This is a genomic window from Syntrophus sp. (in: bacteria), from assembly GCF_040768185.1.
GTDB classification, from domain to species: Bacteria; Desulfobacterota; Syntrophia; order Syntrophales; family Syntrophaceae; genus Syntrophus; species Syntrophus buswellii.
Genome location: NZ_JAXGNC010000001.1, coordinates 402687 through 460357, shown reverse-complemented (window position 1 = coordinate 460357; position 57671 = coordinate 402687). Strand labels below are relative to the sequence as shown.

Here is a 57671-nt window from a genome sequence, read left to right as displayed (position 1 = left end):
CGGAGGGTTAGTTGATGGGGCATTTGATTCGGTAAGATCTTTTACCGATATGAGCGGGTTGGCCGCTTTTTGTCTTAAATGTCTTGAATCCACCTTTCACGCTTGAGTCTTATTGAATTTCAGGTTCCGTCCATCGCTCCGAAGCTTAAACGAAATAAGATAAGAGTCTTCTGTTTTTCCCGCAATTCCAGTTCCAGAATTTCAATGAAGGTATGGCCGCGGCACTGCAGGCGGACACGAGTCGTAGCTTGAAGCGTTGGCAGAATCGCCGGCAAAGCATGCCTTCGATAGGGAGCTGAAATGACGCGCCGGTACATTTCTTGTGGCCGCGCCCTTGTTTGGGCTTTTCCTGAGATGCGGTCATTCAGGGACTCGAGCCCGGGGGAGAGTAAGGAGTTAACGAGGTTTCATTTGAACCAATATATAGAAAATCCATAAATGATAGAAGGAGATATGATTTGGAAGTTAAAGTGTTCGACAATGATGTGGAAAAGGCCTTGAAGATTTTGAAAAACAAGCTTTCTAAAAGTGGGCTGTTCAAGGAGTTGAAAGTCCGCAGGGCCTATGAGAAGCCATCCGTAAAGCGCAAGAGGAAGGCCATTGAAGCGCGGCGCCGCTTTGCGAAGGTCCAGAGAAGAAGAGGCGCGTAAGCGGAAGTTCATTCGTCCCTTTGCTGTGATGAGTAACGGCTGAACACAGGGTTTTCCATTGTGTCTTTGTAAAAATGACGCAGGCGGGGTTTTGACCGCATGAGCAATCGCCTTTGTCGTCCTGCAGGAAAGCTTTATTTCGGCATGGTGTGGAGTTTATGGCCAAGGTAGAGAAGCAGTATCTTGTAGATGCCCTTTCGATTGAGGAATCATGGCGGATATTCCGCATTATGGCCGAATTTGTAGAAAGCATCGAAGAGCTTTCCACGTTGAGAAACGCCGTCAGCATTTTCGGTTCTGCGCGTGTCAAGCCGGGGGATTCATGCTACCAGCAGGCGGAATACCTGTCGCGGCGCCTGGCGGAAAAGGGGTTCAGCGTGATCACGGGCGGCGGACCCGGCGTGATGGAGGCAGCCAATAAGGGGGCTTCCGAAGGCGGCGGAAAATCCGTGGGGATGAATATCCGTTTGCCCTTTGAGCAGAAGCCGAATCCTTATTCGAATGTCAGCATTGATTACAAATACTTCTTCATCCGCAAGGTGATGTTCGTAAAATATGCCGTGGCCTACGTGATATTTCCCGGAGGGTATGGCACATTGGACGAACTCTTTGAAGCGTTGACGCTCATTCAGACTCGACGCATCAAAAGTTTTCCCGTCGTTCTGCTGGGAAGTTCCTACTGGAAAGGCCTGATGGAATGGATGAGCGACACGATGCTGAAGGAGAATATGATCCTGCCCGAAGACCTTGACCTTATCCGGATTACCGACGATCCCGAAGAAGCCGTTCGGTACATTCAGCGATTCATCATCCTGTAATTTTTTCTTACCCTGGAGACATGGCGATCCGAACGGAAGAATCGGGCAATTCTCTGCGCAGAGTGCTTGCCGACCTCCAGAAGGGACGGCCGGCGCCCTGCTACCTGCTTTACGGTGATGCAGAATACGAAATTCATGACGCCTTTTCAAAGATCGTCAACGCACTGCTCCCTCCGGAAGATCAGACGTTAAACCTCTTTGTTCTGGACGGCGAGGATGAAGATCCTGAACAGATCGGCAAAGACCTCCTGAGCCCGCCCCTGATTCCCGGAAGAAAGGTTGTTGCCGTCCGCCGAACGAGACTCTTTCATTCCCGAAAGACGCTCAGCGATCTGGTGAGGCGGATTCGCCAGCAGATGAATGCCCACCCGCAGCAGGCTGCAAAGAACTTCATGACTTTTCTCGGGATTGCCGGATGGACTCTTGACGATTTTCGGGAGGACGGATGGAAGGCCATTTCCAACCAGGACTGGCAGCAGACGGTGGAGGGAGACCAGGGTGAGGAGCGCGCGAATTGGCTGCCCCGCATAATCGAGGTGTGCACAGGTCTTGGGCTGGGCGGCAAAAGCGCCGCCGTCAGTGACGCCGATTTTCTGGAAAGTATACTGCGCAGAGGTCTTCCCGAGGGCAATGTTCTCCTTTTGACGGCAGAGACCGTGGACAAACGGAAAAGGCTGTTCAAGGCGGTCAGTGAGCTGGGCCGGGTGTTGAACTTTTCTGTTGAGAAAGGCGAAGCACGGCAAAAAAATACCGTGATGGATTCAGCCAAGGCTTTCCTGACGGAAAAGGGGAAAGGAATGACCCCCGGGGCATGGGAGGTCCTGGGAAGCAAAACAGGCTTTCAGTTGCGGACCTCCATGGCGGCGCTGGAAAAACTGGTCACCTATACGGGGGAGCGCCGCACGATCGAGGCTTCCGATGTTGAGGAAGTCATCAGCCGGACCCGGGAGGATAAACTCTTCGACCTGACCGCGGCGCTTGGAGAGAAGAACCTGGAAAAGGGGCTGGTGCTCCTGCGGCGTTTAAAGGATCAGGGAAGCCATCCCCTGGCGATTCTTGCCATGCTCATCCGGGAATTCCGGTTGCTGCTTCATGCAAGGTGGTTGCGGGACAAGGGAGCTCTGCCCGGATATTCGCCCCGGATGGATTACGGGCGTTATACAAAGTCGATTTATCCCATCCTGAAGGCCTGGTCCGGGCAGACGGGGGACGTTCATATTGAGCTGGCGGATCAGCACCCCTATGTAGCCTTCAACACCCTCAGGATTTCGGAGAATTTTTCAGAAAAGCGGCTGAGGCGGCATCTTGAGGATCTATTGGCGATGGATCTCGCCATGAAATCTACGGCAAGGGATCCCGACCTGATGCTGGAACGGTTTGTGTTCGATGTCTGTCAGACCTGAGGCGGATTAAAGTTTTTTCAAGCGGCTTCGAGCTGCCTTCTCGCGTCGGGACAGCCGGTGGGCCGGTCCCTTCTTGCGGGTGCCCCCGGATTTTCGGTCCTTTTCCTCCTCCGTTTCTTCTGGAGGGTCATCGGCACCGGCTGGAGATTTTTCAGAAGCGGCCGCCCTGGCGATCGCCGTTTCGAACTCCGGAGAGGATAAGGCGGTTGCTCCCCTACGAAGAACAAACCCGGCAACATCACGATCCGACGTCACAACAACGGTTTCCTCACCCAGGTGCAACGTCATGCGCTTGATGACATCATCGGCCTTTTCTCCCCTGCGGGAGTATATGATCGTGATCCCTCCCTGGCGGTCCCGCTCCTCGAAAGGGGAACCGCTTTCCCATCCGTCAAAGACAACCGTGATCCGATGTCCCTTCTGCTGTCGGTACAGGGAAACCCGCTGAAGGAGCGCCTGCCTTCCCGCTTCCAGGCTCTGCTTTTCGAAGCGGCGGAAGGTTTCGCTCTGCCGGATCAGATTATAGCCGTCGATGATGATGTGCATGGCAGAAAAGAGACGGGAAGAAACTCCCGGTTCCATGAAGTTCAGGCGGTCGGGAACACGCAATCCGGTGGGCATTTCAGCGCAGAACGCATGGCAGCAAGGGTCTGGCCGTAATGATCGCTGGAAAAAACGGCTGATCCGGCAACCAGTACATCCGCTCCGGCTCGGGCAACGGTGGAAATGTTCTCCCGGTTGATCCCCCCGTCCACTTCGATCAGTACGTGGGGAGCGGCGGCTGAAATCATGGTCCTGGCTTTGCGGATCTTAGGCAGCATGCTGTCGATAAACTGCTGTCCGCCGAATCCTGGATTTACGGTCATGATGAGGAGCAGATCCAGATCGGGGAGAATGTTTTCCAGAAGGGACAGCGGCGTTGCCGGATTGACCGAGACGCCTGCCCGGATGCCCCGCTCCTTGATGTGGGAGATCGTGCGGTGCAGATGATTTGCCGCTTCCAGGTGAACCGTAAGAACGTCGGAGCCGGCGTCTAGAAAGGCGTCAAGATAGGCTTCCGGTTGGTCGATCATCAGGTGGACATCAAAGGGCAGCCGGGTGTACTTCCGCAGGGATTGGACAACCGGCGCCCCGATGGTGATGTTGGGGACAAAGTGGCCGTCCATCACATCGATATGAATCCAGTCTGCTCCGGCGGCTTCCACCGCGGCGATTTCTTCGCCAAGACGACCAAAATCGGCGGACAGGATCGAAGGGGCTATCTTTTTCATGAAGCAATACCGTATTCCTGAATGAGTTTGAGTAAAAGGGTTACAACATCTCAGCGGGGCCGTCAAGGGAAAACCCGGAATCTGATGCATACCGCCGGGGGCGGAACGCTGCGCCGAAGAGCAGCGGAAACCGTCCATTCCGCCTCGAGGATTGAAATCCCCGGTGAGCATGGGAAAGAATGGAGCTGAAAGAATGATTTTTCTCTATAATCTGCTGTTGCCTCTGGCCGCCCTTGTCGGCCTTCCCTATTATGCCGTCCGGATGGTTCTTACGGGAAAATACCGCAAAAGTCTCGGACCCAAACTGGGCTTTTATCCGGACAGTAAGGTCTTCTCCGGCCTGGGGGGAAGCCCGCGCATCTGGATGCACGCCGTTTCCGTGGGCGAAGTGACGGCAGCGGCTCCGGTGATGGCCGAACTGCGGACGAGATATCCCCGGGCCTGTCTCGTCCTTTCCACGAGTACGGAAACAGGCCGGGAAATGGCGGATCGCCTCGTCACAGAGGCGACGGCTCACATATACTACCCACTGGATCTGCCCTTCGTCGTGGCAAGGATGCTCAGGCGTGTAAGGCCCGACGTTTTCGTTCCTACGGAAACGGAACTCTGGCCGAACTTTCTGACCCAGTGCAGGGCCAGGGGAGTGCAGGTTGTCCTGGTCAATGGCCGCATCTCCCCCCGTTCATTCCGCCGCTACGGCCGAACACGGTTTTTCTGGAAGGGCTTGCTGGAGGGGCTGGACGGCCTGGGTATGATCTCGGAAACGGATGCCCGGAGGGTGCAGGAACTGGGCGCTTTGCGGGAAAAGGTCCAGGTCCTCGGCAACGCCAAATATGACAGCCTGGCCTCCCGGACCTCTGACGATCTGCGGGCGGAAATTTCCCGGAAGCTCGATATTCGGCCAGGCAGCCCTGTTTTTGTTGCCGGGAGCACCCATGAAGGCGAGGAAGCCGCCTGCCTGGCCGTTTACCGGCGCCTGCTGGAGGTTGATCCGGAATTCCAGCTGATCCTCGTTCCCCGCCATATCGAAAGAGGGGATGCGGTGGCCGACCTGGTCCGGCAGGCCGGTTTCAAGGACATCTTCCGGGTATCCGAAATGGGCGGTGGACGGCGGCGCAAGGGGAATCGCATCGTGATCGTGGATGTCATCGGCGAATTGTTCAAGGCCTACAGCCTGGCCACGGTGGTGTATTGCGGGGGAAGTCTCGTCCCGCGGGGAGGGCAGAATATCCTGGAGGCGGCCGCCTGGGGGAAGGTGGTCTTATACGGGCCGTCAATGGAGGATTTTGAAGGGGAAAAGGCCCTTCTCGAAGAGGCAGGGGCCGGCATTTCTGTTGCCGACGAAGAGGAATTGCTGGCGCGGATGCTCTCTCTCCTTGCCGATCCCGAGCAGTTAAAGCGCCGGGGCGAGCAGGGCCGGCTGGCCATCGCCGCCAATGCCGGCGCGGCCCGGCGGTATGCCGATCTCATCGGGCGGCATCTTGCGGTGAGATAATTTCCTCCAGGCGCTCCAAAAGCGGCCCGAGGCTCTCCGGCTGCAGAGCCGAAACGGCGACGGCCTGAAATCGCCGGCAGAGGATCTCAAGAAGGGCCTTGTCCTCCAAGCGGTCGGCCTTATTGAAAACCCGCAGGGTTTTCTTGCCTGAAATCCCGATTTCCTCCAGAATCTTCTCCACCGCTGCAATATGGTTTTCAAAGCTCCGATTGCTCACGTCGATGACGTGGAGGAGGATGTCCGCCTCGTAGAGTTCCTCCAGGGTGGCCTTGAAGGCGGAAAAGAGATCGCTGGGGAGGTCGCGGATGAAGCCCACGGTATCGGTGATGACGGCTTCCGCATCCCGGGGGAAGCGCAGGCGTGAGCTTTTGGGGTCCAGGGTGGCAAAGAGAAGGTCTTCGGTGAACACGGAACTCTTCGTAAGGGTGTTGAGCAGGGTGGACTTTCCGGCGTTGGTGTAGCCCACAATGGAGATCACGGGCAGGCCTGTACGTTCCCTCCTGAGACGCCGCTGGCCCCTGGCCTTTTCGATATTGCGGATGTCCTGCTCCAGGTGCTGGATCCGCTCCCGCACCCGCCTCCGGTTGATCTCCAGCTTGGTTTCTCCGGGTCCCCGGCCGCCGATTCCCCCGGTGAGGCGGGACATGCCCGTGTGGCGCGTCGCCAGACGGGGCAGAAGGTATTTCAGCTGGGCCAGCTCCACCTGGATCTTGCCCTCCCGGCTATGGGCGCGGCGGGCGAAGATGTCCAGGATGACCTGTGTCCGGTCGATGACTTTCATTTCCGTAAAATCCGCAAGCGAACGGACCTGGGCGGGTGTCAGCTCATGGTCGAAGATGAGCAGGTTGGCATCCATCTGCAGGGCTTTGATGATGACGTCGGCCAGTTTTCCCTTTCCGAGGAGATATTTCGGGTCGAGTTGCGTCCGATGCTGCAGGATCGTATCGAAGACCTCCACACTGCAGGACCGGGCCAGTTCCTTGAGCTCTTCCAGGGAGCCCGCGCTGTCGGAGAGGGGATTCGTTTCAACTCGGATCAGGATGGCCCGGTCGGCGGAATCCACCTTCCGGGACCGCTGGGTTCGGGCAAACTCGTTCTCCAGGGCATTTATAAAGGCCAGAAAGTCCGCCTTCAAATCGGATATCCGTTGCGGTGGAGAAATCAGCCAGTAGCCGCCGTCCGGGTTTTCGGGAATCAGGTGGGCGGTGGAGACGGAGCCCGGCAGTCCATCGGGACCGGCTTCCACCGCACAGATGAGATCAAGGCGAAGAAGGGCCAGGTCACTGAGGTCCTCGGGGCTCAGGGGCTCGGGGTTCAGGTGGGTGTGAACAAGACGGAGACCCTTGAAGCGGGCGGAAGAGGAGCGGAATCCCTCCAGGCTGGGGATCAGGATGCCCCGGTGTGTGCCGACGATCACAAAGGCCACTTCTCCGCGGCGGCTCAGCAACACCCCAAGCTGCCGGTTGAGCTCCCGGGACAGCTCCGTAAGCTGCCTGGCCATTTCCTGCGTGACGACGGCATCAGGCGGCACCCGTCTCCGGTAGAATTGCTCCAGCCGTTTGAGTTGGACCGCTTTCAGGCCCGTGAGGTTCCCGTAAATTTTTTGAATCGCGTTTCTCCTTTCGGGTGGGCAAAAGGTGCACCCGTCTCCGGACGATATCAGGATGCTGAGAGTGAGAGGGGCTTTTTGTTGATTTAATTAGTTATCATGGGGTGTTGATCCGGTCAAGAAGGGAGATAAAAAAAGCGCCCCGGAGGCATTGCCCCGGGGCGCTGAAATGGAACTTTTACAATGGAAATCCGAAACGAAGCTGCTCTTAGAAGCTCAGATCCAGTCTGTGCATCAGCAGATAGGTGTCATCCACATCGTTGTCGGTGGCGCCCTTGTAAATGTCACCGGCCCACAGATAACCGAAGCCGACCGTATAGGTCAGGTTGTCGTAAATCTTGTAAGCGGCGGTGAGATCGAATTCCGTTCCGTATTCGTCATCATCATAGTTGTCCGGCTTCTCATCGGCAAAGGCATAGCTCAGCTTGGCCTGGACGTCCAGTTTGGGGATCGGTTTGAAACCGCCGTAAATCTGGAAGAGGTGGGCATTTTCCATGACCGCACCGGTATGATGATCGGTACCTAAACTAAGGGCTCTCGCCGTGCTGTCACCCAGCCACTTGTTGGCGTATGCGCCCCAGAGGATCAGGCAGGGATCGAAGATGGAACCGCCGGTGGGCAGACCGGAACGGTAACCGCTGGCACCGAAGAAGTTGGATCCTTCGATCTCTTCGTCGGAGTCGGGATCGTCACCGGAGACATAGGCGTAGAAGGCGCCGACATAGGCGGGGCCGATATTTCCCTTGGCGTGAAGAAAGGCGTTCCATGCGCGGATGTCCATGTCATCCCAGTTCAGCTCGGATTCAGCCTCGCCGTAGGCATAGTTGATTTCCGCTTCCACAAAGACAGGACCGAAGGTCCCCTGCATATAGGGCGAAAACGTCCAGACTTTGGCTTTGTAATCGCCATTGCCGTTGAGATTTGCGAAGTTCTCGGTTGCGTCGTTCATGAACTGAATCTGGAGACCGGCAATACCGCCGTCCCACTTGTACTTGCCATAAACGCCGTAGTTGTCGCGGTCGCCGTCGTTGACGCCGCCGTCGCTCACGACGTTGGCATAGTCGCCTGCGCCGTAGGCTTCAATCTGCTTCTCGAAGAATGCGCCGACTTCCCAGGGGCCGTTCTTGGTGGAGAAGCGGATGGCGTCCGCATCATAGCTGTCGCTGGCGAAACGGGTTCCCCATTCGTTCTGGGCCTGACGACCTACGTCAAACTGACCGAAGGGGACGGCAAAGCTGACCCAGGCGCGGTCAAAGCTGATGTTGTTGTCGTCGGCATCTTTGCCGTCGGCATTCTGGCGATCCACAGCCGTGCCCATATAGCCGTACTGGCCCCAACGTCCCTCGAGGGCGTCAAAGCGGGTGTTCAAGGTCAACCCTTCGGCGATCTTGAAGGCCGTTGCAACACGCAGCCTCTGAGCATAAACGCCGGCTGCTGAATTATCATCCTTGAGGCCCCAGTTGTCCGCGTAGAGACCTGTGGCGTAGTAGGAGCCGCTGAATTTGACGTCCGCCGCCGATGCGCTCAGGGCGAAGCCTGCGACCACGGCCACGGCGATCAAAGCTACCCAAAATTTCTTCATTACTATCCTCCTGAAAAAAATTCATTGTTGTCCTGATTTTTTCAACGGGCATTGAAAAAATCACCTATATGTCCTGTAAATCTTCACCTTCAAAGTCTCAAAAAGTCTGGTTCTCTTTTTTCCCCGACGTCCACCTCCTTTCCTTAATTATAGGATTCTTTCTAAATAACAGCCTGCCCGTGGTTGTTTTTGTTTACAAAGCAGGTCAAGGCCTGAAAGGCGTCAGGACTGCTGTTCCTTCAACCAGTTCTGAATTCTCCGGGAAATTTCATCCCGTACATCTCTGAATTTTTGCAGCATTTCATCTTCCGATCCCGTATATGCCGCCGGGTCATCAAAGGGCCAGTGAAGGCGCCTGCTGATTCCGGGAAATGAGGCGGGACAGCGATCCTCGGCAGCGGCACATACCGTAATCAGATAGCCGAAATGGACTTTACCCAGGTATTCGCTGACAGATTTGGAAGAGTGATTCGCGAGGGGAATCCCAATTTCTTCCATGACCCGGGTGGTCAATGGATGGATTCCCCTGGGATCGAGCCCGGCGCTGAAAACTTCGAACAAATTACCGGCAAAGTGCCGGAGAAATGCTTCGGCCATCTGGCTTCTTGCGGAATTCCCTGTGCATAGGAATAAAACTTTCATTTTTGGCATTTCGTTCCCTCGTTCAACAGCTGATCGCTATAATTTCACAAAGATGTAACATTCGTGTGACATATAGATTAAATAATCGTGAAATATTTCAAAACGGAATATCGAAGAGAAGCTCCTGATGCTGTAACGATTTGATATGTCAGATATGTCAGATTCTTTGCCTATTGGTCAAGCAAAAATTGACCTGTTGAAGGTATATTTCCGAGAATAGGAAATGAATACTACAAGTTGCGGATTGCAAAGGGATGGAAGACTGATAAATCAAATCAACAAAGTTGTCTGTCCGTTTTGCTGCGGGAATTGTACTGTCCCTTTAGACTTAAGGAAAATGGATCGGGCGGGCATGACCGTGGTGCGCCTGGAAACAGCGGTAGAGGCGGCTGTCGCCCTCAATGTGCAGCGTGATCGTTCGAACTCCATGTTCCACGAAAAAATTTTTTTGAACTGACTTGACAGGGGCGATTTCGTGTTTATGTTACCGCCAAACCCTTTGGGAAAAAAGAAGTCCCATTCTTTTTCATATCTTTAAATTCAACAGGAAAGGAGATTGTTTCGGCATGAACATCAGGCCATTACAGGACAGAGTCATTGTTAAGAGGCTGGAGGAAGAGCAGAAGACAAAGGGAGGAATCATCATTCCCGATACAGCGAAAGAAAAACCCATCGAGGGTGAGGTCGTTGCTGCGGGTAAGGGTAAAGTCACGGAAGACGGAAAGCTTCTTCCCCTGGATGTGAAAGTAGGTGATCGCGTACTGTTCAGCAAGTATGGCGGAACAGAGGTCAAGATTGAAGGCGAAGAGTATCTCATCATGAGGGAAGACGATATTTTGGGAATCGTAGAGAAATAAGTTCGGAAGAATAGACGAATAAGGAGGAAAAAATATCTATGGGTGCAAAGTTACTGCAGTACGACGAAGAAGCACGAAAATCAATCCTGAACGGTGTCAACACCCTGGCAGATGCCGTAAAGGTGACCCTTGGTCCGAAGGGCCGCAATGTCATTATCGATAAAACCTTTGGCGCACCGACCGTCACCAAGGACGGTGTAACCGTTGCCAAGGAAATTGAGCTGGAAGACAAATTTGAAAATATGGGCGCCCAGATGGTCCGGGAAGTAGCCAGCAAGACGAGCGATGTGGCCGGTGATGGTACAACGACCGCCACGATCCTGGCACAGGCCATCTATCGGGAAGGCGCCAAAACGGTCGCCGCGGGCAGCAATCCCATGGATGTAAAGCGCGGGATCGAAAAAGCCGTTGCGGCGGTTGTCGCCGAATTGAAGAACATCAGCAAACCCACCAAGGACCAGAAAGAAATCGCCCAGGTCGGGACAATTTCAGCAAACAACGATGAAACCATCGGCAATATCATTGCCGAAGCCATGGGAAAGGTCGGCAAGGAAGGCGTCATCACCGTCGAAGAGGCCAAGGGGCTCGAGACGGAACTGGAAATCGTGGAAGGAATGCAGTTCGACCGCGGTTATCTCTCCCCCTATTTTGTTACCAACCCGGAAAAGATGGAAGTCAGCCTGGAAGACTGCCTTATTCTCATTTATGAAAAAAAGATCAGCGGCATGAAAGACCTGCTGCCGATCCTCGAACAGATTGCGAAGATGGGCAGACCGCTGCTGATCATCGCCGAGGACATCGAAGGCGAGGCCCTGGCGACCCTGGTGGTCAACAAGATCCGCGGGACCCTTCATGTGGCGGCTGTCAAGGCCCCGGGATTCGGCGACCGGCGAAAGGCGATGCTGGAAGACATCGCCATCCTAACGGGCGGTACGGTCATTTCGGAAGACATGGGCTATAAGCTGGAAAACACACGCCTTGAAGACCTGGGACGCGCCAAGAGAATCCAGATCGACAAGGACAATACCACCATCATCGACGGCGCAGGCGAACGGGCCGCACTGGAAGGGCGGGTGAAGCAGATCCGCGCCCAGATCGACGAAACAACTTCCGATTATGATCGGGAAAAGCTGCAGGAACGGCTGGCGAAACTCGTCGGCGGTGTGGCGGTCATCAAGGTCGGTGCGGCAACGGAAACGGAAATGAAGGAAAAGAAAGCCCGGGTTGAGGACGCCTTGAATGCCACACGGGCAGCCGTTGAAGAAGGCATCGTTCCCGGTGGCGGTGTCGCCTACATCCGCACCCTTCCGGTCCTGGCGGAGCTGAAGCTTGATGGCGACGAGCAGGTGGGCGTCAACATCGTCCGCAAGGCCCTTGAAGAACCCCTGAAGATGATTGCCGCCAACGCCGGAATGGAAGGCACAATCGTCGTGGAAAAGGTAAAGGAGCAGAGCGGGGCCTTCGGGTTCAATGCCCGGACGGACGTTTATGAAGACATGATCGAAGCCGGCGTCATCGACCCGACGAAGGTGACCCGATTCGCCCTCCAGAACGCCTCCAGCGTAGCTTCCCTCATGCTGACCACCCAGTGCATGATTGCCGAGAAGCCGGAGGAGAAGGGCGCCGGAATGCCGGGAATGCCTCCCGGAGGCGGCTATCCGGGAATGGGCATGTAAGCGGCTGAGAAGTTTTTAAAGGAACGGCAAAGGATCGTTCCGCAGAATGGAGAAAAAGCCCCCGAAGCATTGAGTTTCGGGGGCTTTTTTATAAGGAATCTACCTGTTCTTGGCGAGCTTCTCTTTGAGAGCTTTTTCGGTGGCCGGGCCGACTTTGCCATCGGCTGCAAGGCCTGCGGATTTTTGAAAGGATATCACGGACTGCCGTGTGGCCGGGCCCATGTGTCCGTCAACGGCCAGTTTGGGATCTGCGCCAAGTTCGTTGAGGGCGTTCTGAAGCCAGGAAACGCTGCCGACTGCAAAGCTTTTCTCTTCGGCACGCACCGCGGTTTTCTCCGGCTCTGAGGCGGCTGGTGCCGTGGCAGCGGGGGCTGCCGATGATGGAGACTCCACTGCAGGAGTTCCCGGTGCAGGCGCTGAAGGCATGGCCAGTCCTAGGATCCCCATGATCTGGATGGCTTTATCTTTGAGGGCCTTTCCCGAGGAGACGGCATCGGCAACGTTGCCGGCGTTGAAGTTCTGCAACGCCTTGGACCATTCTTCCTTCAAGGCGGCCAAGCCGGTCTTGGCCTCGGCAAATTTTTCCGTTGACAGGTCGGCGGGGAGCTTCTTGGCCTGGGAGAGGAGATCCACCTTGCTCTGCATCATATCGACCATTTTGGGAAGCTCCTGAGACATGCTCGTCCAGGATGCCGTCATTTCTTCCTTCTTGAGCTTTGCCGAATCCATGACTTCTTTCGCTTTAGCCGCAAGGGTCTGGCCTTCCGTTACAACCGCCGCAAAATCTTTTTTGGCGAACTTTTCCTTCAGGGAGGCGAGCGATTCTTCAAGGGGTTTCACCTCATCGGGGATGTACTTTCCCGCTTCCACCTTGGCGGTATTGACTGCCTCCTCGGCGGCCTTCATGGCCATCTCGGCGGGTTTGTTATCGCCTGAGCAGGCAAGTAAAAAAAGAGTGCTGATAAACGCAAGAAGCATCAACAAAATGGTTTTTCTCATGGCAGGTTCTCCTTTCTTTTTCAAAATTTATCTTATAATTTTATCATACTGTTCTATTTTTTTTCAATTTCTTTGAGGATCTATAAAAAATTTGTTAATTTTTCCGATTTCTTCCGGCATGTAGAATGAAAAAAATGAATCTTGACGGAAGAAGATGCATGGGTTTAAAGAAGATGAGGCGGGCCACCGGCAGGGGAGCCGGAGGGCAGACGAGGTTGAAGGGGACAGCTGTGCGGGCATGAGCGGATTAGAGGACAACACAAGGCTTTCGCTGAGGGAATGGCTGGAGCGCCTGGAGCGGAACCCACGGTTCCGGGAGAATGTGGCGGCCTTCCGCCACTGGCCTGCCGCTCCGGGAAGGTATGCCCCATTTCCTTGCTGGATTCATCCACGGCTGCGGTCTGTGCTGGAAAAGCGCGGCATACATCAGCTTTACAGCCATCAGGGCGAAGCGGTTGAGGCCATCCGCGAGGGGAGGGACTGCGTTCTCGTCACCCCCACGGCCAGCGGCAAAACCCTGTGCTACAATCTTCCTGTGCTACAGCGGATTCTGGACCGGCCCGAAACACGCGCCCTCTATCTTTTTCCCACCAAGGCCCTGGCCCAGGACCAGAGGCACGAAATTTCGGCGCTCATCGGCGAACTGCAGGCGGATATCAAAACCTTCACCTATGACGGCGACACACCGGACGACGCCCGGCAGGCCATCCGACGGCAGGGCCATGTCGTGGTGACCAATCCGGATATGCTTCATGCCGGCATTCTGCCCCATCACACCAAGTGGCAGAAGCTCTTCATGAACCTCCGCTATGTGGTGATTGACGAGCTCCATGTCTACCGGGGAATCTTCGGTTCTCACCTGGCCAACGTCATTCGCCGCCTCGTCCGGATCTGCCGCTTTTATGGACAGGATCCCGTGTTCATCTGCTGTTCGGCCACGGTGGCCAACCCAAAGGAGCACGCCGAAGGAATTCTCGAACGGCCTGTCCTGCTGATTGACTCCAGCGGGGCGCCTGCCGGCGCGAAGACCTTCGTCCTGTACAATCCTCCAATCGTCAACCGGGAACTGGGCATCCGGCAGTCGGCCGTCACTCCGGCCCGTCATCTCGCCTCCGATCTCATCCGCCAGGGGATTCAGACGATCGTATTTACGACGAGCCGCCTCAATGTGGAGATTCTGACGCGTTATCTGAAGGATCAGGTCAAAAAGGGTTCTTCCCTTCCCGGAAGCGATGATATCGTTACCGGTTACCGGGGCGGCTATCTTCCCAAGCTTCGCCGCCGGATCGAGGCGGGCCTGCGCGATCGCACCATCCTGGGGGTCGTGAGCACCAATGCCCTCGAACTGGGCATCGATATCGGCGACCTGGAGGCCTGCTTCATGGTGGGCTATCCAGGCTCCATCGCCAGCACCTGGCAGCAGGCCGGCCGGGCCGGCCGTCGCCAGGGAGAGAGCCTGGCCTTTCTGATCGCCCGCAGCGCCCCCATGGATCAATTTCTGGCCGAAAATCCGGAATACTTCTTCAGCCGTTCGCCGGAATACTGCCGAATCAATCCGGACAATCTTCTGATCCTCCTGCATCACATCAAAAGCGCGGCCTTCGAACTGCCTTTCGAGACGGGGGAGCGATTCGGAAAGGAGGATCTGGCGGAGCTTCTGGATTATCTCGAGGAAAAGGGCGTGCTCCACCGGGAAGGGCGGCGATGGCACTGGGCGGCAGAAAGCTACCCCGCCGACGAGGTCAGCCTTCGCTCCATCAATCCGGAAAATGTCGTCATCATCGATTCGACGGACAGCGGAAATCCCGTCGTTATTGCCGAAGTTGACTGGGACAGCGCCTTTACCGCCGTTCACAACGAAGCCATCTACATGATGGAATCCCAGCAGTATCACGTGGACAGGCTGGATCTGGAGCGGAAAAAGGCCTATGTGCGCAGGGTGAATGTGGACTATTACACCGATGCCATGACCTATACCCACGTGAGGGTCATCGATGTGTTCCGTAAGAAACGCGGACAGTCGATATCCGTGGAGCACGGAGAGGTTCAGGTGGTGCGCAAGGTGGTGGGCTACAAGAAAATCAAGTTTTATACGTCGGAAAATCTGGGATACGGCGAGGTCAACCTGCCGGAGAAGGATATGCACACCACGAGTTACTGGTTCACAATCCCCCGGGATTTCCTCAGGGATCTGCCCTTTACGCAGGCCGAGATCCTCGACGGCCTCTCCGGTCTCGCATACAGCCTTCACCATCTGGCGGCAATGATCCTGATGGCCGATATCCGGGACATCGACACCTGCATCGGCGATAAAAGCGGTGAATATTTCCTCTCTTCCGGAAGAAACGGGCGGGCGCTTACCTCTGCTTCCCTGCAGGGAACGGAGCACCCGGAGCAGCGTGCGGCCCTTCGCCTGGACGATTTCGATCCCACCGTTTTCCTCTTTGATGCCTACCCGGGAGGCATCGGATTCTCCGAGCTTCTGTATGAAGAGCATGACCGTCTCCTGGCTGCGGCCCGACAGCTCATCGGCGGCTGCCCATGCACCCACGGCTGTCCCAGTTGTGTGGGCCCGACCCTGGAGGTCGGTCCGGCGGGAAAGGAAGCGGCTCTGGCGATCCTGAAGAATATCAGCCACGAGGCCCTGTTACATTGAACCAGTTGAGGAATGAAGCTTCTGAACCAGGCGCTTTGGGGGACATTGAGCAGGGGAAAACCGGTATGGGACTTCAAGAGCGGCTTAGACGCCTGACGGGGGAAGATAAGGCGGCAGAAGGGACTACGCCCGCCGATCGCCAGGCGAAAAAGAACGAGCTGCAGAAAAGGCTTGATGCCCTTCTGCTGCACAGACCCGTTGTGCCCGGCGGAAAGGTCATCCCGCATCGACAGCGGAGGAACGGACCGGCTCTTGAGGACCTGCTGAGCGGCTGCGAGGAGGTCAACCGCCTGGGTTCGTATTTCAAGATAGAGTTAAGGCGGGAAGGCACGGAATGCCATGGAAGCCGGAAGTTCAGCGAACTGGAACGGCTGAACATGGAAGCCGCGGCCCTTCTGGCCGATGATGCAAGGCTGTCCGCCTTTGACAGTCGAAAAGCCCTGTTTCTCGATACGGAAACGACCGGCCTGTCCGGCGGAACGGGAACGCTGGCCTTTCTCGTCGGTTTAGGCTGGTTTGATGAGGAAGGGCGCTTTGTCGTCCGCCAGCTGTTCGCCAGGAATTTCGCCGAGGAGCGGGCCGTTCTCGCCGCTCTTGCAGAGACCGCCTCATCGAAGCGCTATCTCATCTCCTTCAACGGAAAGGCCTTTGATACGAATCTCCTGGCCACCCGTTATATCCTCAACAAGATGGAAAACCCGCTGACGGCCCTGCCCCACCTGGATCTTCTCCATCCCGCCCGGCGGCTCTTCAGCCATCGGATCGAAAACAGCCGTTTGATCACCCTGGAGGAGAAACTCCTTGGCTTCTACCGGGAAGGAGATCTGCCCGGGAGTGAAGTGCCCCTGCGTTACTTCAACTGGCTCCGATCGAGCAATCCCTATCCGATGCTGGATGTTTTCCGGCACAATGGCCTCGATATCACGGCGCTGGCCGCCCTGACCGTCCATCTCACGGAGATATTCGACAGCGACGGCGGTTCCCCGCACTATGCATCCGCCGATTTCTGCGCCGCAGCCCGGCTCTGCCAGGATCGGGGAAGGCCGGCCGAGGCCTGTTCTCTCCTGGAAAACCTGTCCCGGTCTTCACCGCAGAAGGCAACCCTGGAGGCGCGCCAGTCCCTGTCCCTCATCTATAAAAGAAGCAGCCACTGGGAAAAGGCCGTTGAAATCTGGGAAGATCTCCTGAAGGATAATCCGGAAAATCTGTTCGCCGTGGAGGAACTGGCCAAGTGGCTTGAGCACAGGGAACGGGATTTTGAAAGCGCCTTTCGCCTGGTGGACAACATGATGAAGAAAGTGCCTGGATTGCCTGAACAGGAAAAAGAGGCCTGGCTGCATCGGCATAGCCGCCTTCAAGGGCGATGCAGAAGGGAGCATTACCGCAGATCTCATGGCTGAAAAAGCGAAAGGCAGGATCCCGATGTCCTGCCTTCCCATCACTCTCGGCTCGTCTGAATTTTCCTGAAGACGTTCCGTCTTGATCCAAAAAGCCCGACCCGTCCGTATTCCGGGAGCAGAAGGTCCGGCGGAACATCAACCGGGTTGCCTCTGCCGGCCCCAGGCAATGCCCGTAATGAAGTCCCACTGTTCCCCCGAGGACCGGGATCGTTGCGTCCGATAAGGCTACCTCTTGCTCCACACCCCGTTATCATCCTGCACCCACCAGCCGGACTGGGACTTACTTCGCCAGCTGTTGGCGAATATCTTCATGATCTGTGGAACGGATTCAGAACCGAGTTTGTTGGCCGCTGCGATTTCTCTGTAAAGGGCTGAACGGTCCCGATTTTCCTGGTCGATCAGCCTGCTGATCTGGCCTCTCTCCTGGAGATTCAAGACGGTGGTATCTTTCGCTTCGAGCAGACCGCTGTTGTTCTCGCCGATTGCGCCTCTGTCGTAGAAGGGTTTCAACTGCGGAAAACGGCCCTTGATCGATTCCTTTATTCCCCGGATGGCGGGAGTCGAAACATCGATGTTCATTTGCGCATATGCCTGACGTGTGCCAAAAAGCAAAGAGCTCATCACGTCCAGGCGGCTTGAAGGAGCCGGCGGCGGCGTCTCGGGGACCGCTTCGCTTCCCTTTGTCCGGACGTCATCGACGATCCTGTCCGCCGCCTTCTGGACTTCGGCGGCCGGAAAATAGATATTTACCGTAACGCATGACACAATGAGAAAAACTGCGATCAGGCCTGCTGCCTTGATGATCTTCTGCATAATCCCTCCTGGTAGAAATAGATTGTTGAGGCTTCTTATAGCACAATTCTACCCCGATGGCACATCCTTACTTTGCTGCCGCGGTTGGAACAGTCGGCCCATCCGCTCCGACATGTCCTTGAAACTGATGGAATTATCGGGATTCTGGTTGACCATGTCAATGCCGCGAAAGGTGGATCTTCGTATGAGATATTCTTTGCCTCCTTCGCGAATCAGGCCTCTCAGTGAAAAGAGATCATCTGACAGCGTGCATCGGATGCCGATTTCGCTGTAGGGGTACTGGGAGAAAAAGCGGTTCAAGCCGCTGTTGAGAATGTCGGAAATGGTTTCAGAGCCGGTGCTGATGATGGAAAGATTTTTGATTGCGTCCACACTGATTGCCTGGGGCACCTTTCGGCTTCTGTCCGACGTGATGACCAGATCGAAGCGGGACGGCTGGCCGTATTCCATCGTGAAGTTCTTCAATGAGCCCTGAATCAGGCCCGTCATCCGGCCGATCTTGATGTTCGAGGTGACCTCCTCAAGGTCGATAGCGTCGAAGGCCACATCGGCGCCGAAGAAGCGGGACGGTGAGAAAATCCTGCCGGCGGAAAGATGGTCGATGGTGATCCGTCCGCCGAACACCCGGGCGACGAGACTTCCCCCGGCGGTCCACTTCCCTTCACGAAAGAGGATGGGGGACAAATCCCCGTTGAGATCTCCCTCCAGGGCAATGGGAGCGGCCAGAGCGATCACCTCCCCGAGGTTGAGGCGACTGATCGACAGGCCGGCTTCAACGTTCATGTCGGGAAAAAGGAGATGATCGACCCTCAGCCCGTGAATGACAAGCTCGCCGCCGAAGAGAGAGACAACGACCGGCTCCGGAAGAAGAAACCTGTTGCCGGAGAGCACGACGGGAACATGCAGTTCCCCGATCGTGAGGCGTCCCTTTTGGAGCTCTTTAAAGGCCATAAAGCCCCGCCTGGAACCGGCTGGCGGTGCAGGGGTGCGGCCTGAAAGGGCCAGGTCGTATGGCAGGCGGATGGTTAAGCCGCTGAGCGCCAGCCCGTTCGAGGGAGAGAGCGCCGTCCCATCCTGGAGCGAGAGATCGCCTTCAATCACCTTTTGATCAGGCGACAGCGAGGCGGTCAGTTTGAGGTCCAGCGTGCCTTCCAGAGACAAATCCTGCAGGTTCGGATAGTTCTGGGTAACGTAATTCTGCAGCAGCGCGCCGAACAGGCGAAGGCAGGTTACGCCCTGTGCGGTCAGGGAAAAAATGGTGCGGCGCCGCGAAAGATCCGCCGTAAATGCGTAGGACCCCGTTTGAAAGAGGTCGAAGGTTCCGGAGGAATTCAATGAAAAGGGCTTGGTTTCGAAAAAGCCCTGTGAGTCGACGGCCAGCCTCTGCCCCTTGAAATCCTGGTAGTATTGACCCCAGAGAATCTCGCCGTCTTTGCCTGTCATTTTTGCCGTGAAACGGCCTTTCCGCTTTTTTTCAGGCGATCCGAGTTTCATCTCCATTCTGCCGGTGATCCGCTCTCCGGCCTTCGTGTGGTCCGCCGAGGCGAAAGCGCCCTCGCTGAGGTCGATAACGGCCGCGGCCTTCCAGACCGCCGATCCGTCGGCGTATCGGCCTTCCGTCTCAAGATCAACGGTGCCCTTTCCCTGGAACGTCCAGTCCCTGTAATCCTCGGGCAAAAGGGGATTAACCAGGGAAAAGATCCGGGAAAGATTCAGGTTGAAGGCGCGCAGGGTGGCATTCCAGCTTCCAGGCTTTACCGTCCCCGTTGCCTGCCCCTTCAGGCTTCCGGCATCGGCGCCGGACGCTTCAAAGGATGTAAGGGAAAATCCGGACGTTTTCTGGTTGTAGGAAAGATTGAACTTCGTTTTGATGTCCTGTATCGAAATCCGTTCCGATCCGTTGCTGCGGGAGAAATTCCTGATGACGGCAGAGGCCCCGTCGAAACGGAGGACATCGGCGGAAAGACCCAGCTGAGTATCGAGCTTTCCTTCGGTGATCTTGAGCTGCCCGAAGGAGCCGGATTCAAGGGATAGTTGAAGGGATCCGGCCCCGGAAGGCCGCGGAGACAGGCGGGACAGGTCGAGAGATACCCCGAGGGAACCCCGGCCGGCCATGTCCGACGTCCTGACGTCAAAGCGGCTTTTGCCGTAAAGCCTGCCGCCTCCCTCAGGGTTGAAATCCCTGATGGTCAGGTCCATTCCCGGAAGGACATAGGCGGAAGACTCCGTCTTCAGCTCCAGTTCGCCGTCCTTCATCTCGAGAAGACGCACCGGTGGCAGTTTCCTGAGGACCGCAAAGGGATCCGTGTCCGATTTTTCCTTTTTCAGAAAAAAGGTGAATTTCGGACCGGTAAGAAGGATCTTCTCCACCTGGATGTTCAGTCCAGCCGAGGCAGCGGCATGGATCTCGGCCCGGTCCAGAGAAAGATCGTAACCCCTGTCCCGGAGGGTTTGAACGCGAAGCCCGTTTACACGGATATTCAGAGGAGGATGAATCGAAATGTCGTCGACGTGCACGGAAAGGCCCGTCAACGGCTCCATCCAGCCCGCAATGGTATTGACAGCCCGGGCTGATTGGAGAAGAGCGGCCAATCCGGCCAGAACGGCAAGTAAAACAGCGAAAACAACGGCAATCCGTAGGGCAATCTTTTTTTTGTTCATAGGCGTTGCTTTAAAAGAATCGCTGGCGCGGTGGAGACGGGCTCGGCCAGCCTCAAAAGTGATCCAGTATCCGACAACGCGACCTTAAAATCAACCCTCTATGCGGAGGTCCTGCTTCACAGCGTATGAACGTTGTGATATGTAGGTTTTCGAAAAGGATGGCTACCCGGATGCCGGCAATGGCCGGGATGATAGGAGAAACCTCGGAATTCCGGCTGAAAATTCCCATGGCGTTCACAATAGGCCGTCTCAGGGAGGTCGGCTGTGGGTAACGCCTTTGCCTTGAGGAAAAATTCATGACTCGAATTCTTATTGTGTATCACTCTCAGACGGGACATACGGAGAAGATGGCACAGGCGGTCTTTGAAGGTGCCAGGGCCATTGAAGGGGTGGATGCCGTGTTAAAGAAAGCCGCCGAGGCGACCCTGGAAGACCTTCTGGCCTGTGACGGCCTTGCCGTCGGCACACCCGAAAATTTCGGCTACATGTCCGGCATGATCAAGGATTTTTTCGATCGGACCTACGAAGGCGCGCAGGGAAAAGTCTTTCGCAAGCCCTTTGTCGTCTTTGTGAGCGCGGGCAACGACGGCACGGGGGCGTTGCGATCCATCGAGCGCATAGCCCTGGGCTACAAATTCAAAACCGTTTTTGCCCCGGTGATCGCCAAGGGAAAACTGACGGAAGATATTCTTGAACAGTGCCGGGAACTGGGAGGAACTCTGGCAGGGGGATGCTCGCTGGGCATCTATTGATCCGAACTGTTTTTGGAGAAACCCGGGAGGACAGGCATGCCGGAATACAACAGCATCCCTGAGGCCGAGGGTGCAATCCTCTACGAGGAATTCGGCAATCTCTACCTCAACATTACCAACCAGTGCAGCGCCCGCTGCGTTTTCTGCGTCCGCTATTTCGCCGACGGTGTGTACGGTTATCATCTCCGCCTTTCCAGGGAGCCGTCGGAGGAGGACATGTTATCGGCGCTTGAACGTCTTGACCTCTCTCAATACAGGGAAGTGGTTTTTACCGGCTTCGGAGAGCCGACCTGCCGGTTCGATTTCGTCCTGAGCATCACGAAGTGGCTGAGCGGAAGGGGAATCTTCGTCCGGCTGGATACCAACGGTCACGCCGCGCTGATCAATCCGGGCCGGGACGTCGTGGCGGAATTGAAAGCGGCAGGGATGAAGGCCGTGTCCGTGAGTCTCAACGCAGAATCGGAGGAAACGTACAACCGGCTGTGCCGGCCCCTGCTGAAAGGATCCTACCAGGCCATGCTCGATTTTACGAAACAAGCCGTGGAGGCGGGCCTTCAAACCCGAATGACCGTTGTGGGAAAGCAGGATATCGACGTCGAGGAATGCAGAAGAATAGCCGACCGGCTAGGGGCTTCCTTCCGCGTGAGATAGTTCCGGAGATTTCAAGGCGGGAGCACACCGTCCCAGGTTCAACGCCATTTTCATTTCCAAAGGCGTTAACGTCCCTGAAATCAAAGAGATAACAGATGCCTTTTAACGACAGTCCCTTCATCGGACCTACCGCCTTTTGATCACGACCAGCGCCATGTCGTCCGCATAGGGTTCATCCTGCCGGAAGGCATCGACGGCATCGAATACGGCATTTCGTATATCCTCTGTGTCCGAGCTGGAAGCACCGTCCAGAAGCGCCTTCAACCGCTCTTCGCCGAAGAGTTCGTCCGTGGCCCCCCTGCATTCGGTAATGCCGTCACTGTAAAGCAGAAGTACATCTCCATCTTCCAGCTTGGTCTCATACGCCTCATATCGGCTGTCGTCCAGGATTCCCAGGGGAATCCCGCTGACTTCCAGGGAAAGCATCCCGCCCGAAGAGCGGTGCAGCAGCGGCTGATTATGGCCTGCATTGGCGTATCGGATCCGGTGATTTCGGGGATTGAGGGTCATCAGGAAACAGGTGATGAAGCGGCCTTCGCCCACCCGGCTGATGAGATCGGCATTGATCTTTTCAAGAAGCAACGAAGGCTCTGAGAATTGCTGCGCCAGCGAACGCACCATGGCCTGCAGGTTGGACATCAGCATGGCCGCGCCGATTCCCTTGCCGACGACATCGGCAATCGTGACCACAAAGGTGCCCCCGACCGCGAAGACATCGAAATAATCTCCTCCCATTTCGCGGCAGGGATGGACGTGGACCGAAAGGTCATATCCTGCGATTGCGGGGATTTCCGCAGGGAAGAGGTGAGCCTGGATGTCCGTTGCCGTCCGAAGTTCGGCATCAAGCCGTCGCTTTTCAATGGCGATCTCGGAGAGCCTGTAATGAGAGATCTTTTCAGATATCAGGGCGCAAAGGGTTGAAAAGAAGAGAAGGTCCACCTCGCCAAAGTGGCGTTCATGCCGGGTCGTATCGAGAAAAAAGACGCCGATCGTCGATTCACCCGAAGCGAGGGGGGCGCATATCGCCGACCGGGTCTTCAGACCGCAGAGGCTGTCGCTCAGATCCAAACCGGCGGAACCGGCCGCGACCCGGATAACGTGAGGCCTGTTATCCGCCATGGCTCGGCGGGCCATTGTTGTGCTCATGGCGAAGGGATCAGAGGAGGGGATGGTCGAGTGGCAGGCGCAGGGAACCAGCTGTCCTGCGTCGTTGAGAAGCATGATGGAGGCCCTTTCCGCACCGGTTTTCTCCACGCAGAGGGTCAGAATGGAGTTCAGAAGCTCTTCCAGCGGCCTGTCCATCCCGCTCCGGCGTGCAATATCCGCTATCGTTTCCAGCAACTCCGTTGGCGGTGAAGCCGCCTGGACAGGACCTCCGGATGGAGGCGGCGCAATGAGGGTCTCCGCTGCGTCCTCTTCACCGGCTGAATGGACGGTCCCCTTGAGCGGCGGGTCATAAATGATCCGGGCCGCGCCGATTCCGATGATGTCGCCGCGGGAGAGCGCCGCCGACGATATTCTCGTTCCGTTGACAAAGGTTCCGTTCCGGCTTTCCTGGTCCGTCAGGATCGGGTGGCCGCCAAAATGAGCAAAAGTCGCATGCCTCCTGGAAACCGAGGGGTCATCGAGCCTGATTTCATTCTGTGGCAGCCGTCCGATGCGAATCGTCGGTTCCTCGCTGAAAAGGAGGTCCTGCTCTCCTGAAGCGCGTATGATGAGAAACGATGCCACGGTGCAACCCCGGCGTTGATATCCCGATCTGAGGGTCGGCCTCGACGCGATCAGCAACGCATATATAGAGGAGAATCATTGAAACAACACTCTTTTGTGTTGATGCAAGAAAAGGCCCAATATCTTGGTTGCATGCCCGAGGAAACAGAAAAAAGAAAGGGTGTTGGAAGGATATTCGGAGGCTTTACAGCTCCTCGTTCCGCCTCTTGAGCATATCCACGATCAGAAAAAGGGCTCCTATGGAGATGGCGGAGTCGGCGACGTTGAAGGCGGGCCAGTGATAAGGTCCGATGTAAACGTCGAGAAAGTCGATAACCTCACCAAAACGGTATCGATCCGCCAGATTTCCCAGGGCGCCGGCGAGGATGAAGGCAAGGGGAATCAGGAGCCACAGGTCTTCGATTTTGTTGTGGAGAAGGTAGTACAGGATGAGGCCTGCGGCCACCAGGGTCACGAGGGAAAAAAACGCCCCCCTGAAAAAAGGGGACGTATTGGACAGAAAACCAAAAGCGGCTCCAGGGTTTCGGATGTAGGTCAGGTTGAAGAACCCTGAAATGACCGGGACGGACTCGTAGAGCTGGAACGAGGAAACGACATAGCACTTCGTGAGCTGATCCAGCAGCATCACGAGCCCTGCCGTGAGAAAGAAGATGAGGAGGCTTTTCCTGGTCATGATCAGGCCCGGAGATTCTCAAGGCACCGGTCACAGATCCCGGGATGCTCGGAATCTCCGCCTACCGCTTCACTATACATCCAGCAGCGGTTGCATTTGACGCCCCTGGCGCGCGTCACATCGATCAGCAGCCCTTCGAAATCCGATCCCGGGCAGGGAGCCGGTTCCGACATCCCGGCGGCGGGGACGATTCTCATCTGGGAAACAATCAGGAGGCTCCGCAATTCTTCAAGATGAGCTTCGAGAAAGGCCCTCAGATTCTCCGGTGGTGCCAGATCAATGCAGGCATCAAGAGAATGCCCGATGATTTTGTTCTTCCTGGCCGCTTCGATGACCTTGCCGATCTCGCCCTTCAGGGCAATCATCCTGGTCCACCCGTCGGCGAGTTCCGTATCCGTATAGGCCGCATCTACATCCGGGAACTGGGCGAGGTGAACGCTTGCGGCTTTGCCTTCATAGGAGGGAAGGGCCGCCCAGATCTCTTCCGCGGTAAAGGTCAGAATGGGGGCGAGAAGCCTTGTCAGGGAGCTGGCAATCGAAAACATGGCCGTCTGTGCCGATCGGCGCTGCCTGGAATCGGCCCTGGAGGTGTAAAGCCGGTCCTTGAGCACATCGAGGTAAAGGGAGCTCAAGTCGACCGTGCAGAACTGATAGAGAGCGGAAAAGGCGCCATGGAACTGAAAGCTGTCATAGGATGCCTTGACTTTCTGGATCAGCTCCTGGAGCCGGTGCAGGGCCCAGCGGTCCATGGGCTCCATCTCCCCGTAGGGGAGGGAATGCGAAGCGACGTCGAAGTCATAGAGGTTTCCCAGGATAAAGCGGCTGGTATTGCGGATCCGGCGATAGGCTTCCACCAGTCGCTTGAGGATTTCGTCGGAAATGCGGATGTCATCGGTATAATCCGCCGAAGCCACCCAGAGGCGCAGGATTTCCGCACCGTACGCGTCAATGACCTGGTGGGATTCAATGACGTTGCCCACGGATTTGGACATCTTCTTGCCCTCTCCGTCTACGACGAAGCCGTGAGTCAGGACGTTGCGGTATGGGGCGCGGTTCCGCGTTCCCACCGATTCAAGCAGCGAAGAATGAAACCAGCCTCGGTGCTGGTCGTTGCCCTCCAGGTACAGATCTGACGGGGAGCGGAGGTTGGGCCAGCGCTCAAGGACGGCGGCGTGGCTGACTCCGGAATCGAACCAGACATCGAGAATGTTCGTTTCCTTGTGGAATTCAGTCCCCCGACACTCCGGGCAGAGGGTTCCCGGCGGAAGGAGGTCCGCCGCCTCCCGCTCGAACCACACGTCGGCGCCGAACTGGCGTACCAGGCTCACCAGGTGATTCATGATCTCCGACGTCATCAGGTGCGCTCCGCAGTTCTCGCAGTAGAACATGGTGATCGGCACGCCCCAGAGGCGCTGGCGGGAGATGCACCAGTCCGGGCGGTTTTCGATCATCCCGTAAATCCGGTCCCTTCCCCAGGAGGGAATCCAGCGCACGCTTTCCACCGCTTCCAGCGCCTTTTTCCTCAGGTCGTTCTTTTCCATGGAAATGAACCATTGCTCCGTGGAGCGGAAGATGATGGGGCTCTTGCACCGCCAGCAGTGAGGATAGGAATGTTCGATATCCACAAGGCCGAGGAGGGCGCCGACTTCCTTGAGCTTCCGGTTGACGCTGTCATTGGCGTCGAAGACGAACTCTCCGGCGAAATCGGCCACGTCGGAGGTAAAGCGGCCGTCTGCATCGACGGGGGCGTAGTTGTCAAGGCCGTATTTCATGCCGATTTCGTAGTCTTCCTGCCCGTGGCCCGGGGCAATGTGGACACAGCCTGTTCCGGCGTCGAGGGTCACAAAAGGAGCCAGGATCACGAGACTTTCCCGATCGATCAGGGGATGGCGGGCTTTGAGCCCCTCGAGGACCGCACCGGGAAATTCATCCAGGATTTCATAGGATTTGCCGCGGAAACCGAAGGCGTCGATGCAGTAATCCAGCATGTCCTTGGCAAGGATCAGCACATCCTCGTCGAACGAGACCGCGATGTACTCGAATTCCTCATGGAGGGCGATGGCCAGATTGGCGGGTATTGTCCACGGCGTTGTCGTCCAGATGACGATGCTGACCTTCTTTTCGGCCAGTTTGGGACGAACCGCCGCGATATCGGAAATCAAGGGGAACTTCACATAGATCGAGGGTGTGGAGTGATCGGCATATTCCACCTCCGCCTCGGCCAGCGCCGTCTTGCAGGAGGCGCACCAGTAAACGGGCTTCTTGCCTTTGTAAACCGAACCGCTCAGGTAAAGCTTGCCGAACTCCTCGACCGTGGTCGCCTCGTAATCGTAGCTCATGGTCAGATAGGGATTGTCCCACTCCCCGAATACGCCGAGCCGCTTGAACTGCTCCCTCTGGATATCCACGAATTTATCGGCGTATACCCGGCAGAGGCGCCTTTTTTCAGCCTGGGACAATTCCGCCTTTTTCTCGCCGAGTTCCTTATCCACCTGATGCTCGATGGGCAGGCCGTGGCAGTCCCATCCGGGCACAAACACACAGTCATAGCCCGTCATGCTTCTGGACTTGATGACGATGTCCTTGATGATCTTGTTCAGGGCGGTTCCAAGATGGATGTTGCCGTTGGCGTAGGGTGGTCCGTCGTGAAGAATGTATGTTTTCCGACCCGTTGAAACCTCACGAATCAGGTCATAAATGTGCATTTCATCCCATTTTTTGAGCTGTTCCGGTTCTTTCTTGGTGAGGTTCGCCTTCATGGGGAAATCTGTTCTGGGCAGGTTCAGGCTTTCTTTGTAATCCATGTGTAACTCCTCGATATTCAATGAAAAAAGGAATATTAAAAAATCCTTCGGCTGAGATCTCGGCTCAGGAGAAAGAAAATAAAGATGCAGTCGAAGCGGCAAGGGCTTAGCAGGAGCGAATATCCAGTTTTTCCGACGGGATGTCTGTCACCGTGCATCGGCCAAGGCTGTGCCCTATCACAGAAGATCCTGATTTTCAAGTCAAAGTAATCGGTATCGGAGAGGGGTTAGATGGGAGAGTCGGCAGTCTCGAAATGAAAATATTCCCATCAAAGCGTGTTTTTTGAAACAACGGTATCCTTCCGCCAGGCCTTGTCATCCCGGTCCGGGTAATCGATGTTGTAATGCAGGCCCCTGCTCTCTTTCCTGAGCTTGGCGCATTGGACGATGAGACCGGCGGCGGTTGTGATGTTGCGAAGCTCGATGAGATCCTTTGTAATAAAGAATTGCTGGTAATATTCGTCAATTTCCCTGCTGATCATATCGATGCGACGCTGCGCCCTCTCCAGACGCTTGTCGGAGCGTACGATCCCCACGTAGTTCCACATGCAGCGCCGGATCTCGTCCCAGTTATGGGACACAACGACGGATTCATCGCTCTCGTTGGCCGCCTGCTGCCCCCAGGGAGGGATCGTGACGGACAGTTTCCCCCGGTGAGGAAACAGGTCGGAAATCTTGACAAAGGCCCGATGGGAATAGACGACGGCTTCGAGAAGGGAATTGCTGGCCAGGCGATTGGCTCCGTGAAGGCCCGTGCAGGACACCTCGCCGAGGGCGAAGAGACGGTCGATGTTCGTTTCGCCGCAATGGTTCACCACCACCCCTCCGCAGAGGTAGTGGGCTGCGGGGACGACTGGAATGGGCTCGCTGGTCATGTCGATGCCGAACTCCAGGCATTTGTGGTAAATGTTGGGAAACCGGTCTATCAGGAACGCCTTATCCTTGTGGGAAATGTCCAGGAGGACGTAATCGTCTCCCGATTTTTTCAGCTCGAAGTCGATGGCTTTGGCCACCACATCACGGGGCGCCAGGCTTTTCATGGGATGATACCTGTCCATGAAGGGTTCACCGCTTTTAAGCTTCAGGATTCCTCCTTCTCCACGGACGGCCTCGCTGATGAGAAAAAATTTGGCTTCGGGATGGTAGAGGCAGGTGGGGTGAAACTGGATAAACTCCATGTTTGAGATCAGTGCGCCGGCCCGGTATGCCATGGCTACGCCGTCCGCCGTTGCGATATCCGGGTTGGTGGTGATCAGGTAAACCTTGCCCGCTCCGCCTGTCGCCAGGATGACGTAGTCAGCAATGAAGGTATGAACTTCATTGCGAAGAATGTCGAGGACATAAGCACCAAGGCACCGGCCCGGCACCCCCGCGTCACGCCCCTCCGGAGGCGGCATCAGAATCAGATCGACGGCCAGGTGATTTTCGTAAACGGAAATTCTGGGATCGGCCCCGGTCTTTTCATTGAGGGCCCGTTCAATTTCACTTCCTGTCAGGTCCTTCGCGTGGAGGACCCGCCGCATGGAATGGCCGCCCTCGCGACCAAGGTCGTAAACCGCAGTAGACCCCGGCTGAGACCTGGTGAACTCGACGCCCCATTCAACGAGCTCTTTGATCCTTTCAGGGGCTTCCGTTACGACGAAGTTGACGACCTCCTCCCTGCAGAGACCCGCTCCGCAAAGGATCGTATCCCGGATATGATATTCGAAGCGGTCCGTTGAATCCGACACAGCGGCGATGCCGCCTTGCGCGTAATTCGTGTTTGCTTCGGATTTTTCTTTTTTTGTGACAATCGCAACCGTGCCGAGTTCGGCCGCCTTGATGGCAAAGCTAAGTCCAGCGATGCCGCTGCCGAGAACCAGGAAATCCGTTTTAATTTCCATAGAGAATCCTGTCTTTCAGGTCATAGGTTCAGAGAAAAGTTTATTTACAACAGGGACTTTTTTCTATATAAACCAACACCAGTATTTGTAAAAGGAAATTATTCAGTCATGATCGTTTTAGGAATCGAATCTTCCTGTGATGAGACAGCGGCGGCCGTCGTGCGCGACGGACGGGTCCTGCTTTCCAATGTCATTGCATCCCAGATCAAGGAACACTCAAAATACGGGGGCGTGGTGCCGGAGATTGCGTCGCGCAGACACATGGAGGCCATTATTCCCGTCATTCTTCAAGCGCTTGACGATTCAGGGATGGAATTGTCCGATATCGAAGGGATCGCTGTCACCAGAGGGCCCGGGCTCGTAGGCTCTCTCCTGGTCGGCCTTTCGGTGGCCAAGGCGCTGGCATTTTCCCGGAAGCTTCCCTGGGTCGGAGTCAATCACCTGGAAGCGCATATCGCCTCCGTCTTTCTCTCCCAAAACGTTCCTCGTTTCCCCTTTGTGGCCCTCGTCGTATCCGGGGGGCATACCAACATCTACTTCGTGGAAAATTTCGGGGTGTTCGCCATTCTGGGGCAAACGAGGGATGACGCCGCCGGGGAAGCCTTTGACAAGGCGGCGAAGCTCCTGGATATCGGCTATCCCGGAGGCATGATCATAGACAGGCTTGCGCGGGAAGGCGATCGGACGCTACTGTCCTTTCCCAGGGCCATGAGAGACAGCCTCGACTTCAGCTTCAGCGGGGTCAAAACATCTCTTGTCGTCCATGTCAAAAAACATGGAAAGCCGTCAACCCGGGAGGAACTTGCCCATCTGGCCGCGGGATATCAGGAGGCCATCGTTGATGTCCTGGTTGAAAAGACCCTGAAGGCCGCCGAACTGAAATCGGTCAGCCAGATCGTGGTCTGCGGAGGTGTGGCCTCCAACAGCCGCCTGCGAGAACATTTTGCAGACAGAACCGCGGAATGCGGAATAGATCTCTTTGTGCCGCCTCCCATCCTCTGCACGGATAACGCCGCCATGGTTGCCGTGGTGGGAAACAACCTTCTCGGCAGGGGGATCACCGATGAATTCAGCCTGAATGCCGTATCGCGATGGCCGCTCGATGCAACCCTTTCGTGCCGGTAGATCATGATCTTGAAAAAACGGCTACAGGGAATTTATCAGCAGTTCATAAGCCTCAAAGGAGATCCGGGCTCTCTGGCCAGGGGGGCCGCCATGGGTGTTTTTGTCGGCGCCACGCCGACCATCCCGCTGCATACCGTTTTGGTGATTCTCTGTGGGTTTCTTTTCAAGACCAACGTGTCTTCTGCCTGCCTCGGGTCGTGGCTCGTATCCAACCCTCTGACCATCCCCTTGCTTTATATCACGGAGTACCAGATCGGTCTGTTGATCCTCGGACGTGGAAAGGGCGAACTCGTCCTGACGGAATATTCCTTGGCGGCTCTTCTCCAACTGGGTTGGGCCGTTATCGTGCCCCTGCTCGTCGGGGGAGTCGTTCTGGCCGCCTTCCTTTCCGTTCCGGCTTATTTCCTTTCTTACCGGCTTATCTGTGCAATCCGGAAAAAGAGACCCCATGAAATCCATCCGACAGATTCTCTCTGATCACGCGGTCCGACCGTCAAAGCGACTGAGCCAATCGTTTCTTGCCGATTCCTCCATCATGGAAAGGATCGTGGAAGCGGCCGACATTCAGGACATGGAAACCGTCGTGGAGATCGGTTCCGGGCTGGGGCTGATGACGGCTCTCATTGCCGGGCGGGCCAGGCGGGTGACGGCAGTGGAAATCGATGGGAGGCTGATTCCCATTCTCGAGGAGCAGCTTGAAGGCTACCGCAACGTGGAAATCATTCAGAAAGATATCCTTGACTATGATTTTGCGGAGGCCAAAGGGGACAACCCCGAGCAGAAGATCAAGGTGATCGGAAATATTCCATACGGCATATCTTCTCCAATCCTGTTTCATCTTCTGAGTAACCGGAAACATCTCTCGACGGCCGTCCTGATGATGCAGAAGGAAGTGGCCGAGCGCCTCCGTGCGGTCCCCGGGACGAAGGCATACGGCATTCCATCCGTCCTGTTCGGACTGTTCACCCGAATCTCAATGGAACGGGACGTGGCCCCCGGCAGCTTTTATCCGAAACCCGAGGTAACCTCCTCGGTGCTGAAGATTTCATTTTCCGACGAACCGCTGTTTCCCGTCCGCGATGTCGCCCTGTTTTCCCTCCTGGTCAGAACCGCCTTTGCGAAGCGGCGCAAAACCCTGTTCAATAACTTGAAGAGCCTCATGGCGCAGGGCCCGGATAACAAAAATCTGCAGGATTTGCTGGCTTCCCTGGGAATCGGTGAAACGAAAAGGGCGGAAGAGCTGTCAATCCAGCAATATGCGGCGCTGTGCAACGCCCTTTTCGAGATAAAAAAACGCAATAAATATTCTTGACAAGCCAGAGGTCTGTCTGTATAGAAATTTTAACCGCTTGGATCCGCAAAAGGACTGAGACGGAAGGCGCATGAAGCTGATTTATCTAGGGATAAAAGCCTCCCCGTTCAGGACGGTGAGGTTTTTTTTATGGAGAATAACAACCGATGAACATCATTGGTACGGTTCAGGAGATGCAGCGCTATTCGGAAGCCCTGAGAAATTCCGGGAAAAGGGTCGCCTTCGTGCCGACCATGGGCTATTTTCACGACGGCCATCTCAGCCTGATGCGTGAAGCGAGAAAAAGAGGGGACTGCGTCGTTGTCAGCATCTATGTCAATCCCACCCAGTTCGGACCTTCGGAGGACCTGGACAAATATCCACGGAACTTCGAAAGAGATAGGCAATTAGCGGAAGATGCCGGTGCGGACGTCATTTTTTTCCCCAGCAATGCCGAGATGTATCCCGAGCACTACCAGACCTATGTGAACGTCGAGGAAGTCACGAAAAATCTGTGCGGGTTGTCACGACCGGGTCATTTTCGCGGCGTAGCAACGGTATGCGCCAAGTTGTTCAATATGGTGAAACCCCATCTGGCCATCTTCGGTAAGAAAGATTTTCAGCAGCTGGTTACGATCAAGCGGATGGTTGCTGATTTGAACATGGATCTCGAGATTGTCGGCATGCCGACGACAAGGGAGCAAGACGGACTCGCCATGAGTTCCCGAAATGTTTATCTGAGCCCGGAAGAACGGCAATCGGCCCTATGTTTGAGCCGGTCCCTGAAGAAAGCCAAAGAGCTGTTCGATCAGGGTGAGCGGGACGCCGGCCGGATACTGGACGAGATCACGGGTTACATCGAAGGAGTCCCCTCGACCCGGATTGATTATGCCAGGATTTGCAGCACGACCACCATGAAGGATATCGACCGCCTGGAGGACGAATCCGTTATGGCCCTTGCTGTTTTTGTCGGCTCCACGAGGCTTATAGACAATTACGTGTTCGGTGAAGAACTGAACATCGAATAAAAAAGAAAATACGAGATCGGGCAGGGAGCGGCTCCTGGCTCGGCGGGAAGGTGAATCCATGCAAAGGATGATGCTTAAATCCAAAATTCACAGAGCGACTGTAACGGATGCAGATCTTCATTACGAGGGCAGCATCACCATTGATGAAAATCTGATGGACGCTGCCGGACTTTTGCCCTATGAAAAAGTGTCCATTTATGATGTGAATAATGGTGAGCGTTTTTCCACATATGTGATAACAGGCAAACGGGATTCAGGGACGATCTGCCTCAACGGTGCTGCGGCAAGAAAAGTTGCACGAGGGGACCTGGTCATTATTGCCAGTTACGTATTTGTCGACGGCGATGAAGCGAAGGGCTGGAAGCCCACCGCAATCTTCGTCGACGAGGATAACCGTATCAAACATTAAAGCCGATCGCAGTGGCATGTTTATATGGACAGTGGTGATCCACTGGTTCGCCGGGGTTCATTTGTTTTTTTATTCTTATGTGAAATATGGCAAGAGAGTTGTGGCCAGGGGCATGGGGGAAGCGTCATGCCCCTGTTTTGTTGTTCCTGTGCCGAAGGAAACTATTCATGGTCCCTTTTTTGCTAAATTTAAAAACGGGATAGACTTCACTGAAAGCGGCCGCATTTCGATAGCATGACATCCTTGGGGAAAAAACTGAGAGGAATTTTTTTAACAGGACTTGCCGTCACTGTTCCTCTGGGATTGACGATTTATATCCTGTCCTTTCTCGTCAGGATGATGGATAGCCTCCTGGACATCATCCCCCGGCCTTACCAGCCGGGAACGCTCCTGGGTATGCACATTCCGGGTTTGGGGATGATCGTCACCCTGGCGGTCATTTTTGTCTGCGGACTTCTCACGCAAAGTTATCTGGGGACTAAGCTCGTCACGTTTGGAGAATCCCTTCTTGACAAGATTCCCGTAGTCCGCAGTATTTATCAGGCAACGAAACAGATTTTCGAACATCTTTTCATCAATAAGAATCAGAGCTTTAAAAAAGTTGTTCTTGTTGAATTTCCCCGGAAGGGGGTATATAGTCTCGGTTTTGTTACCGGAATAACGGGGCAAGAATTTTCCAGCAGGACGGGTGAAGAGGCCCTTCATGTTTTTATTCCCAAAACACCCAACCCGACCGCAGGATTTTTTATCATGGCCCGCAGCGATGATCTCATTGAACTGGATATGACCGTCGAGGCCGCCTTTACGCTCATCATATCCGGTGGGATCGTCACGCCGCCGAACCGACCGGGCAGTCGGAGTCTTTCCAAAAGCCAAACAAGGGTCGTCATGGCGGACGTCTAATGCCAAGGGTAACAAGAGACACGGAAATCTGATCGATACGAAAAAAGAGAACTAAAGGAGAACAATAGATGCGTATTACTTCTGAAAGCGTCAAGGTGGGGCATCCGGACATTGTTGCGGATTCCGTTGCCGCAAATATCATTGCAGCCATTCTTGACAGAGAAAAAGAACGAGGCTTAACGGTGGACAACATGCCCCATTGCGGAATCGAAGTCTTCCTGGGAAAGGGGCTTTGCATCGTGGGCGGTGAAGTGGCAACCCGCATTTATGTGGACATCGAACGATGTGTCCGTGACACCGTTTTGAGGCTCGGGTATTGCGACTATGAGCTGGGCCTCAACGGGAACTCCATGGGCATCCTGAATACGATTATTCCTCAGTCGCCGGACATCAACATCGGCACGCGGGCTGACCTGGGAAAGTACAAGGAAATCGGGGCAGGAGACCAGGGGATTATCTTCGGATTCGCCTGTGACGAAACTCCTGAACTGCTTCCCCTGCCCTATGTGCTGGCTACCAAGATGATGAGGGCCTTCGAGGAAGCGGACAATCCCGTCTTTGCCCCCGATGGAAAGGGCCAGGTGACCGTGGAATATGACAGTGAAGGAAAGCCGCTACGGGTGGCAACCGTATTGATGTCCAACGCCATTGACTACCGGCATGTGCCGGCAGGTTTCCGGAACAGCATTGAGCCTCTTGCCAAGCAGATCGCCATGAACTGTTTGAAGGACTGGGTGGATGAACAGACAGATTTCCTGTTCAACCCGACGGGTGAATGGCAGGCCGTCAATTCCTGCAGCTCCGCAGACTCCGGCGTGACCGGCAGAAAACTGGTGGTCCAGCTTTATGGAGGCTACCCAGGTGCTCAGATCGGAGGCGGCTCCGTTGTAAACAAAACTCCGGAAAAGGTGGACTGTTCCGCAGCGCTTGGCGCGCGCTATGTGGCCAAGAATATCGTTGCCGCCGGGCTGGCGCGGAAATGCGCCATCCAGCTGTCCTATGCAATCGGCATTGCCCGACCGATCTCCATCTATGTGCACACCTTCGGGACGGGAATCGTTTCAGATCAGAAAATCGGAACCCTCATCCGGGAATACTTCGATCTTTCGCCGCGGGGAATGATCGAACGGTTCAACCTTCTCGACGGAGAGATCTACAGAAAACTGCCCAAGTCGCTCTTCCTGGACGATTATCTCTGGGAAACGACGGATATGGTGGAGCCGTTAAAAGGGGCCGCCAACATATAAACAGGAACAATGACATTGTCCGCGGAACAGGAGGAAGAGATGAGTTTCCTGGAGATTGACGCTTCATTGCCGTACCGGGTGGCGGATCTGTCCCTTTCAGAATGGGGAAGAAAGGAGATGGCTCTGGCGGAAAACGAAATGCCTGGGCTGATGGCCGTGCGGGAAAAGTACGGCCGGCAGAAACCCCTGGCGGGCCTGAAGGTGATGGGCAGCCTGCACATGACCATTCAGACGGCCATGCTGATCGAGACGCTGAACATTCTGGGTGCGGACATCCGCTGGGCTTCGTGCAATATTTTTTCCACGCAGGACCATGCCGCCGCGGCGATTGCAGAAGCAGGCACGGCGGCGGTCTTTGCCTGGAAGGGCGAAAGCCTGGAAGAGTACTGGTGGTGTACGGAGCAGGCACTGACATGGCCCGACGGCGGCGGCCCCGATCTCCTTGTCGACGATGGGGGTGATGCAACCCTGTTTGTCCATCAGGGGGCCCGCGTCGAAAAAGATCCCGGCCTCCTGGAGAAAAAGCAGGACAACAAAGAGATGCAGATTATCATGGAGCGGATGAAGAGATCTCTCTCCAGGGACAGGAATCGCTGGACACGCGTGGCTGCGGGCATTCTGGGCGTATCGGAAGAAACGACAACGGGTGTTCACCGCCTTTATTCAATGGCCAGGGAGGGAGAGCTTCTCTTCCCGGCCATTAATGTCAATGATTCCGTCACAAAGTCGAAGTTTGACAATCTCTATGGGTGCCGGGAATCGCTGGCCGACGGGATCAAGCGGGCAACGGACATCATGGTCGCTGGAAAGGTGGTTGTCGTCTGCGGCTATGGAGACGTCGGCAAGGGCTGCGCCCAGTCGATGCGCGGATTCGGTGCGAGGGTCCTTGTAACCGAAATTGACCCCATCTGCGCCCTTCAGGCGGCGATGGAAGGATATGAGGTCAAGAGGCTCGACGACGTCGTCGGCCAAGGGGATATTTTCGTGACGGCCACCGGGTGCTGCGACGTCATTACCGGGGAGCATATGGAGCGCATGAAAAATGAGGCGATCATATGCAACATCGGCCATTTCGACAGTGAAATCGCCATGCATTACCTGGAAGAAAACCGGGAGTGTAAGAAGGAAACCATAAAACCACAGGTAGACAAATGGACCCTGTCCTCAGGGCGCTCCATCATTGTTCTGGCGGAAGGGCGCCTGGTGAATCTGGGCTGCGCGACGGGCCACCCCAGCTTTGTCATGAGCAACAGTTTTACCAATCAGTGCCTGGCACAGATCGAACTCGCTTCGAAAAAATACAAGCCTGGAGTCTATACCCTGCCCAAGAAGCTGGACGAGGAAGTCGCCCGTCTGCACCTGGGACGCTTGGGAGTCCACCTGACAACGCTGTCCCCAAAGCAGGCGAACTATCTGGGGGTTCCCGTTGAAGGCCCCTATAAGGCGGAGCACTATCGGTATTGAGATCGATGCCGAAAAAGCCTTCCATTATGTCCTGACGTGTTTGAAACGATACAGCGCAGCCGCTCCGAAGAGGAGGTTTGCCAGCCAGGCCGCGAGAAGGGGAGGGAGGTTTCCCGATCTTCCCAGAGACATGGCGAAGGCGTAAAGAATCCAGTAAGAAAATCCAATGGTGACGCCGACGAAGATGCTTCCCGCAAGCCCTCCGCTCCGTTCTGTTTTCACGGAGAAGGAGATTCCGAGAATGGCCAGGATGACGCACACAAAGGGAAAGGCGATCTTTCCGTGCAGATCGGCCAGGTATCTCGTCGCGTCATAGCCTTCGGAACGAATTTTCCGTACATACTTTCTTAATTCAAAATATCCCATCTGCTCGGAATCTTTCTGGACTACCTGAAAATCCGACGGCTTTTCGGGCAGGTCCAGGATTTTTTCATCAAAGCGCTCCATCAGGGGAAATCCCGCCTCGTCAAAGCGAACGATCAGAAGGTTGTAAAAGATCCAGTGATCCCTGTTCCACACGGCCCGATCCGCATCGACGCGCATGACGAGATTCATCCCGCGATCGAGGTAATTGAGGGTGATTCCCTGGAGGATGTTGTTTTTCGGATCAAAAAGCTTGAAGCTGTAAATCCCCCTGGCGCCTCGATACCAGATCTGTTCCTTTTTGAAAGCCCCGTGGAGTTCCTTCTTCTGGATGTCTACCCTCATGATGTATTCAGCTTTCGCGTTTGCATAGGGAGTGATCAATTCACTGAACAGAAAAGAGAAAAGCGTGATCAGGAAAGAAAGGATCATGATTGGAACGGACGAACGGTAGATGCTGATGCCGTTGGCCTTCATGGCCACAATTTCACTGTTTCTCGACAGGGATCCGAAGGTCAGCAAGGCCGATAGAAGAACGGCCGCAGGAATGGTTAACGAAAGCATCATGGGAATGCGGAAGAAGAAATAAGCGGCCACCTGATCAAAGGAGGCGCTTTTTCTGGCGAGGATCCTGAGCTGGTCAAAAAACTCGACGATGAGAAAAAGCGAGAGAAAAGAGACCATGACCAGGAGAAAAAATCTGAGAAATTCTCTTGTTATATAGCGATCGAGGGTGATCATGAATGTTTCTGACTCCTCCGGACCTTGTTGCGATTCAAAAATTTATGAAGGGCGGATGGGGACATCCATTTAATCTGCCGTTCTGCCGCCGCGGTCAAGTAAAGAGAAAGACCCGTCATGCAGAAAAGGAGTGTCGGCATCCATGAGCCGAGCAGCGGGGGCAATTTCCCCGTAGTGACCAGCGCATCGCAGCCCAGCTGCAGAAGATAGTAGAGCAAGACCGTCATCAGCCCGAGGGTAAACCCCCTTGCCTTCACGGAACGGTGCCGGCTTTTGATGCCGAGAGGGATGGCGAGAATGCCGAACATCAGGCATGAAAAAGGGATGGTGAATTTTTTGTTCAGTTCGAGCACATATTCCCGATAATTTTTATCCGCCTGCCGGCTGTTCTTGATGTTGAGAATCAATTCCCGGGGAGTCATTTCTTTGGTTGACTTTGAACGCTCCTTCCGGGCTTCGCTCAACGCAGAGGGAACATCGAGATTGATGTCGTAATACTGGAAGTCCATCTTACGGAAATTTTTTTTATCCTTGGAAACAGAATAGGTGCTTCCGTTTTCAAGCCTCAAGGTGACGTCCATGGATTTCGGATCAGAGATCAGAAACGCCTGTTTGGCAATAATGGTCGCCGGCTCCTCGTCGGTTCGCTGATCTGAAACAAGGACCCCCTCCATGGAAAAGTCCCTGTCGGAAATCGTGTCCGCGTACAAAAGAATGCCTTTAAAGTCCGCGATAAACACTTTCTCCTTGATACCGATGCCTGCCTTGCTCCTCGCAACGCTGTACAGAAGGGTCTTCGTCGCCATATTGCTGTAGGGTGCGAGAAAAAAAGTAGAAAAGGCCGTAAGCAGCAGGGCCGCAAAAGCGATCAGAAGTATCGGCGGAGTCAGCCTGTACAGGCTGACTCCGGAGGCCTTCAAGACGGTGAATTCGCTGTCGCTGGAAATTCTTCCCAGGGCGATGAGAATGGAAATAAGCAGTGCTATGGGAATCGTAAAGACGAAGAACGAGGGCAGCAGGAAAAGGATCAGCTGCACGATGGCGATGAGGCCGACCCCTTTGTTGATCATCAGATCCATCAATTGGAGAATCTTTCCCATCAGCAGAACAAATGTCATTACAAACAGCACGATGCCGAAGGGTTGCAGGATCTCTTTAATCAGGTAGCGATCGATGATTTTCACTTTAAACCGTTCCTTCAATGAAACAGACCCCTTTCCTGTACCGGAAGAATAAACTCCTCCAGTTAAAAGAAGATTGACGATTTGTCAATTTCAAATGAGGGCAGATCATGATTGACCGGGAAAGCGGAGGGTGCTACTAAGAAATAACCTTGGTGGAAAGAGCCGCTCTTCAGGGTCATACTTCTGAATTTCTGGAAATAAGGAGAATCCTGTGATTGATCTGCATACCCATACGTTTTTCAGCGACGGCCAACTTCTTCCGTCCGAACTCGTCAGGCGCGCGATCGTTGTCGGATATCGCGCCATAGCCTTGACCGATCATGGGGATCATTCGAATATTCCTTCGATCCTACCCGGTATTGTAGCCGTCTGCAAAAAACTTTCAATAGCCCATGGCATTCCCGTTCTGCCCGGAATAGAACTGACCCACGTCCCGCCCATGTACATCAGAGAGCTGGCCGTGGAAGCCAGAGGACTGGGGGCAAAAATCATTGTCGTCCACGGTGAGACTCTTGTGGAGCCGGTCATGGAGGGAACGAACCTGGCCGCGCTGTCGGCGCCCATCGATATCCTTGCCCACCCCGGGCTGATTGGAGAAGAGGAGGCTCTTCTGGCGGCAAAAAACAACATCTGCATGGAGCTCACGACACGAAAGGGGCACTCTCTTTCGAACGGCCATATTGTGAAGATGGCCGTTCAGTATCATTTTCCTCTGGTGCTCAATACGGACAGTCATGAATCGAGCAATCTCACCACGCGGGCCATGGCCGTGAAAATTGCCAGGGGGGCGGGGATGCACGAAGAAGACATTCCCGCCCTTTTTAAAAATTCAGAAATTCTTGTGAAAAAAGCGCTGGAGTACAGATAGGAAGCAGCCAAAAAGCCTACCTCGAAATTCTTCAGAACAACACCATGCCATCCGAAGGATAGCCTGCGAATGTTCAAGGTCGTTGGATCGTTCCATGTCACCATGCCTGCTGTCAACTTTTATAAAATTTATCTCTTGATTATGAATCAATATATGGTATGGTGTTCCACCATAATGCCCAACATCTTGTTGGTAGACCGCATAAAAACATTATATCAGGTCAACTGCTGATTGCAAAAGGAGCGTTCTGATGTATTCGGAGATCATCAAAAGGGATGGAAGGCTGGTTAAATTTGACGCAGAAAAGATCACCTCCGCCATTGCAAAGGCGGGCCTCGCGACGGGAGAATTCGACGGCAAAACGGCTCGAAAGTTAACCATCAGGGCGTTGAGCCTGGCGGAAAAGCTTTTTGGAGGTTCTACACCGTCTGTCGAGGAAATTCAGGACATTGTTGAGGAAGTTCTTCTGTCGACTTCCTATCGGCGAACGGCAAAAGCCTATATCATCTATCGGGATCAGCATGCCCGGCTGAGGGAAATTACGAACCGTATGGAAGTTGAGCTGGTCGATTCCTATCTGAAGAAAAAAGACTGGAAGATCAACGAAAACAGCAATATGGATTATTCCCTGCAGGGATTGAACAACTACATATCCTCGGAAGTCAGCAAAATATACTGGCTCAACGAAGTCTATTCGCCGGAGGTCCGAAAGGCGCACAGCGATGGAGATTTCCACATCCATGATCTGAGCCTGTTATCTGTGTATTGTGTCGGCTGGGATCTTCTCGATCTCCTGATGAATGGTTTCAAGGGGGTATCCGGCAAGGTTGAAAGCAGGCCGGCCAGGCATCTTCGCAGCGCCCTGGGGCAGGTGGTTAACTTTTTCTATACACTCCAGGGTGAAGCCGCAGGAGCGCAGGCCTTTTCAAACTTCGACACCCTCTTGGCCCCTTTCATCCGCTATGACGGCCTGACTTTCGACGAAGTGAAGCAGGCGCTGCAGGAATTTATCTTCAACATCAATGTGCCGACACGAGTCGGTTTTCAGACGCCCTTTACAAACGTGACCCTCGATGTGACGGTTCCACGCTACTACGCCGGCCAGAATGTAATCATCGGCGGAGAGCCCCGCAGGGAAACCTATTCCGAATTCCAGGAAGAAATGAACCTGTTCAACTCGGCTTTTCTGCAGGTGATGGCTGAGGGTGATGCGAAAGGGAGGGTCTTCACCTTTCCGATTCCAACATACAACATCACCCGGGATTTCAACTGGGATGATCCGAATTTAAAAGACCTCTGGGAAATGACGGCAAAATACGGCGTTCCCTATTTCTCCAACTTCATCAATTCCGAGATGAATCCCGAAGACGCCAGGAGCATGTGCTGCCGGTTAAGAATCGACAACCGTCAGCTGCAGGTTCGGGGAGGGGGGCTTTTCGGCTCCAATCCGCTGACCGGTTCTATCGGGGTTATCACCATGAATATGCCCCGCATCGGCTACCTCTCCAATTCGGAGCATCATTTTCTGGATCGGCTGGACCGTCTGATGGCTCTGGCCCGTGAAAGTCTGGAGACCAAAAGAAAGGTCCTGGAAAATTTCACGGACCGAAATCTCTATCCCTATACGAAATACTATCTGAGAGGCGTAAAGGAGCGATTCGGTGAATATTGGAAAAACCACTTCTCCACCATCGGTCTTGTAGGGATGAATGAAGCCTGCCTGAATCTATTCGGCAGAAGCATAGGGACACGCGAGGGGCAGGAATTTGCGAAGAGGGTCCTGGATTTCATGAGGGACCGGCTTGTGGAGTTTCAGAACGAGACGGGAAACAACTACAATCTTGAATCGACGCCGGCTGAAGGGACCTCATACCGCCTGGCCCAGATGGACCGGAAAAAATACCCGGACATCCTCGTGGCTGCATCTGAGCAGGACGGGGCAGAAAAGGGTGAGCCTTTCTATACCAATTCAACCCAGTTGCCCGTTAACTACACGGACGATCTCTTTGAGGCCCTCGATCTTCAGGATGAAATTCAGACAAAGTACACAGGCGGAACCGTTTTCCATATCTTTGCCGGGGAAAGAATCGAAGATCCGGATATCATAAAAAAACTGATTCAAAGAATCTGCTCCCAGTACCACATCCCTTATCTGACCTTTACGCCGACTTTCAGTGTGTGCCCATCCCACGGGTATCTGCGCGGAGAGCAGGCTGCCTGTCCGGAATGTCAGGAGCCCTGCGAAATTTATTCAAGGGTCGTCGGTTATCTCAGGCCGGTAAAGCAGTGGAACAAGGGGAAGCAGCAGGAATTTTCCCTGAGAAGGGAGTATGCCGTCTAATGAAGATCGGAGGCCTTCAGAAGGTATCCCTCATTGATTATCCCGGCGAAATCTCTTCCGTCATTTTCTGCCAGGGCTGCAATTTCCGCTGCCCCTACTGCCATAACCCGGAATTGGTCGATCCGGAGCTTTTTTCCGCCTGCCTTTGCGAAGATTCGATTCTCTCCTTTCACCGCAGCCGGATCGGTAAGCTCGATGCGGTGACCGTGACAGGAGGCGAGCCGACGATTCAGCAGGATCTTGCGAGCTTTCTGAAGTGCCTGAAAGCGATGGGATATCAGATCAAGATCGACACCAACGGTTCGATGCCGGGGGTTCTTGCAAGGTTGATTGCTGAACATCTTGTGGATTACATCGCCATGGACATCAAGGGACCCCTTGAAAAGTACGGGAAAATTACCGGAATGGCGGGTGTTTCAGAACAGATTGCCGAATCCGTGCGATTGATCCTGTCCTCGAATGTAAACTATGAGTTTCGAACGACTGTCGTGGACTCGCTCCTGACGGAAGAGGATCTGCTCAACGTCGGAGATCTGATAGCTCAATCAAGGCGCTATGCACTGCAGCCATTCGTTCCGTCAAAAGCGCTCCGTCCTCAGTATCTTGAAGAGAAGTCTCTTTCTCTTGAAACTCTTGCAAGGGTCAGGGGGCAGCTTGGGAAAAAGATTGATTCCGTTATCATACGGCCTTCAACCTAGGAAGAATAGCCCATTGCTTCCTCGGAATCTTCCGTGGAGCTTGGTTTTGAAGATTTTCCTTTTTCGATAGCCTCAATTTCCTCTTCAATCTCCACCCTTTTTCGTTCCCCCGGTCCATAAAACTTCAAGGCCGCCTTGAAATGGTACAAGGCCATTTCCTTTTTCCGGTTTTTCTTGAAATACATCCCGAAATGGTAATGTGAGGCACCCTGGTCCTTCGTTCCTCCATAGGCCGTGGCAAGATGATAGTGGGCATCCGCTTCAATCGACGGCTTGTTTTCGATTCGTTTCAAGGTGTTCAATGCCTCCTGGAAACGTCCCTCAGCTTCGTAGGCGCGGCCCAGGAAAATAATGGTTTTTGAATTTTCAGGATTAATGGACAAAGCCCGAGACAGATAATAAATGGCATCCCGCGTCCGGCCGGCTCTGAAACATGCGATGCCCAGATCCCGGACGATGTCCTCATCGTTGGGAGAAAGATTCAGGGCTTCTTGAAAGGTCTTTATGGAATCCTCAGTCGATCCGAGTCTTTCCTGCGTCAAAGCCAAGCCGTAAAGAGCGTCAACATCGACGGGATTCGCCTGAACCGCACTTTGAAATTTGGTCAGCTTGAGTTCGGGATTTCTCCCGATGAAGGCAAGATAAATCTGAATCCTCGTCAATCCCCCGACAATGCTTTCCCGTCCTTCCGTCCGATATCGGACCTGGAGAAGACCATCGAGATAGCGGATTCTTTCGTCAGTTCCTGGATGGGTCAGAAAATAGGAAGGGATGCTTTTCGAGTAAAATTCGTATTTTCTCATGATTTTGAGAAAATCGAGCATTGATTTCCCATTATAACCGGAAGCCACCAGGTAGGCCATACCAAGGCGGTCCGCCTCTTCTTCATGATCGCGGCTGTACTTGAGGTTCATGCTGGAAACCGCGGCCATGGAAAAACTTGTAAGTGCCGCGGCTGCCTCTCCGCCTCCTCCGAGAAAGGCCCCGGCCAAGATTGCCGCCAGGGCCGCGATATTCATCTTCGTGGATTTTTCAATGATGGAGGCGATGTGGCGGGCATTGATGTGGGCGACCTCGTGGGCAAGTACACCGGCCAACTCGCTTTCATTTTCACAGAGATTGATGAGACCCTTGTTGACATAGACATACCCGCCCGGGGTGGCAAAGGCATTGATGGCGGAGCTGTTGATGACGGAAAACTTGAATTCGAAGGGGGCTTTCGGTGACGAAGCCAGGACAAGACGACCGATTTGATCTACGTAGTTCTGAATCTTCGGGTCTCGAATCAGAACCCTTCCCTTTGACAGTTTCTCGTAAAACTCTTTTCCCAGCTTTTTTTCATCTTCCAGGGTAAAAGACGCGTTGGCCGCCGGGCACGAAGTGAAGAGAAAAACAACGGCGAACGCTGCGATAAAAAATTTTTTGATACAAAAAATGGAAAGATTCATTTATAAAAAAGCTGTGACAAGATCTATAGTCGGTTCCTTATAATTTTAAACAGTTCTTCCTTCGTGATTCCTTCGGAACATCATCAGCGCCTGCACAGCCTCTTTTCATGTTCCTTCATCTTGCAGCTTGAAACGTTCCGATGGGTTGTTCTCCTCTTTTCCTTAAAAAACAACCCCTTCTGATATTTATCCCTGTATATCATTAATAACAAACATATGCTATAGAAATTGACCTCACGAAAAAAGCAACTATCGGTACACGAAATGATCATAACGATCGATGGACCATCCGGGGCCGGAAAAAGCACCGTCAGCAGAGCCCTGGCGAAAATCCTTTCCTATCCTTACCTCGACACGGGCGCCCTTTACCGCGCCATTGCGTACAAAATAAAGAAAGATAAATCGGCCGTTGAAGATGCTTCGTATTTGAGCCGCCTTGCCGAATCCTTGAACCTGAAGCTCGAGAGGGAGGGCAGTACACCCAGAGTCATTCTGGATGACATCGACATAACCGATCTTCTGCGCACGGAAGAAATTGGCCTGTTGGCATCGAGGATTTCCGCGCTGCCGATCATCAGGGAGGTGCTGCTGCCCATTCAGCGCAATTTCGGAAGCTTGGGGAGCATCATTGCCGAGGGCAGGGACATGGGCTCGGTGGTTTTTTCCCATGCCGACTTCAAGTTTTTTCTCACGGCGAGTCTTTCTGAGCGGGTTAGAAGACGCTGCAAAGAACTTCGGGGGGCGGGGCTTATACCGGATCCGGAAACCGTCAAAAAGGGAATGATCCTCAGGGACAGGCAGGACTCGGAGCGTGCCGTCGCGCCCCTCAGAGTGCCGGCAGATGCAAGGGTTTTCGATTCCACGGATTTGACGGTTGATGAGGTCGTGACAGCGATGAGGATGGCTCTAAAGGATCCGCCTTCCCGATGAGACGGGAGGCTCCTGCCCATTTTGTTCAAGGAAGCCTTCACGTAGCGAGGCGATTCGCCCGATGATCGCATCTGTCCGCAGAAAGCAAACACACTCAGACTAGGCGAATAAATCTTGATGTTTTTAGGTTTGTGTGTTACTTTTTTAAAATTATTTAATGGTTTTTATAAAACACAAGGGGGATAGTTAAATGGTTAACGATGACAACTTAATTTCAGATCAGATGGAAGAAAAAGGAGACGCCGCAGGAAATCAGCAGAATCAAAGCAATGAAGACATGATGGGCTTCAAGGAATTATATGAGCAAAGCCTTCAAAGTGTTCACCTGGGGGAACTTGTAACAGGTAAAATTGTTCAGATCAACTCTGATGTGGTCATGGTAGATGTCGGCTGGAAAACGGAAGGATATATCCTGGCGAGGGAACTCAAGGATGAAGAAGGCAACATCACGGTGGACGTTGGAGATGAAATCGAAGTGATGGTCGAGAGAAGGGATCAGGAAGGGAATCTCGTTCTCTCCAGAGATAAAGCCGCGAAAATGAAGGTATGGGACGACGTAAAGAGTGCCTGTGAAAATCATCTTCCAGTCAAGGGAATGGTCGTCGAGAGGGTAAAGGGCGGATTGTCCGTGGATATCGGCATTACCGCATTTCTTCCCGGCTCCCAGGTAGATATTCGTCCGGTGAGGGATCTCGACAAATTTGTAGGCCAGACGTTCATGTTCGATGTCCTTAAATACGACCGCAAAAGGAACAATGTCGTCCTGTCACGGCGATCGATCCTGGAACAGGAGAGAGAGGAAGAAAAGAAGGAGACCCTGGCAAACATTCATGAAGGGGCCATCGTTGAGGGCGTCATCAAGAACATTACGGATTATGGTTTATTCATTGATCTGGGGGGAATTGACGGACTTCTTCATGTAACGGATATTTCCTGGGGCAGAATCACCAAGCCTTCCGAAAGCTTCTCGAAAGGGGACACGATTACCGTCAAGGTTCTTTCCTTCGACCGTGAAAAAGAGCGGGTGTCGCTCGGTCTGAAGCAATTGACTGAAAATCCGTGGGAAAATATCTCGGATAAGTATCCCATAGGGGGAATTGTTGAGGGCAAGGTGGTCAACCTTACGGATTATGGCGCCTTTGTGGAACTGGATCCCGGAGTAGAGGGATTGATCCATGTGTCAGAAATGTTCTGGACCCGGGAAATCAAGCACCCCTCGAAGGTATTGACGCAGGGACAGACTTTGAAAGCCATGATTCTCGATGTTAACAAAGACAACAAGCGAATCTCCCTGGGACTGAAACAGACGACGGACAATCCGTGGGAAACGCTGAAACAGAAATATCCTGAAGGGACGATCGTCAAGGGGGTCATTCGAAATGTCACAAACTTCGGCATATTCGTCGGTGTGGAGGATGGAATTGATGGCCTCGTGCATGTATCCGACATCTCCTGGAAGCAGCGGGTCAAACATCCCTCTGAAATCTATAAGAAGGGTCAGGAGATAGAAGCCGTCGTCCTGAATATTGACGTGGAAAATGAGAAGTTTTCCCTGGGCATTAAGCAGATTGAAAAGAACCCCTGGGAAGAATTCTGCGATAAGTATTCGGCGGGGTCCATTGTATCCGGAAAGATCACCAATTTAACGGAATTTGGCGTATTTGTTGAGGTTGAGGAAGGCATTGAGGGGCTGGTACATATATCGGAGTTGAGTCACAAACGGGTCAAATCCGCATCAGAAATCTTTTCCGTGGGAGAGTCGATTTCTGCTGTTGTAAAAAGCGTGGATGTAAAAGGGAGAAAAATAAGGTTGAGCATCAAGGATACGGAGGCAAGTTCTGAAGGGAGTCACTCTGTAAGCCAGTACCTCAACAATCGGGAGAACATCGGGTCAAATCTCGGCAAGGCCCTGGTGGATGCTGACGTAAAACTGATCGACCCAACCAAGTAATTTGAGTCCAGACTCATGAAACGACATCCGGTGATTTGGGGAATCCTTCTCTTGTTCCTTCTCCTGTTTGCCTTTTATTTCCTGGTCCAGGGAATTGCGTCCATCACCGGTAAACGGACCGCCTTTTCCGGCGCCAATAAGATTGGCATTGTCGACATAGAGGGAATCATCAAGGATTCAGGTGAGGTGGTTGATCATCTTAACGAATTCGCTAAAGATGATACCGTCAAAGGGGTGATTCTCCGGATCAATTCCCCGGGAGGTGGTGTTGCCCCCTCCCAGGAAATCTACGACGCAGTCATGGAGCTCAGAAAGAGAAAAAGAGTTCTCGCTTCCATGAGTTCCGTGGCCGCATCCGGTGGATACCTGGTAGCCTGTGCGGGAGAGAAGATCATAGCCAATTCAGGCACATTGACGGGAAGCATCTCGGCGGTCATGTATTTCACGAATACGGAAGAATTGATGAAAAAGGTAGGCGTCAAGGCTTCCGTCATCAAAAGCGGGAAGTATAAAGACATCGGATCGCCGATACGGGAAATGACCGAAGAGGAAAAGGTCCTTCTTCAGGGGCTGGTGGATGACATCTACAGCCAGTTCCTCGATGTCGTCGTCCGTCACCGCAACATTACTTCAGAGACCCTCAAGGATATCGCAGACGGCCGGATATTTACAGGCAGGCAGGCTCAGAAGCTGGGGCTGGTGGACTATCTCGGTGACAAGCAGTACGCTGTGTCCATGCTTGCGAAACTGGTTGGAATTGAGGGGGAACCCGTTGTTGTCTACCCGCGCAAAAAGTATGAATCCATGCTGGACTATGTGTTGCAGCAGACATCGTCCTCCCTGTCCGCCGTGCTTTCGACAAAACAGCGCTTTTCTTACGGGATCCATTATCTTATGGATGATTATGAAGTGAGGATGATGGCACCCGGAAACGAGGTGCGGTGATCTTCTCATTGTAAGACACCGGGATAAGGCCTGAGAGGCGCTGCCCGTTGTGCAGCCAGCCCGATTGAATCCGGGGGAACTGAAGCTGGAATACCATCGCCACAGCTATGATTCTCAACTTCAAAAAGAGCCCGGATCATAGAGACAATTTTAAATCAATGTTTGAAAAAAAAGGGGGGAATGTAAATTCCCCCTTTTCCATCGAGTATCTAGATGACATCCCATTCATTGCTTGGAAGGGCGAAATCCTTTAATTGATCCCTTCTCTTTTTATGCTGCAATTTTTTTAATGCCTTTGCTTCAATCTGCCTGATTCTTTCCCGAGTGACTCCCATCATATCCCCGACTTCCTCCAGGGTGAACGGTCCATAATTGCAGGCTACCCAAGTGCAATTCAGAAAGGACTCGTTTTTTAGATACCATTCGCAAGACGTGTCTTCACAAATGGCTTGGATCACCCTTCCTTTCTTTTTGCACTTATATTTGTTAATCAACGAGATCATCTCCTTTTGTTTTTAGAAGAATAGTAATCATCAGAATCTGACGTGTCAACAGGGCCTGTTCCTTAATTTGCAGAAATTCTGTCTTTGGACGGCATCAGCGGAAGATGAAGATTTTAACCGTTATTCAGACAACCGCTCTCTGTTGACAACCCGGCAATGCCGATATGTCTTTTGGAAAAAATGCGAACGAAATCAACCTCTAAATAAAACCATCGTTTCACCATCAAACAAAGTTGAGTCATTATACTAGAATTAACAATAAATCAAGATTTTTAGACGACAGAAACAGCAACCCCTTACGTTTCGCAATGTTCCCCAAGGCCTCAACTCAAAATGTGGCTTCTTTGGGGAAAATTGTCTTGACTTTCATCTTAAAATAATTAATAGTCCGCCAATTCAAGAGACATATTAGACGTTTATTTATAATCATCCTTCTTATACATGAAATACGCGTCAATATAAGATTTCAGGCAGGGATCACATAAGGGAGGTATTATGAACAAGTCCGAACTCATAGAGGCTTTAAGTAAAAGGGAAGGTTTAACTGAAAAAAAAGCCATTGAGGTGATTAATCTGCTTTTTAAGGGTTTTACCGAGGAATTGCAAAATGGGGGGAGAATAGAAATCAGGGGGTTTGGCAGTTTTGTTGTGCGAAACTACAATGCCTATACGGGCAGAAACCCAAAAACAGGGAAAAACATTAAAGTGTCTCCGAAAAGATTGCCGTTTTTCAAGGTAGGCAAAGAGCTGAAAGAGCGGGTTGACGGCAAAGGAGGGGACAAGGACCCCGACAGGGGTTGATCGTACAGCGAGATTCCGAAGATTTCCAGAGTGCCTCATTGATATGGAACAGGAGACTGAAAAAGCCTCCTGTTTTTTTTTCAGAAAGGAAGGTCAATCGTCCGTTGACCGTACAGTCTCTTTACGACACCCCGTTATGGAGTGCGGCGTGTGCAAAGCGATCGGATATTTCGGGGAGACTGATTTCAGACGAACATTAAGACGGCATGATCCCCTCTTCACGGAAACTGAAAAAACGGTTCTCGCCGATAATCAGGTGGTCGTGCACCAGGATATCCAGCAGCTTTGCCGTATCGGAAATCGTTTTCGTCAGGCGGATATCCGCATCCGATGGTTTGACATATCCGGACGGATGGTTATGAACAAGGATAATGGCCGATGACTTGTGAAAAAGCGCCCTTTCCAGGACTTGACGGGGGTAGACGACGGCCTGGTTCACAATGCCTTTCTGCAGAGTTTCGAAAGCAATGGCCCGGTTTTGCGTGTCGAGATACAGAACACAGAAGTTTTCATCTTTCAGTCCTCCCAGCGCGGTTTTGCAGAAATCGAGCAATTCGCCCGTACAGGTGATCTGGGGCTTTTCCTTAACCCTTTCCTGAAGGTAAAGAGTTCCAATTTCCTTGACCAGCTTGATCAGGCCGGCAGCATGGTGGCTGATGCCACTGGTCTGTGTAAGCTCACTCACGTCGGCATCCATAATGCCCCGGAGCGAGCCAAGGCGTTCAAGGAGATCTTTGGCTGGAATCTTGAGGTCTTTTCTCGGAATTGCATAGGAGAGAAGAAGCTCCACGGCTTCGTAATCGTGAAAGGCCTGAAGTCCGCATTCAAAGAATTTCTTTTTCAGGCGCTCCCGGTGTCCGATGTAGTGTGGCGCTGAAGTGGGTGATGCTTTCATGTTTTTTAAGCGGCTGGGAAATTCCTGCTCAAAGGCTGTTTCGCTAAAAAAAGCCTCTCCGCCGGACGGATGACCTTTCCGGCGTAGAGGCTCGCTTTAAGAATTACCCGAGAAGTGAGTTGACGAAATTCCAGTTGATCAGCTTGTCTACGAAGGTGTTCAGATAATCGGCCCGCCGGTTCTGATAATCCAGGTAGTAGGCATGCTCCCAAACGTCAACAGTCAAGAGGGGCTTCTGTCCATGGACGAGAGGATTGTCTGCGTTAGCGGTTTTCACGATTTTAAGCTGATCCTTTTCCAGGACAAGCCAGGCCCAGCCGCTTCCGAACTGGGTCAGACCGGCATTTTTGAATTCCTCTGCAAATTTTTCAAAGCTTCCCCAGGTTGACTGGATTTTTGAGGCAATGGCACCTGTCGCGGGTCCTCCACCATTGGGCATCATGCACTGCCAGTAGAAGCTGTGATTCCAGACTTGCGCCACGTTGTTGAAAATACCTGTTTTGGCGGCATCGCCGGCCGTTTTCACGATGATCGTTTCAAGGCTTTCGTTGACGAGGTCCGTGTCTGCAAGAAGCTTGTTGGCATTGTCTACGTAGGCCTTATGATGCTTACCGTGGTGAAAATCAAGGGTGCCGGCACTGAGGTTTGGTGCCAGTGCTTCCTTGGAATAGGGAAGATCCGGTAGCGATATGGTCATATCATTTCTCCTTTCATTGTGTTGTTAATCCTGGAAACAAGGGCCATTTCGAGGTGGAGGGCTTCATGACACGTCTTGCAGGCTCGCTGCATTGTTTCTCTTCGGGAAGAAGGCGATTCAAGAGGCTGCGAGTTCCAAAATCTTCATCACCAGCTTTTCAATGCCCTTTGCGACATCCTTGATGCCTGGCCCAAGCATGTAGGCCGGTGTTGTAACCAGTTTGTTGCGTAGATCAACGAAGATCTCATCGACTGCGGCGGCGGAGTGCTTTCCCCCCATGGCTTCGATGGCAGATACCGTATCGGAATCATTACCGATGGTGACCTCCGGGTTTCTTCCGTTGAGCGCCCTGGTCAGCGTCACAGGCGCAATGCAGATGGCGCCTATCGGTTTGCCGGCCTGGGCCATTTCGTTCAGGATCCTTTTCACATCAGGATGAACTTCGGCCTCGGTCCCCTTCACGGCGTAATTGCTTAGATTTTTTGCCGCACCGTACCCACCGGGAAGAATAAGGCCATCCAGGTCATCCACTTTGATATTCCGGATATTTTGTATGGTGCCGCGGGCAATTCTCGCCGATTCGACCAAAACGTTTCGTTTCCCGTCCATCGGCAGACCTGTTGAATGATTTATGACATCGAACTGATCCACATCAGGTGCCATGCATACGATTTCCGCCCCTTCCCGGTCCAGGAACAGCATGGTAAGAACCGCTTCATGGATCTCAGACCCATCGTAGACACCACACCCTGAAAGCAAAACGCCAATTTTAGACATCTATCGATTCCTTTCCGGCTGTAACGTGAGATGCAGCATTCTGGAACGCACTGACAAGAGAACATGACTTAACACCTATTAATTTAAACAAAAGGATGCGGTGTGTCAATTCAAATTACATGAAGCTCATGGGGTCTACATCCAACTTGATATCCAGCGTCTTCGTCTGACCGGAAAGGATCAGGTGGCGGGCCAGGGAATGAAGGGCATGGATGTTGTCGCTCTTGAGGAGAATCTGCCAGCGGTGACGGTTTTTGATCCGCGCAATGGGCGCTTCCGCGGGACCGATCACTTCAACAACGGGGGCGCCCCCGGAGGGATTCCGGCTCCAGGTCCTGGCCCTGCGGCCAAGTTCGTCCACCTCCTGACGCCCCCGGTCCTGGTTCAGGCTGGAGAGCTGAAGGTTGATCATGCGGGAGAAGGGTGGGTAGTTCAGGGATTTTCGTATCCGGAGCTCCTCTTCGATAAAACCGGAATAATCATGATCCTTCGCTCTCAGAATCGCGTAGTGGTCGGGATTGAATGTCTGGATGATGACCTGAGCTTTTTCCGGCCCCCGGCCACCTCTTCCTGAAACCTGGGCAAGGAGCTGAAAGGTTCGTTCCGCAGCCCGGAAGTCAGGGAGATTCAGGGACGTATCGGCTGAAATGACGCCCACCAGCGTCACATTGGAAAAATCGTGGCCTTTGGTAATCATCTGCGTTCCAATAAGCAGGTCAATTTCATGCCGGTCAAAGTCTCTGAGAATCCGGGCATGGGCTCCTCTGGCGGTTGTTGTGTCACGGTCCATCCTGGAGGTCCGTATCTGGGGAAAGGTCATTTTGATCTCGTCTTCAAGGCGTTCGGTCCCGGCTCCGAAAAACTGGATGTCCCGTCCGTGGCACGTCGGGCAAAAAGAAGGCGTTGATACGGAATAATCGCAGTAGTGGCAGCGTAGCTGGTTTGCCTTGGCGTGAAGCGTAAGGGATACGGAGCAGTTTGGGCAGGATAGGGCATTGCCGCATTCCGGACAGAACAGAAAGGTGTGAAACCCTCTCCGGTTCAGGAACAGGATCGCCTGTCTTCTTTCAGAAAACGTTCGATGCAGGGCCGATTGAAGGGCGTCGGAAAGGACTTGAAATTGTCCATTTCCATCCCGCTGAACCTTCATATCCACAACCTCCACCTCTGGAAGCGGACGGTTTTCGACCCGGCGGGGCAGGGAAAGGGAGGTGTACTTTCCCCGGCGGACCGAATAAACGCTGCGGATGTCCGGAGTCGCCGAACCCAGGACAACGACGGCGGAACTCATCTTGGCGCGAACCACGGCAAGATCCCGAGCGGAATAACGCATCCTGACATCCTGCTTATAGGAAGAGTCATGCTCCTCATCAACGATGATCAGCCTCAAATCGGGTACGGGAGCAAAGACGGCCGAACGGGCGCCGATGACCAGCCGGATTTCCCCCTTCTGGATCCGGCGCCAGTTGTCGTAGCGGACTCCTCTTCCGATATCGCTGTGAAGAACGGCAATTTCCTCCCCTTGAAAGCGCTGCTGGACACGATGCAGCAGTTGAGGAGTAAGGCCTATTTCCGGTACGAGATAGAGCGCTCCACCACCGGTGGCCAACACATGATCCATCGCCGAGAAATAGACCTCCGTCTTTCCGCTTCCCGTTACCCCATGAAGAAGACAGGAGAGGAATTTCTTCCTGGTCAGCCCGGCTTTTAACGCGTTGACGGCGGCCACCTGGTCGTCATTGAGCTGAATCTGCCGATCGGGTCTCATCTCCCGGGGCTCCGTCGATGAACGGTAAACTTCCCGGTGGGAAAGGGCAACGACGCCCTTTTTGAGAAGCTGGCGAACGACAGGGGAATGGGAACCGAAGCAGGCCCGCAGTTCATCGACGCCGGCGGCCCCCTTACGCTCAAGGTAGGCGACGATCTCCTTTTGACGTTCTGAGAGGCGCGCATTGGAGGGTCTGCCGACAGCGAGGGAAACAAGCTGTTCCGTTTTTTTACGAACATCGGGCGATTTCAGGCATTCCAGGGTCGTCACCAGATTTGCTGAAACCAGTGCGGACAGATCTTTCCGGATCGGCCCATTGGCCAGGAGGGATTGCAGGCGGCTTAAGGACATTCCTTTCGGCAACGCCTTCAGCCGCTCCAAAATATTCTTCTGCCTTTCCGGAAGAGAATTTAGCGGAGTGGCCGAAACATCCAGCGCCACGTATCTCCTGTCAGACGTCAGATTGATGCCCCCGGGAAGAATCTCGTGAAGGGCTTTACCCAGGGGGTAATGATAATAGGAGGCAGCCCAGGAATAAAAGGCCAGATCGTCGGAAGAGAACAGGGGATCCGTATCCAGAATTTCCAGGATGTCGCGGACATTGTCGACATCCGGCCCGTCTAGAACTCCCACGATATATCCGGTAAGCCTGCGCGAGCCGAAGGGAACCAGCGCCCGCTTCCCCACGTCTGCACATCCACGGAGAGGATCCGGCACGGAATAGGTGAACGGAGAGTCCGCCGGGATGTTGATCGCAATTTTTACATACATGAGCAGGGGGAATGTACGAGGATTCCGGCGTTGAAACATGCTGCCGGGTTCAAAACGCTCTTGATGGGGGTCCTGGCCGGTTCATCGACGGGATTTGTCATCGCCTGTTTTTCAGGGCGGCGCCTTTGTGTTTCGATGTCACCATCGAATCGGAAATTGGATGTGATGGGAACTAGTTATAAAAAGGGAGTTAAATTCGGCACAAAGGCAGCCTGAAAGATAGGGTTGACAAAAGGGATGATGACACCTGCCGGACTATTCTCCCTTCAGCTTTTCGAGCTTTTCCTGCCGGGTCTTACAGTCGATGCAAAGAGTCGTTACCGGTCTGGCTATGAGGCGTTTTTCGGAGATCGGTCCGCCGCAGACCTCGCAGACACCGAATTCGCCTTCATCAATGCGCTTTATGGCCTCTTGCATTTTGGCAATGAGCCGTCTCTCGCGATCGCGCATCCTGAGCTCAAAATTTCTGTCGGATTCCAGAGAGGCCCTGTCTGTCGGATCCGGATAATTTTCCTTGCTGTCCGTCATATCCGCGACGGTCTTTTCGGCATCCTCAAGCAGTTCATTAATCTTCTGGGTCAGCAGCATTCGAAAAAACTGAAGTTTTTCAGATGATAAACTCATTTCACTTACCTTAAACTCATATCAGTATGGTGATGATGGAGACGTCAAATTACCGGAAACGCAGTTTGTACACAAATCACGGAAATTTGTAAAGCGAAATTATAGCTTATCTCGGTAAACCGCTAAAATCTTATCCACAATGTTCGTGGTGGAAGCGCCCGGAATTTCCGGGATGATCGACACGGTTCCACCCCAGCTCAGGACCTCCCTGCGGCCCACGACCTGATCTTCCGGCCAGTCTCCGCCCTTGATCAGCACATCCGGTTTCAGATAGAGGATGAGGTTCAGGGGGGTTGATTCGTCGAAAAGAGTGACATAATCCACAAATTCAAGGCAGGAAAGAAGCTCCGCCCGCTCATCCTGTGGAATCAGCGGCCTTTTTTCCCCCTTGATCCGACGGACGGAGGCATCGCTGTTCAAGGCCAGAATGAGGACATCGCCCTTTTCGCGTGCCTGCCGGAGATATCGGGTATGCCCGACATGAAGGATATCAAAGCAGCCGTTGGTAAAGGCGATTTTCTTCCCCTGACGGCGCAGTTCATCAACGTTGTCTTTCAGGTTTTTCCAGTCGAGTATCTTGTCCACTTCAAAAAGCTCTCCTCATAAAGAATCGTGTTCATCTCACATCCCACTTCCGTCCAAGGGAAGGATCCCTGCGGATTAATTCTCCAGCGGGAATCGGAAGGGGGTCGATCACCGGCAAAATTCCTTGAACCCGGTTCGGCAGCCCCGGGAGACCTCATGCCCTGGCAACGGTCGCCACTGCCACCGACTGTGCTCCGCCTTCGATAAGAACACGGGCGCATTCTGTAACGGTGCTCCCCGTTGTGTAGACGTCGTCGATCAGAAGAATCTTCGAGTTCTCTATCTCCTTGCCGCGGACGCACACAAAAGCCTCCCGGACATTTTCCTCCCGTTGTTTTCTTCCCAGGCCGATCTGAGGGTCGGTATGGCGGCGTCTGCGCAGGGACTGGAAATCAAGGGTCAGAGTAAAATCCCGGGCGATCGCCCTGGCCAGGATAAGAGACTGGTTGAAACCCCTCTTTCTGAGGCGCTTCACATGGAGCGGCACCGGAATGACCCGGTCGTAATCATGGACTGGAAAATGCTCTCCGACACAGGAGGAAAGGATCTTCCCGAGGGCGATTCCGGCAGGGATTTCCCCCCGGTATTTCAAGGCATGAACGGCTTCCAGAAGGACGGATTCGTATCGCCCGATGGAACGGCAGATCTGGAAGGGGGGAGGCGATTCGGTACATCGAGGGCATGTGATCGCGCTGTTCTCGCCGGAAGGCAGAGGGGCACCGCATATCTGGCACATGGGAGGCGAGAGAAAGGAAATCCGGCTCCAGCATTCCTGGCAGAAGCCGCCGCTCTCACCGGAAATCAGAAGATCGTTACATGAAAGACAACGGGGGGGATAAAAAAGATCGACAAGGCCCCTGAAGAACGAATTCAAGATGCGATCCCGTTGCTCAAGCTATTCAATTCCGTGGCTTCACCGGGAACATCCATTCTCGGCGCATCGGCCCAGAGGCGTTCCAGGTCGTAAAATTCCCTCAGCGGCTGGTAGAATACATGCACAATGACATCGGTATAATCGAGGAGAATCCACTTGCCGGCTTGTTCCCCTTCCACTCCCAGGGGGAGAATTCCGGACTTTTTCATCCGCTCCTGCACCGCGTCGGCAATTGCCTGCACCTGACGGTCGGAGGCGCCGTCACAGATGATGAAATAATCCGCAAAGGCCGATATGTCCTTGACGTTTAGAATCACGAGCCTCCCGGCTTTACGTTCCAGGATGGCGTTGGCGATGATCAGAACCTTTGAGCTTGAATCCGGCTCGCTGTTTTTCGTTTCGGTGATAATGGAAGAATGCCCCCCTTAGTGAACGGAAAAATCCCGTAATATGCGCAAAATTAACAAAGCCAGGGGGAACTGTCAATTGGAAAGTGGCTCGAATATGTCGTTGTGATAACGGGTGTGTTGTGATAATGGGACCCTCTATGGGTGACATTCTAGATTACTTGCAGGTGCACATCCCTTTTGGCATGCTTCATGGTGATTTTCTCGATCGGATCGTCGAGGAAAAGATCTCTCCCGAGATCGGATTCAACTGTGCCGTTCTGGATACAACAAAGAGGGACCGCTTTCAGGAGGTGGCTGAACGCCTCGGGTATGCCGGTTTGAAGGTCACGTTTCATGCTCCGTTCATGGATTTGAGGCCCGGCGCCATTGATCCCCGGATCCGTGAGGTATCCCGGGACCGCCTCTTGCAAGTCTTCGATCTGGTTCCACTATTTCGTCCTCTCCGTGTTGTCTGCCATCCCTCCTTTGACTCCCGCTATTATCTCTCAACGGAAGGGCAGTGGCTGGAGAACAGCCTGGCGCTGTGGCAGTCATTTGCCGCTCTGGCCGAGGAGTTGAATACGATGATCGTACTGGAAAATGTCTACGAGGAGACACCGCGCCAGCTCCTTACTCTCCTTAGAGGACTGAATTCCCGAACGGTCGGATTCTGCTTCGATACGGGGCATTACAATGTCTTTTCAGGCTGCCCCCTTGAAGTCTGGCTGAAGGAACTGGGAGGATATCTGGCAGAGGTTCATCTTCATGACAATGACGGGTGCAGGGATCTGCATCTTCCCGTGGGGGAGGGGACGTTTCCCTTTGAGCCGCTGTTCTGCTTCCTTCGGGAATGCATCCAGAAACCCATCCTGACGCTCGAAGCGCATTCGGAGCCGCATTTTTTAAAAACGGTAGAAACGCTGCAGAAAAACCGTCTTTTTGGACTGGCTTGACATCCCCGGCATTTCAGAAGAAAAGGGCCGCCGTGGCGGATGGCGTCGAAGCCCCGAGCATTTGAGGACCGA

48 protein-coding genes and 2 pseudogenes are annotated in these 57671 nt (G+C 53.7%); 26 read left to right on the top strand and 24 right to left on the bottom strand.

Annotated elements, in window-relative coordinates; all coding sequences use genetic code 11:
* Positions 1-458 precede the first annotated feature (458 nt).
* From rpsU to holA, 3 genes are all read left to right on the top strand, one after another.
* Positions 459-650, top strand: coding sequence for a 30S ribosomal protein S21 (gene rpsU / locus AB3175_RS02175; protein ID WP_093881850.1), 192 nt, complete (start codon positions 459-461; stop codon positions 648-650).
* A gap of 158 nt (positions 651-808) precedes the next feature.
* Positions 809-1468: a TIGR00730 family Rossman fold protein gene (locus AB3175_RS02170; RefSeq protein ID WP_367359293.1), complete on the top strand. Its 660-nt coding sequence runs from the start codon at positions 809-811 to the stop codon at positions 1466-1468.
* A gap of 20 nt (positions 1469-1488) precedes the next feature.
* On the top strand, positions 1489-2871 hold the full coding sequence (gene holA, locus AB3175_RS02165; protein ID WP_367359292.1) for a DNA polymerase III subunit delta: 1383 nt from the start codon (positions 1489-1491) through the stop codon (positions 2869-2871).
* Between the two features lie 6 nt (positions 2872-2877).
* On the opposite strand, the gene AB3175_RS02160 is transcribed toward holA, so the two are convergent.
* Together AB3175_RS02160 and rpe are read right to left on the bottom strand one after the other, a co-directional pair.
* Entirely contained in the window at positions 2878-3492 is a 615-nt protein-coding gene (locus tag AB3175_RS02160; protein WP_367359291.1) for an NYN domain-containing protein, read from the bottom strand.
* The gene (gene rpe / locus AB3175_RS02155; RefSeq protein ID WP_367359290.1) at positions 3459-4142 is read right to left on the bottom strand and encodes a ribulose-phosphate 3-epimerase; all 684 of its coding nucleotides are present in this window, start codon (positions 4140-4142) and stop codon (positions 3459-3461) included. Before rpe ends, AB3175_RS02160 begins: the two co-directional genes overlap by 34 nt.
* Before the next feature lie 193 nt (positions 4143-4335).
* Between rpe and AB3175_RS02150 the strand changes: the two genes are divergently transcribed.
* On the top strand, positions 4336-5637 hold the full coding sequence (locus AB3175_RS02150; protein ID WP_367359289.1) for a 3-deoxy-D-manno-octulosonic acid transferase: 1302 nt from the start codon (positions 4336-4338) through the stop codon (positions 5635-5637).
* On the opposite strand, the gene hflX is transcribed toward AB3175_RS02150, so the two are convergent.
* The 3 genes from hflX to AB3175_RS02135 all read right to left on the bottom strand — a co-directional run bounded on the left by hflX (position 5609) and on the right by AB3175_RS02135 (position 9479).
* Positions 5609-7168 (bottom strand): GTPase HflX, encoded by a 1560-nt coding sequence (hflX, locus tag AB3175_RS02145; protein ID WP_367359288.1) that lies wholly within the window; start codon positions 7166-7168, stop codon positions 5609-5611. The genes AB3175_RS02150 and hflX overlap by 29 nt on opposite strands.
* A 286-nt stretch (positions 7169-7454) precedes the next feature.
* Entirely contained in the window at positions 7455-8828 is a 1374-nt protein-coding gene (locus tag AB3175_RS02140; protein ID WP_367359287.1) for a hypothetical protein, read from the bottom strand.
* Positions 8829-9050: 222 nt separating this feature from the next.
* On the bottom strand, positions 9051-9479 hold the full coding sequence (locus tag AB3175_RS02135) for an arsenate reductase ArsC (protein ID WP_367359286.1): 429 nt from the start codon (positions 9477-9479) through the stop codon (positions 9051-9053).
* Positions 9480-10036: 557 nt separating this feature from the next.
* Between AB3175_RS02135 and groES the strand changes: the two genes are divergently transcribed.
* Together groES and groL are read left to right on the top strand one after the other, a co-directional pair.
* Positions 10037-10327 (top strand): co-chaperone GroES, encoded by a 291-nt coding sequence (gene groES / locus AB3175_RS02130; RefSeq protein ID WP_367359285.1) that lies wholly within the window; start codon positions 10037-10039, stop codon positions 10325-10327.
* A 38-nt stretch (positions 10328-10365) separates the two neighbouring features.
* The gene (gene groL, locus AB3175_RS02125; protein WP_367359284.1) at positions 10366-12003 is read left to right on the top strand and encodes a chaperonin GroEL; all 1638 of its coding nucleotides are present in this window, start codon (positions 10366-10368) and stop codon (positions 12001-12003) included.
* 99 nt (positions 12004-12102) lie between these two features.
* On the opposite strand, the gene AB3175_RS02120 is transcribed toward groL, so the two are convergent.
* The gene (locus AB3175_RS02120; protein ID WP_367359283.1) at positions 12103-13002 is read right to left on the bottom strand and encodes a peptidoglycan-binding protein; all 900 of its coding nucleotides are present in this window, start codon (positions 13000-13002) and stop codon (positions 12103-12105) included.
* Positions 13003-13240: 238 nt separating this feature from the next.
* Between AB3175_RS02120 and AB3175_RS02115 the strand changes: the two genes are divergently transcribed.
* Positions 13241-15658, top strand: a complete 2418-nt coding sequence (locus AB3175_RS02115) for a DEAD/DEAH box helicase (RefSeq protein ID WP_367359282.1) — start codon at positions 13241-13243, stop codon at positions 15656-15658.
* A gap of 65 nt (positions 15659-15723) precedes the next feature.
* Positions 15724-17058, top strand: coding sequence for a ribonuclease H-like domain-containing protein (locus AB3175_RS02110; protein ID WP_367359281.1), 1335 nt, complete (start codon positions 15724-15726; stop codon positions 17056-17058).
* Between the two features lie 225 nt (positions 17059-17283).
* On the opposite strand, the gene AB3175_RS02105 is transcribed toward AB3175_RS02110, so the two are convergent.
* Together AB3175_RS02105 and AB3175_RS02100 are read right to left on the bottom strand one after the other, a co-directional pair.
* On the bottom strand, positions 17284-17871 hold the full coding sequence (locus AB3175_RS02105) for a YdbL family protein (protein WP_367359280.1): 588 nt from the start codon (positions 17869-17871) through the stop codon (positions 17284-17286).
* A 48-nt stretch (positions 17872-17919) separates the two neighbouring features.
* Positions 17920-20532 (bottom strand): hypothetical protein, encoded by a 2613-nt coding sequence (locus tag AB3175_RS02100; RefSeq protein WP_367359279.1) that lies wholly within the window; start codon positions 20530-20532, stop codon positions 17920-17922.
* A 296-nt stretch (positions 20533-20828) separates the two neighbouring features.
* On the opposite strand from AB3175_RS02100, the gene AB3175_RS02095 reads away from it, so the two are divergent.
* Together AB3175_RS02095 and AB3175_RS02090 are read left to right on the top strand one after the other, a co-directional pair.
* The gene (locus AB3175_RS02095) at positions 20829-21284 is read left to right on the top strand and encodes a flavodoxin family protein (RefSeq protein ID WP_367359278.1); all 456 of its coding nucleotides are present in this window, start codon (positions 20829-20831) and stop codon (positions 21282-21284) included.
* A 36-nt stretch (positions 21285-21320) separates the two neighbouring features.
* Positions 21321-21935: a TatD family nuclease-associated radical SAM protein gene (locus tag AB3175_RS02090; RefSeq protein ID WP_367359277.1), complete on the top strand. Its 615-nt coding sequence runs from the start codon at positions 21321-21323 to the stop codon at positions 21933-21935.
* A 126-nt stretch (positions 21936-22061) separates the two neighbouring features.
* Here the strand turns inward: AB3175_RS02090 and AB3175_RS02085 are convergent, their stop codons facing one another.
* From AB3175_RS02085 to nadB, 4 genes are all read right to left on the bottom strand, one after another.
* Complete coding sequence (locus AB3175_RS02085) at positions 22062-23666, bottom strand: SpoIIE family protein phosphatase (RefSeq protein ID WP_367359276.1); 1605 nt, start codon at positions 23664-23666, stop codon at positions 22062-22064.
* 184 nt (positions 23667-23850) lie between these two features.
* Positions 23851-24339, bottom strand: coding sequence for a signal peptidase II (gene lspA / locus AB3175_RS02080; protein ID WP_367359275.1), 489 nt, complete (start codon positions 24337-24339; stop codon positions 23851-23853).
* 2 nt (positions 24340-24341) lie between these two features.
* Positions 24342-27143, bottom strand: coding sequence for an isoleucine--tRNA ligase (gene ileS / locus AB3175_RS02075; protein ID WP_367359274.1), 2802 nt, complete (start codon positions 27141-27143; stop codon positions 24342-24344).
* A gap of 269 nt (positions 27144-27412) precedes the next feature.
* Positions 27413-29026, bottom strand: a complete 1614-nt coding sequence (gene nadB, locus AB3175_RS02070) for an L-aspartate oxidase (protein WP_367359273.1) — start codon at positions 29024-29026, stop codon at positions 27413-27415.
* A gap of 108 nt (positions 29027-29134) precedes the next feature.
* On the opposite strand from nadB, the gene tsaD reads away from it, so the two are divergent.
* From tsaD to ahcY, 8 genes are all read left to right on the top strand, one after another.
* The gene (gene tsaD, locus AB3175_RS02065; RefSeq protein ID WP_367359272.1) at positions 29135-30151 is read left to right on the top strand and encodes a tRNA (adenosine(37)-N6)-threonylcarbamoyltransferase complex transferase subunit TsaD; all 1017 of its coding nucleotides are present in this window, start codon (positions 29135-29137) and stop codon (positions 30149-30151) included.
* Between the two features lie 9 nt (positions 30152-30160).
* On the top strand, positions 30161-30628 hold the full coding sequence (locus tag AB3175_RS02060; protein WP_367359271.1) for a DUF2062 domain-containing protein: 468 nt from the start codon (positions 30161-30163) through the stop codon (positions 30626-30628).
* Entirely contained in the window at positions 30600-31463 is an 864-nt protein-coding gene (gene rsmA / locus AB3175_RS02055; RefSeq protein ID WP_367359270.1) for a 16S rRNA (adenine(1518)-N(6)/adenine(1519)-N(6))-dimethyltransferase RsmA, read from the top strand. Before AB3175_RS02060 ends, rsmA begins: the two co-directional genes overlap by 29 nt.
* Before the next feature lie 146 nt (positions 31464-31609).
* The gene (gene panC / locus AB3175_RS02050) at positions 31610-32470 is read left to right on the top strand and encodes a pantoate--beta-alanine ligase (protein WP_367359269.1); all 861 of its coding nucleotides are present in this window, start codon (positions 31610-31612) and stop codon (positions 32468-32470) included.
* Between the two features lie 58 nt (positions 32471-32528).
* Complete coding sequence (panD, locus tag AB3175_RS02045) at positions 32529-32879, top strand: aspartate 1-decarboxylase (RefSeq protein WP_367359268.1); 351 nt, start codon at positions 32529-32531, stop codon at positions 32877-32879.
* 243 nt (positions 32880-33122) lie between these two features.
* Positions 33123-33782 (top strand): DUF502 domain-containing protein, encoded by a 660-nt coding sequence (locus AB3175_RS02040; RefSeq protein WP_367359267.1) that lies wholly within the window; start codon positions 33123-33125, stop codon positions 33780-33782.
* Between the two features lie 68 nt (positions 33783-33850).
* Positions 33851-35029, top strand: a complete 1179-nt coding sequence (metK, locus tag AB3175_RS02035; RefSeq protein WP_367359266.1) for a methionine adenosyltransferase — start codon at positions 33851-33853, stop codon at positions 35027-35029.
* Positions 35030-35068: 39 nt separating this feature from the next.
* Positions 35069-36493, top strand: a complete 1425-nt coding sequence (gene ahcY / locus AB3175_RS02030) for an adenosylhomocysteinase (RefSeq protein ID WP_367359265.1) — start codon at positions 35069-35071, stop codon at positions 36491-36493.
* Positions 36494-36517: 24 nt separating this feature from the next.
* On the opposite strand, the gene lptG is transcribed toward ahcY, so the two are convergent.
* Both lptG and lptF read right to left on the bottom strand, forming a co-directional pair.
* Complete coding sequence (gene lptG / locus AB3175_RS02025; RefSeq protein ID WP_367359264.1) at positions 36518-37597, bottom strand: LPS export ABC transporter permease LptG; 1080 nt, start codon at positions 37595-37597, stop codon at positions 36518-36520.
* Positions 37594-38781: an LPS export ABC transporter permease LptF gene (gene lptF / locus AB3175_RS02020; protein ID WP_367359263.1), complete on the bottom strand. Its 1188-nt coding sequence runs from the start codon at positions 38779-38781 to the stop codon at positions 37594-37596. Before lptF ends, lptG begins: the two co-directional genes overlap by 4 nt.
* Positions 38782-38992: 211 nt before the next feature.
* On the opposite strand from lptF, the gene AB3175_RS02015 reads away from it, so the two are divergent.
* The 3 genes from AB3175_RS02015 to AB3175_RS02005 all read left to right on the top strand — a co-directional run bounded on the left by AB3175_RS02015 (position 38993) and on the right by AB3175_RS02005 (position 42688).
* Positions 38993-39649: a histidinol phosphate phosphatase domain-containing protein gene (locus tag AB3175_RS02015; protein ID WP_367359262.1), complete on the top strand. Its 657-nt coding sequence runs from the start codon at positions 38993-38995 to the stop codon at positions 39647-39649.
* A gap of 250 nt (positions 39650-39899) precedes the next feature.
* A complete protein-coding gene (locus AB3175_RS02010; RefSeq protein ID WP_367359261.1) occupies positions 39900-41990 on the top strand; it encodes a ribonucleoside triphosphate reductase in 2091 nt (696 codons plus the stop codon).
* Positions 41990-42688, top strand: coding sequence for an anaerobic ribonucleoside-triphosphate reductase activating protein (locus AB3175_RS02005; protein ID WP_367359260.1), 699 nt, complete (start codon positions 41990-41992; stop codon positions 42686-42688). Before AB3175_RS02010 ends, AB3175_RS02005 begins: the two co-directional genes overlap by 1 nt.
* Here AB3175_RS02005 and AB3175_RS02000 read toward each other — a convergent pair.
* Positions 42685-44136, bottom strand: coding sequence for a M48 family metalloprotease (locus AB3175_RS02000; protein ID WP_367359259.1), 1452 nt, complete (start codon positions 44134-44136; stop codon positions 42685-42687). The genes AB3175_RS02005 and AB3175_RS02000 overlap by 4 nt on opposite strands.
* 264 nt (positions 44137-44400) lie before the next feature.
* Here AB3175_RS02000 and cmk point away from each other — a divergent pair, with 264 nt between their 5' ends.
* From cmk to sppA, 3 genes are all read left to right on the top strand, one after another.
* On the top strand, positions 44401-45066 hold the full coding sequence (gene cmk, locus AB3175_RS01995; protein WP_367359258.1) for a (d)CMP kinase: 666 nt from the start codon (positions 44401-44403) through the stop codon (positions 45064-45066).
* 190 nt (positions 45067-45256) lie between these two features.
* Positions 45257-47017 (top strand): 30S ribosomal protein S1, encoded by a 1761-nt coding sequence (locus tag AB3175_RS01990; protein ID WP_367359257.1) that lies wholly within the window; start codon positions 45257-45259, stop codon positions 47015-47017.
* A 15-nt stretch (positions 47018-47032) separates the two neighbouring features.
* Positions 47033-47962 (top strand): signal peptide peptidase SppA, encoded by a 930-nt coding sequence (gene sppA, locus AB3175_RS01985; RefSeq protein ID WP_367359256.1) that lies wholly within the window; start codon positions 47033-47035, stop codon positions 47960-47962.
* 209 nt (positions 47963-48171) lie between these two features.
* On the opposite strand, the pseudogene AB3175_RS01980 reads toward sppA, so the two are convergent.
* A pseudogene (locus tag AB3175_RS01980) lies at positions 48172-48321 on the bottom strand (sigma factor-like helix-turn-helix DNA-binding protein); the annotation flags it as partial.
* Positions 48322-48960: 639 nt separating this feature from the next.
* On the opposite strand from AB3175_RS01980, the gene AB3175_RS01975 reads away from it, so the two are divergent.
* Positions 48961-49266: an HU family DNA-binding protein gene (locus tag AB3175_RS01975; protein WP_367359255.1), complete on the top strand. Its 306-nt coding sequence runs from the start codon at positions 48961-48963 to the stop codon at positions 49264-49266.
* Between the two features lie 196 nt (positions 49267-49462).
* Here the strand turns inward: AB3175_RS01975 and radC are convergent, their stop codons facing one another.
* From radC to rsfS, 8 genes and pseudogenes are all read right to left on the bottom strand, one after another.
* Positions 49463-50161, bottom strand: coding sequence for a DNA repair protein RadC (gene radC, locus AB3175_RS01970; protein ID WP_367359254.1), 699 nt, complete (start codon positions 50159-50161; stop codon positions 49463-49465).
* A gap of 103 nt (positions 50162-50264) precedes the next feature.
* A complete protein-coding gene (locus tag AB3175_RS01965; RefSeq protein ID WP_367359253.1) occupies positions 50265-50858 on the bottom strand; it encodes a superoxide dismutase in 594 nt (197 codons plus the stop codon).
* A 117-nt stretch (positions 50859-50975) separates the two neighbouring features.
* The gene (elbB, locus tag AB3175_RS01960) at positions 50976-51635 is read right to left on the bottom strand and encodes an isoprenoid biosynthesis glyoxalase ElbB (RefSeq protein ID WP_367359252.1); all 660 of its coding nucleotides are present in this window, start codon (positions 51633-51635) and stop codon (positions 50976-50978) included.
* Positions 51636-51750: 115 nt separating this feature from the next.
* The gene (gene priA, locus AB3175_RS01955) at positions 51751-54174 is read right to left on the bottom strand and encodes a primosomal protein N' (RefSeq protein ID WP_367359251.1); all 2424 of its coding nucleotides are present in this window, start codon (positions 54172-54174) and stop codon (positions 51751-51753) included.
* Positions 54175-54429: 255 nt separating this feature from the next.
* On the bottom strand, positions 54430-54798 hold the full coding sequence (gene dksA / locus AB3175_RS01950) for an RNA polymerase-binding protein DksA (RefSeq protein ID WP_367359250.1): 369 nt from the start codon (positions 54796-54798) through the stop codon (positions 54430-54432).
* A gap of 99 nt (positions 54799-54897) precedes the next feature.
* Positions 54898-55344 (bottom strand): annotated as a pseudogene (gene rfaE2 / locus AB3175_RS01945) (D-glycero-beta-D-manno-heptose 1-phosphate adenylyltransferase); the annotation flags it as partial.
* A gap of 193 nt (positions 55345-55537) precedes the next feature.
* Positions 55538-56257 carry a ComF family protein gene (locus tag AB3175_RS01940; RefSeq protein WP_367359249.1) on the bottom strand — a complete coding sequence of 240 codons (720 nt, stop codon included), beginning with the start codon at positions 56255-56257 and terminating at the stop codon, positions 55538-55540.
* Complete coding sequence (gene rsfS, locus AB3175_RS01935) at positions 56254-56613, bottom strand: ribosome silencing factor (RefSeq protein ID WP_367359452.1); 360 nt, start codon at positions 56611-56613, stop codon at positions 56254-56256. The genes AB3175_RS01940 and rsfS overlap by 4 nt, the downstream gene beginning before the upstream one ends.
* A gap of 191 nt (positions 56614-56804) precedes the next feature.
* Between rsfS and AB3175_RS01930 the strand changes: the two genes are divergently transcribed.
* Positions 56805-57599, top strand: a complete 795-nt coding sequence (locus AB3175_RS01930; RefSeq protein ID WP_367359248.1) for a sugar phosphate isomerase/epimerase family protein — start codon at positions 56805-56807, stop codon at positions 57597-57599.
* Positions 57600-57671: the final 72 nt, after the last annotated feature.

Coding starts and splice junctions, on each gene's coding strand:
- AB3175_RS01975 (WP_367359255.1), top strand. CDS start 48,961: ATGAACAAGTCCGAACTCATAGAGGCTTTAAGTAAAAGGGAAGGTTTA.
- AB3175_RS02150 (WP_367359289.1), top strand. CDS start 4,336: ATGATTTTTCTCTATAATCTGCTGTTGCCTCTGGCCGCCCTTGTCGGC.
- panC (WP_367359269.1), top strand. CDS start 31,610: ATGAACATCATTGGTACGGTTCAGGAGATGCAGCGCTATTCGGAAGCC.
- AB3175_RS02100 (WP_367359279.1), bottom strand. CDS start 20,532: ATGAACAAAAAAAAGATTGCCCTACGGATTGCCGTTGTTTTCGCTGTT.
- AB3175_RS02090 (WP_367359277.1), top strand. CDS start 21,321: ATGCCGGAATACAACAGCATCCCTGAGGCCGAGGGTGCAATCCTCTAC.
- AB3175_RS02010 (WP_367359261.1), top strand. CDS start 39,900: ATGTATTCGGAGATCATCAAAAGGGATGGAAGGCTGGTTAAATTTGAC.
- AB3175_RS02140 (WP_367359287.1), bottom strand. CDS start 8,828: ATGAAGAAATTTTGGGTAGCTTTGATCGCCGTGGCCGTGGTCGCAGGC.
- ileS (WP_367359274.1), bottom strand. CDS start 27,143: ATGGATTACAAAGAAAGCCTGAACCTGCCCAGAACAGATTTCCCCATG.
- elbB (WP_367359252.1), bottom strand. CDS start 51,635: ATGTCTAAAATTGGCGTTTTGCTTTCAGGGTGTGGTGTCTACGATGGG.
- panD (WP_367359268.1), top strand. CDS start 32,529: ATGCAAAGGATGATGCTTAAATCCAAAATTCACAGAGCGACTGTAACG.
- nadB (WP_367359273.1), bottom strand. CDS start 29,026: ATGGAAATTAAAACGGATTTCCTGGTTCTCGGCAGCGGCATCGCTGGA.
- ahcY (WP_367359265.1), top strand. CDS start 35,069: ATGAGTTTCCTGGAGATTGACGCTTCATTGCCGTACCGGGTGGCGGAT.
- AB3175_RS01930 (WP_367359248.1), top strand. CDS start 56,805: ATGGGTGACATTCTAGATTACTTGCAGGTGCACATCCCTTTTGGCATG.
- cmk (WP_367359258.1), top strand. CDS start 44,401: ATGATCATAACGATCGATGGACCATCCGGGGCCGGAAAAAGCACCGTC.
- AB3175_RS02005 (WP_367359260.1), top strand. CDS start 41,990: ATGAAGATCGGAGGCCTTCAGAAGGTATCCCTCATTGATTATCCCGGC.
- tsaD (WP_367359272.1), top strand. CDS start 29,135: ATGATCGTTTTAGGAATCGAATCTTCCTGTGATGAGACAGCGGCGGCC.
- AB3175_RS02170 (WP_367359293.1), top strand. CDS start 809: ATGGCCAAGGTAGAGAAGCAGTATCTTGTAGATGCCCTTTCGATTGAG.
- rpe (WP_367359290.1), bottom strand. CDS start 4,142: ATGAAAAAGATAGCCCCTTCGATCCTGTCCGCCGATTTTGGTCGTCTT.
- AB3175_RS01965 (WP_367359253.1), bottom strand. CDS start 50,858: ATGACCATATCGCTACCGGATCTTCCCTATTCCAAGGAAGCACTGGCA.
- AB3175_RS02160 (WP_367359291.1), bottom strand. CDS start 3,492: ATGCCCACCGGATTGCGTGTTCCCGACCGCCTGAACTTCATGGAACCG.
- lptG (WP_367359264.1), bottom strand. CDS start 37,597: ATGATCACCCTCGATCGCTATATAACAAGAGAATTTCTCAGATTTTTT.
- radC (WP_367359254.1), bottom strand. CDS start 50,161: ATGAAAGCATCACCCACTTCAGCGCCACACTACATCGGACACCGGGAG.
- groES (WP_367359285.1), top strand. CDS start 10,037: ATGAACATCAGGCCATTACAGGACAGAGTCATTGTTAAGAGGCTGGAG.
- AB3175_RS01990 (WP_367359257.1), top strand. CDS start 45,257: ATGGTTAACGATGACAACTTAATTTCAGATCAGATGGAAGAAAAAGGA.
- lspA (WP_367359275.1), bottom strand. CDS start 24,339: ATGACCAGGAAAAGCCTCCTCATCTTCTTTCTCACGGCAGGGCTCGTG.
- AB3175_RS02110 (WP_367359281.1), top strand. CDS start 15,724: ATGGGACTTCAAGAGCGGCTTAGACGCCTGACGGGGGAAGATAAGGCG.
- rsmA (WP_367359270.1), top strand. CDS start 30,600: ATGAAATCCATCCGACAGATTCTCTCTGATCACGCGGTCCGACCGTCA.
- AB3175_RS02095 (WP_367359278.1), top strand. CDS start 20,829: ATGACTCGAATTCTTATTGTGTATCACTCTCAGACGGGACATACGGAG.
- AB3175_RS02115 (WP_367359282.1), top strand. CDS start 13,241: ATGAGCGGATTAGAGGACAACACAAGGCTTTCGCTGAGGGAATGGCTG.
- priA (WP_367359251.1), bottom strand. CDS start 54,174: ATGTATGTAAAAATTGCGATCAACATCCCGGCGGACTCTCCGTTCACC.
- groL (WP_367359284.1), top strand. CDS start 10,366: ATGGGTGCAAAGTTACTGCAGTACGACGAAGAAGCACGAAAATCAATC.
- metK (WP_367359266.1), top strand. CDS start 33,851: ATGCGTATTACTTCTGAAAGCGTCAAGGTGGGGCATCCGGACATTGTT.
- sppA (WP_367359256.1), top strand. CDS start 47,033: ATGAAACGACATCCGGTGATTTGGGGAATCCTTCTCTTGTTCCTTCTC.
- AB3175_RS02000 (WP_367359259.1), bottom strand. CDS start 44,136: ATGAATCTTTCCATTTTTTGTATCAAAAAATTTTTTATCGCAGCGTTC.
- dksA (WP_367359250.1), bottom strand. CDS start 54,798: ATGAGTTTATCATCTGAAAAACTTCAGTTTTTTCGAATGCTGCTGACC.
- AB3175_RS02120 (WP_367359283.1), bottom strand. CDS start 13,002: ATGAGAAAAACCATTTTGTTGATGCTTCTTGCGTTTATCAGCACTCTT.
- AB3175_RS02105 (WP_367359280.1), bottom strand. CDS start 17,871: ATGCAGAAGATCATCAAGGCAGCAGGCCTGATCGCAGTTTTTCTCATT.
- holA (WP_367359292.1), top strand. CDS start 1,489: ATGGCGATCCGAACGGAAGAATCGGGCAATTCTCTGCGCAGAGTGCTT.
- AB3175_RS02135 (WP_367359286.1), bottom strand. CDS start 9,479: ATGCCAAAAATGAAAGTTTTATTCCTATGCACAGGGAATTCCGCAAGA.